Origin of the sequence: Rhodococcus sp. SMB37 (assembly GCF_004345605.1) — a bacterium.
In the GTDB taxonomy this organism is placed as follows: Bacteria; Actinomycetota; Actinomycetes; order Mycobacteriales; family Mycobacteriaceae; genus Rhodococcus.
Genome location: NZ_SLVY01000002.1, coordinates 57672 through 115342 on the forward strand (window position 1 = coordinate 57672; position 57671 = coordinate 115342).

Below are 57671 nucleotides of genomic sequence, written 5' to 3' on the forward strand. Positions count from 1 at the left end.
TTGAGGGCCGATCGCGCCGAGCGCATAGAGGGTCGACGTCGCCGACGGTGTGTTGAACGCCACGACCGTCGGATAGTCGACCACCGCGAGTCCGCCGCCGGTCACCGCGGGCAGCTGATCGAATCCGGGCAACGACATGAGATCGGCTTCGGTCCCTCCGTTGGGCAGGATGATGAGCAGATCCGCGACGAGCGCATCGACACGTTCCGGGCTGAGCATCAGGCGTCCTTGGCTGACGCCGGCTTCGTCGACGAGTGATTGCGGCAATATCATCCCCAGCTGGGAGAAGAGGGCTGCGGCACCATCGTCCGGATCGGCGACGACCACGAATTGGTCCGTGGCGAACATGTACTGCGCGAGGACGCCGGTCTTCCCCTCGAGACCGGGAAGTGCCGCCTCCTCGATCTGAACTTCGGTGTCGGCGATGACCTGCTCGGCCTCGTCGGAGCGGTCGAGCAGCGCGCCGAGCGCGCGGAGCTGCGCGTCCCAGGTGTCGACACCGAGTTCGCTGAGGGGCGCAAGCGTGGGGGCGACCGCGTCGAGCGTGTCGTACGCCTCCGGGGTGGCGACCTGCCAGTTACCGAGAATCAGATCGGGTTCGAGCGCTGCGATCGGTTCGACGGGCAGCGGCCCGTCCACGGCGGCAGAATTACCGGCCGCGAGGTCGACGGCGCCGTCCGAAACATCGCTCTGCCACGGGTAGAGGCCCCGATCATCACCCATCGTGCCTGCACTGATGTAGCCGACGGGCTGGACACCGAGTTCGAGTAGCGCGTCGACCCACTGGCTGGATGTCGCGACGATGCGTTCCGGGGTGTCCTCGACCGTGGTGGTTCCGAAAACGTGCTCGACACTGGCTGCGCCTGCAGCGCTGTTCGCGTCGGTAGCACCGGCGGATGCGGTATCGGCGTCGTCGGCAGTCGAACACCCTGCCACTCCGACACCGACGAGTACAGCTGTGGCGCACACCGCCAGAAATCTCGCACGCATGAGTCAACCTCTCCATTTAAGGTGAGGCATACCTTATCCCGAGCTAGGCCCGAAGCAAAGAGGTCAGTGGAAACGACCGAGCAACTCCTCGGCCTGCGCGCCCATATCACGGATGACGTCGGCGGCCGGTCGCTGTGCTCGGACGAGGCCTGCGGCCTCGCCGGCATAGACGACTCCGATATCCGGATCGTCGGCGGTGTACTCGTCGGCAAGAGTCTGCTCGTCGGCTCCGCGACCGTGCCACGTCTCGGTGAAGGAATTGACCAGGGCACGGCCACCCCACCGAGCGGGCCACGGTTGGCGTCGGGCTCTGTCGAACACGTCCGTGTACACGGTGTCGGCGCTCCCCGCCGCGATCAGCCGATCTCGCGCGTAGTCCGGTCCCACCGTTTCGGGGCTGGCCAGGAGTGCCGTACCCACCAGGGCGCCGACTCCCCCGGCAGCGAGCACGGCGGCAAGTCCGCGGCCCGACCCGATACCTCCCGCGGCAAGTACCGGAAGCTCGGTGGATTCGAGCACTTCCTGCAGCAGCGGCAGGGTCCCGATCCTCCCGGTGTGACCGCCGGCTTCGTGGCCTTGCGCCACCACCGCATCGACTCCGGCAGCCTCGACGACCCGGAGATCCTCGAGGGTGTTGATCTGGGAGATCACGACGGCGCCGGCGTCGTGGACCCGCTGCACGTACGGAGCCGGGTCGCCGAACGACAGGGTCACCACCTGCGGGTGGTGTTCGAGGACCGCACCGAGAAGCGAATCGTCGTCGTGCAGCGACCACGTCATGAGCCCGAATCCGAGGAGCCCGCCACCGATCTCGCGTGCACTGCGGGCCTGCTCCTCGAGCCATTCGGCGGTGTTGTACCTGGCTGCCCCGATCAGGCCGAGCCCGCCGGCGCGGGTCACCTCACCGGCGAGCGAGCCACCCGCCCGACCGCCCATCGGCGCACCCACCAGCGGAATCGTGATTCCGAGTTCACGGGTCAACCAGGTCTCGAGCACGGGCGGGTCCTTTCGGCGGGCACTTACTTCTTGGGCTTGTCCGACGCCGCATCCGATGACAAGGCTGCCACGAACGCCTCTTGCGGCACATCGACGCGACCGATCGTCTTCATGCGCTTCTTGCCTTCCTTCTGCTTCTCGAGCAGCTTGCGCTTACGGCTGATGTCGCCGCCGTAGCACTTGGCGAGAACATCCTTGCGGATGGCGCGGATATTCTCGCGCGCAATGATCTTCGAGCCGATCGCAGCCTGCACGGGCACCTCGAACTGCTGACGCGGGATGAGTTCCTTGAGCTTGGTCGTCATCTTGTTGCCGTATGCAGCGGCGGCATCCTTGTGCACGATCGCACTGAACGCATCGACGGCCTCGCCCTGCAGCAGGATGTCGACCTTGACCAGTGCCGCTTCCTGCTCGCCGGCCTCCTCGTAGTCCATGCTCGCGTATCCGCGAGTGCGCGATTTGAGGGAGTCGAAGAAGTCGAAGATGATCTCGGCCATCGGCATGGTGTAACGCAGTTCGACACGGGTCTCGGACAGATAATCCATACCCCCGAGTTCACCGCGCCGCGACTGGCACAGTTCCATGATCGAACCGATGAACTCGCTCGGCGCGATGATCGTGCACTTGACGATGGGCTCGTAGATCTCGCGGGCCTTGCCCTCCGGCCAGACCGACGGATTGGTGACGACGACTTCCTCTCCGCCTTCGAGCACGACGCGGTAGACGACGTTCGGGGCGGTGGAGATCAGGTTGAGCCCGAATTCGCGCTCGAGTCGCTCGCGGGAGATCTCCATGTGCAGCAGACCGAGGAAGCCACACCGGAATCCGAAACCCAACGCGACCGAGGTCTCCGGTTCGTAGGTGAGTGCGGCGTCGTTGAGCTGAAGCTTGTCGAGGGCATCTCGCAATACCGGGTAGTCGGAACCGTCCACGGGGTACAGGCCGGAATAGACCATCGGTCGCGGTTCGCGGTAGCCGGTGAGCGGTTCCGTGGCTCCTCCGCGCGCGAGCGTCACTGTGTCGCCGACCTTCGACTGGCGCACGTCCTTCACACCTGTGATCAGATAACCGACCTCCCCGACACCGAGCCCGGCGGTCGCTTTCGGTTCGGGCGAGACAATGCCGACCTCGAGCAGTTCGTGGGTCGAGCCGGTCGACATCATCTTGATCTTCTCGCGCGGCGTGATCTTGCCGTCGACGACGCGGACGTAGGTGACAACGCCGCGGTAGGTGTCGTACACCGAGTCGAAGATCATCGCGCGCGCCGGTGCATCGGAATCGCCGACCGGCGCAGGGATCTGCCGGATCACCTCGTCGATCAACGCAGGAACACCCTCACCGGTCTTGCCGGAGACCCGCAGGACATCCGACGGCTCGCACCCGATGATGTTGGCGATCTCCCCCGCATACCTGTCGGGGTCGGCAGCCGGCAGGTCGATCTTGTTGAGGACCGGGATGATCGTCAGGTCCTTGTCGAGAGCGAGGTAGAGGTTCGCGAGGGTCTGTGCCTCGATACCCTGCGCGGCATCGACGAGCAGCACGGCACCTTCACATGCTTCGAGTGCGCGCGAGACCTCGTACGTGAAGTCGACGTGGCCGGGCGTGTCGATCAGATGCATGACGTAGTCGTCGCCGTCGAGCTTCCACGGCAAGCGGACGTTCTGCGCCTTGATCGTGATGCCGCGCTCACGCTCGATGTCCATCCGGTCGAGGTACTGGGCGCGCATCTGCCGTTCCTCGACCACCCCGGTGAGCTGCAGCATGCGGTCCGCCAACGTCGACTTGCCGTGGTCGATGTGCGCGATGATGCAGAAGTTCCGGATCTTGGCGGGGTCCGTGAACGTGGTGTCGGCGATACTGCTGATGTCGTGCTCCTGACTCGGGCCGGCAGCGGCCTGGGGCCGCGGTCACCCTGAAGAATATCCAAGACTCGTAACAGCGGGGTCCTCGGCTGTGCCGACAGGTGACTTCGACTACCTCTGGACGTGGTTACACTGGCCGATCGTGGCTGGCAAGTGGATGAATATGGGCAAGCAACTCGGACGCCTCGCAGTCGAGCACGGGCCCCGGCTGTACAAGCAGCTCCAGCAGTCGGGAGCAGTCGACCGTGCGAAGGGGGCGTTGACCCAGCAGTCCGGCAGGCCTGCACCCGCCCCCGTTCCGGGGCGTCCTGTCGCTTCTCGCACCACCCCCACGGCCCAGCGTGCGCGGACGATCGAGTACTCTCCCGCCCTCGACGGTCGTGCCGATCCGGGCGAGATCGTGTGGACGTGGGTGGAGTACGAGGAGGACGCAAGCCAGGGCAAGGACCGGCCGGTGCTCGTGGTCGGGCGTGAAGGGGCGACGTTGCTCGGCCTGATGCTCTCGTCGAACGGTGACCGTGACGGGCACCGCGATTGGGTCGGTATCGGCACCGGCTCGTGGGACCGCCAGAACCGTCCGAGCTGGATCCGGCTGGACCGCATCCTTGATGTCCCGGAGGATGGCATCCGCCGCGAAGGTGCGATCCTCGAACGTTCCCGATTCGATCAGGTCGCATCGCGCCTCCGCGCGGATTTCGGCTGGGCGTAGGAAGCCGGGCGCACGCAATCCGAACAGCGGACTGGGGTTCTATGACGCACGTACTCCGCGGTCGCGGCCGAACAGCAACGTGTAGACGAGGGCGCCGACCGCGCCTCCGATGAGCGGGAAGACGATGAACAGCCACAACTGGGCGAGCGCACCGTCCTGGTAGAACGCCACTGCGATACTTCGCGCAGGGTTGACGGACGTGTTGTCGATCGGGATGGCGATCAGGTGGATCACGGCGAGTGAGAAGCCGATCGCGACCCCCGCGTTGAGCACATCGGAGATCCGATCGGTGCTGGCGAGCACGACGAAGACCAGCAGGGCCGTGAGCAGAACCTCGACGATCATGGTGGCGCCGATTCCGTAACCGTTCTCGATCACTCCGCCGAGTGGCCCCTCGATCGCGGACGGGCTGTGTGCGCCCCAGCCGTTCGCTCCCAGTCCGTCGGATGCGCGATCGTAGGACGGCAGCGACGACGCGACCGCGAAGATGGTGATACCGGCTATCAGGCCACCGACGATCTGGGCGATCCAGTATCCGATGGCGCGGACGGGCGGGACGTGCCCGACGATGAGCTGCCCCAGGGTGACAGCCGGGTTGACGTGGCACCCCGAGATCGGCCCGATGGTGTAGACGAGGAAAAGCAGCGTCAGACCGAATGCGAGGGCGACACCCAAATTGCCGACTTTCGCGCCGGCGAACACTGCGGTGCCGACTGCGGAGAATACGAGCACGAAGGTTCCGATTGCTTCGGCTATACATTTCTTGAGGTCGGAGAAGTCGTCGGGACCGAACTCCTCGAGGTTCGTTTCACGTTCTGGAGTCATGCCGCCAGTGTCATGCGGACCGAGGTGACGCGTGAGCGAACCGCCACCGCACTATGAGATAAGTCACACTTGCTTGCGACTGGGACTTCGGGCCTGCGGGCCGTCGTGACCGCACCGGTTTTGGCATTACCTCCAACGCTGGTATCGTCGATCGTCGTGCCCTAGTGCACCCAGAGCTTTCCAATCAACTACCAGCAAGACGACAGGATTTTACGCGTGGCCAACATCAAGTCCCAGGTGAAGCGGATTCGCACCAACGAGCGCAACCGGCTCCGGAATCAGTCGGTGAAGTCCTCGCTGCGCACTGCAATCCGTTCCTTCCGCGAGGCCGCGGCCGCTGGCGACAAGGACAAGGCCAGCGAGCTCCTCGTCTCCACCAGCCGTCAGCTCGACAAGGCAGTCAGCAAGGGCGTCATCCACGCCAACCAGGCTGCCAACAAGAAGTCTGCACTCGCCAAGCTTGCCAACAAGCTCTGAGCCCTCGGCTCCGAGGTAGAGGACGCAAGCTCTGCTGACCGAAGGCCGCACCCTTTCGAGGGCGCGGCCTTTCGTCGTGCGGATGACGACGCAACGAACCGTCAGGCGACCAGTTCCGCAACGGTGCGGACTGCGGACTCCACCGCATAATCAGCATCGGCAGCCGCGCCCTTGACGTCGGCGTTGAGTGCCGCGACCACCCCGAGCGCGATTCCGATCGATTCCGGCGCCCAGCGACGCGCCTGACCCTGCGCCTTCTTGACCTTCCACGGCGGCATGCCGAGGCCCGACGCCATAGAGAACGGATCTCCCCGTCCGGCAGATCCCACCTTGGCGATCGTGTGCACGGCATCGGCGAGGGCATCGGCCAGCAGGACGTGCGGAACCCCCCGATGCATCGCCCAGCGCAATGCCTCGATCGCGCCCGCGAGATCTCCCACCACAGCCTTCTCGGCGACGTCGAATCCGGTGACCTCGGCTCTGCCCGAGTAGTAGCGCCGGACCGCGTTCGCGTCGATCTTGCCGCCGGTATCGGCGATGAGTTGGCTGCACGCTGCCGCGAGCTCGCGCAGTTCGGATCCGACCGCGTCGATCACGAGTTGTTCGACGTCGCCGGCGACCCGCACGCCGGCCGCCTGGAATTCCTCGTGCACGAATGCACGCACCCACTTCGCGCGTTCTCCGGCTTTGTCGGGGGCCTGGCATGCGTGCTCTTCGGCACCGCTCTTCCGCAGGGCTCCGACCATCGCCTTCGTGCGTCCCCCGCCGGTATGCAGGATGACCAGGGTGACGCCGTCGGGGGGTGCTGCAGCCGCATCGAGAATCAAAGCCGCCGCATCCTTTCCCGCGTCGGCTGCGGACTCGAGGATCACGACCCGATCCTCCGCGAACAGCGACGGGCTCAGAAGTTCGGCCAATTCCGGGACGCCCGCATCCCCTGCGCGCAGCCGCGACACCGGAAGGTTGTTGCCGGCGCCACTCCGGGTACGTACGGCCGCGATGATCTTCGTGACAGCGCGGTCGACGAGGAGTTCTTCGTCGCCGAGAACGAGATGCAGGGGTGTGTCGCTCACGGACCGATCGTGCCACGTGAGTCCGACACGACGGCCAGTGCCCCGGACCCGGCCCGCACCACCGCGACGTCCCCGTGCAGGTCGGTGCGCAGTATCCGGGAGCCCACGCTGTTCAAGGCCTCGACGATCTCCGGGTGCGGGTGCCCGAACGTGTTGTCGCGTCCCGCGCTGATCACCGCGACCCGGGGGCGCACCGCAGCCACGAAGGCCTCCGGTGTCGTCCGCGAGCCGTGGTGGGGAACCTTGAGGACATCGGCGCGCAGGTCCTCCCCGGCGCGCATCAACGCGTCGAGAGCCGGTGCCTCCGCATCACCCGGAAGCAGAATGCGTCCCACTGTCGTCTCCGCGACCATCACCAGCGAGAGATCGTTCTCCGACTCGGCGGACCGCTCGGCCGGAGGCCCGAGGATTCGGATCGTCACCGTCCCGACGCGCAGTACCTCCCCGGTCATCGTCTCCCGGATGCGCACCCCGAACTCGCCGGCCGTGCCGGCGAGGTCTCCTGCCGTGTCGCGCGACACCGCACCCGGACCCACGACCACCTCCCCCACGCGGCGGCCCTGCAGTACTCCGCGCAATCCACCCATGTGATCGGCATGCAGGTGCGAGACGATCACGACCGGCACCGAGTCGATACGCAATCGTCGCAGGCACCGATCGACCGGTGTGGCCTCCGGCCCCGCGTCGACGACCACGGCCCTCCCGTCACCGACCGCGAGGACCACTGCATCTCCCTGCCCCACATCGCAGGCCGCGAACACCCAGCCGTTCGACGGCCAGCCGGGTGCGAACAGGCGTACAGGAATCCACACAATGAGGGTCGACACCAATGCGATACCGGCGACAACTCGTATTCTCCTGTAACGCAGAAGGACACAGCCGACGAGGGCGGCGCCGCCGATCACCGCTCCTCCCGGGATCCCGTCCGGCAGCGAGAGTTCCGCCGAGGGCAGCGAGGCTGCGCGATCGGCTACCGTCATCAGCCACCACAGCATCGGTGCCGCGCCGCGCGCGAGGAACTCGGCGACTCCCGGGACCACCGACGCGCACAGCGCGACGACCGAGCCGAGGACGGTCAGCGGCGCGAGCACCGGGGTCACCAGAACATTCGCCACCACCGCAACGACACTGACAGTTCCTGTCGCTGCAGCGAGGATCGGTGCGGTCACGATGTACGCCGCACACGACACCGCACATACTTCGGCCACGGCACGTGGCCATCCACGCTCCTGCAGCAGGGCAACCCACACGGGCGCGACGAGCACGAGCCCGGCGGTGGCCGTTGCGGACAGCGCGAATCCCACATCCACCGCGAGCTCCGGCCACACCAGGACGAGAATTCCGATCGCGGCGCAGAGCGCGGGAAGCGCCTGCCGCTGCCGCCCGACGACGAGTGCGAGGAGTGCGACCGCTCCCATCGCGGCGGCGCGCACCACGCTCGGCGAAGGACGGACGACGACCACGAACAGCACCAACGCCACACCCGCCAGGAAGGCGCCCGTCCGTGGCCCTATCCCGACGAACCTGACCAGTAGCAGGACCGCGCCGAGCAGGATGCTCACATTCGCGCCCGATACCGCCGTCAGATGCGTCAGGCCGGACACCCGGAAGTCCTCGCGCACGTCGTCAGGCAGCCGGCTCGTGTCGCCGACGATCAGTCCGGGGAACAATCCGGCCGCCGAGGGTCCGAGCGCCCGCGCTGACACCTCGGCGAGGTCCTCGCGAACACTTCCGGCCCACTCGGCAAGTGCCGAGGGTGTTTCTGTCGCACGCGGTGGCCCGTCGGCCCGGAGCACCGCAACCGAGGTCCCCGGGTCGGGGCCTCCGGAAGCTGCGTTCTCGGACACCCGGCCCCTCATGGTGACTCGCTGCCCCGGCAGCAGATGCCGCCAGCCGTGGGCGGGAGCGAACACGACCGCTCTGCCTCCGACCGTCATCGACTCGCCCCGCAGCGTCACGTGTCGGACAGCGACGGGAATGCGTACCTGTGGCTCACCTCCGAACGGTGAACTCCGAACTATCCGTGGATCATCGGTCGGCTCCACCACTGCGGTGACCCACGCGCCTGCCGGGGCCGTCGCGAGCGGATGATGCTCGACGAACCACATCCGCATCGCGACGGCCCCACCGAATCCCGCGGTGACGACGAGAACGGCGAGCACTCCTCGCATCACCCCGTCCCGTGTGTGCGAATGCCCCCTGCGCTTTCGCCGACACGGGTCGACCCTGCTCTTCGCGGACAGTACGACGACCAGCGCCCCCAACACCGCCGCCGCGGTCACGAGTGCCGAGATCCGCCAACCCGAGTACAGGCCGACCAAGGTCGCCGCCCACGCCGCGACGGCACACGGCAGGAGTCGGGCGTCGACAGTGGCCTGTGCGGTCACACGGTCACCAACTCGCGTAACCGGGCCAGCCTGGCAGGTCCTATCCCCTCCACCTCCGAGAGTTGCTCGACGTCGGTGAACGGTCCGTTGTTCTGCCGCCACGCGACGATCGCCGATGCGGTGACCGGCCCCACTCCGGGCAGGGCATCCAGGGCGGCCTCATCGGAGGTGTTCAGATTCAACGGGTTCTGTCCCGGCTCCGTGCCGCCACCGACCTCACCCGCATCCCCGGTCCCGGTCGCAGATACCGCGCTGCCCTCCGGAACCGGATGTGGCGGCGCTACACCGACGATGATCTGATCTCCGTCCGCGACCCGCCGAGCGAGGTTGAGTCCCAGCAGGTCTGCGCCCTCGCCGGGTCCGCCCGCCGCGTCGAGTGCATCCGCGACTCGCGCGCCCTCTCGGAGGTGCACCAGCCCCGGCTTCGCCACGAGCCCGACTACGCTGACCACCACCTCCCCCTGTTGCTCCGGTGCCGGGGCACGCGAGGACGTCGCGACCACTTCGACGGCGGGCAACGGCGGAACGGCCTCAGGCACGGGGCGATCCCGCCATACGACGACCGCTGCGACGAGAACCGCCACGGCGGCAACCCCGGCCAGAGCCCTACTGCCACCGCGACCGGCGTCCCAGCGCGCCGAGCGCATCCGTTCGATCACGCTCTGCGGCCGAGTGACCTCATCCTGTCCGGAGCGGTCTGCGAGCAGGTTGTCGTACTCGTCCGCGTCGTCGTGCCCGACTCGTCCGATCGTGGCGGATCGCACGATCGCATCGAGCCGCGTTCTCGCGAGGTCCCCGTCGCTGCCCATGCCGCGACGCTAATCCCACCACGGGAAGGGAAATGCGCGCAGACGACCGTTGGAGGGAATCTGTGGATGGATGGGACGGCTGTGGATAACCGTCCGCTCAGCTGCGCGCGACGACGATCCCGATCGCCCCCGGTCCGACGTGGGCCCCGAGCACTCCGTCGATCTCACAGGTGAGGAGTTCGGCCGCGTCGGGGATCCGCTCGGCAAGCTGTTCCGCGAGCAGGTGCGCACGTTCGGGTGCTCCACGATGGTGCACTGCGAGGAGTGGGGCAGGTCCGGCCTCGGCGACGACGCCGTCGACCAGTTTCGCCATCGCCTTGGTCATCGTCCGGGTCTTCTCCCGCAACACGAGTTTCCCGTCGACGAGATGGAGGACTGGTTTCATTGCGAGGGCGGTGCCGAGTAGGGCGGTGGCCGTGCCGATTCGGCCGCCACGGCGCAGATGGTCGAGTCGGTCGACCACGAGCAGGGTGCGTCCGGATGCGGCCACCTCGACGGCCCGCGAGTAGACGTCGTCGAGGTCTGCACCGGATTCGGCCGCACGCGCAGCCTCGAGTGCAGCAAATCCCAGGCCCATCGCGGTGTTCTGCGAATCGATCAAGCGCACCCGATCGCCGAACGAGTCGGCGGCATTCTTCGCAGCCTCCCAGGTACCCGACAACAGCCGGGACAGGTGCACCGCCACCACGCCGTCGCCGTCGCTGTCGTCGAAGGCACGTGTGTAGGCCTCGAGCAGTTCGGCCGGGGACGGACCGGACGTGGTGACTCCCGACAGGTCATCGGGAAGCTCGTCGATACCCTCGCGATAGTCTCGTCCGTCGGAGATCACGTGCAGGGGAACGATCCGGATGTCGTAACGCTCCGCCATCTTCGGATCGAGACAACACGACGAATCGGTGACCACCACTACTGACACAGCACCTACCGTATGCCGTCCGCAGTGGGTTGCGCATCCGGACGAGTCATCCGCACCGCGTCGATCATCGCGTCGGCGACCTTGCGATGCCCGTCCCACCCCCAATGGATACCGTCGGGGTTCGCGTCGTCCGAAAAGATGTTCTCCCGCACGGCTTCACCGAGATCGACGAGGGGAACCGACTTCTCGTCGGCCCACTGTGAAATCGCCCGGGCCGCAGGACGACGCCCGCGATGCACCGACCGGTACTGCTCGCTGTCGTGCACGGACGGCAGAGTTCCGATCACCGGCAGGTCCGGTCGCATGTACGCGAGGGCATCCCGGATGGTTTCGAGGTAGTCGACGCTCACCCGCGGCGGGAGCGCAACCGGCCAGCCGAGCGGTGACAACCGCGGCTGGGCCCAGCCGTACGCGCTGCGCACGGTCCGACGCAGTGGGGCAGGCCGGAGGTACCGCATGCTCTCCCTCAGCGCCGTGGGCAACGGGGACGGCAACGTGTCCATCCCGCCGACGGCGAGCACGACCGCACCGGCGCGCGGAATGGCCGCCCACACACGCGGATCCTGCGTCATCGCCCACCACGCGTCGCGGGTGGTCCAGCCGATGCGAGCGATGAGCTCGACATCCCAGCCGAGCGCTGCTGCCGTGAGATTCGGCCAGATCCGCGGATCATCCGCGGGCAGGCCGCCTTTCGGTCCGTAATAGCTGAGCGAGTCACCGATCACCAACAGCGAGGGCCGCGGCGAGACCGTATCGGGTTCAGAGCGCGTCATCGGGCGATACCGTTGCCGACGCGTTCCACACATCGAGGCGCCAGGTCGGCGACTCACCGTAACCGCTGAGCTGCACCCAACCGGTGTTCCCGAGTCCCCCGAGGACCGGCCATCGATCGACCGGCAGTTCGAGCAACGATGCCGTGAGCGCTGCGATCAACCCGCCATGGGCGACGAGCACGATCGGCCGCTCGCTCCACTGTTCGTACTTGGCGAGCAACTCTTCGACTACGGGCCTGCTCCGCTCGGCAACGTCCACACGGCTCTCGCCTCCGGGGGGTGCCCAGGTCGCGTCCCCGCGCCACTGTGCACGCGCGCCTGGATGGCTCGCATCGACCTCGGTGTGGGTCAGGCCCTGCCACTGTCCCAGGTGTGTCTCACGCAGCCGCGGATCGATCTCGACCGGTAGACCTGCACGGTCCCCGATCGCCGTCGCGGTGTCGTACGCACGTCGCAGATCCGACGACACGATCGCGATCGGATCGAAGCCGGCGATCGTGTGGGACACCGCCAGTGCCTGACGGCGACCGAGGTCGGACAGATCGGTGTCGAGCTGCCCCTGCATCCGGCTGGTCGCGTTGTACTCGGTCTGTCCGTGACGCAGCAGGATCAGGCGCCGCACCCGCACCGGCGCACTCACTCATCCTCCGCATCGTCCGTAGCTGCGCGCGGGCCACCGACGCCGTCGACCGGGACCGTCGGGCAGTCCTTCCACAGACGCTCGAGGGCGTAGAAGTTCCGCTCCTCCTCGTGCTGGATGTGCACGACGACGTCGATGTAGTCGAGCAGGGTCCATCGTCCTTCGCGAGTCCCCTCACGACGGACCGGCCTGTGACCGGCGTCGCGCAGCTTCTCCTCGATGTTGTCGACGATCGCGTTGACCTGACGCTCGTTGGGTGCCGATGCGATGACGAAGCAGTCGGTGATCACCAGTTGCTCCGACACGTCGAGCACCACGACGTCGGTCGCCAGCTTCTCGTCTGCGGCGAGGGCCGCGATGCGGGCCATCTCGAGTGCTTCTGCCGTTGCGCTCACTACGTGCTCTTTCTCTCGGTGTTCAAGTGGTTCGTCGTCGGCGCGTCCACGTAGAGGTGACGCTTACTGATGTACTGCACCACACCGTCGGGCACGAGGTACCAGACCGGACGGTGATTGTGGACCCGTGTTCGGCAGTCCGTCGAGGAAATCGCCAGCGCCGGGATCTCGACGAGGCTCACCGCCTCGGGAGGAAGCCCCTCGAGGTGTGGTGCCAAATGCTCGACGCTGAGGTCGTAACCAGGGCGGGATACCCCGACGAACCGAGCAAGCTCGAACAACGTCGGCCAGTCCTGCCACGACAGGATCGATGCGAGGGCGTCGGCGCCGGTGATGAAGTACAGCTCCGAATCCGGATACTGTTCCCGGAGGTCACGGAGGGTATCGACAGTGTAGGTCGCGGTGCCACGGTCGATGTCGACGCGACTGACGGTGAACCGGGGGTTGGACGCTGTGGCGACCACGGTCATCAGATACCGGTCTTCCGCAGCGCTGACCCGCCGACCGGATTTCTGCCATGGCTGCCCGGTCGGTACGAAGATCACCTCGTCGAGGCCGAAGCCGGCGGCGACCTCACTGGCGGCGACGAGGTGCCCGTTGTGGATGGGATCGAAGGTACCGCCCATGACGCCCAGACGTCGCGGGGACGCCGGGTATCGGTCGGATGACTGAGGCACGGTTGTCCAGCTTACGGGGTCAGACCGGCAGCAGAGCGGCCACCACCTCGGCCAACTGTTTCGCCGAGCGGCATTCGTGCATCGTGATGGCCTCTGCGTACACTCGCGCCGCCGAATCACCGGCGCCCCACTGGCCACGCGGCTCAGGATTGAGCCAGTGTGCGTGCCGCGCAACCTGGACCATGTGCCCGAGGGCATCGAGGTTGGGGTTGCGGTAGTTGTTCCGGCCGTCACCGAGGATCAGCAGGGAACTGCGGCTGGTGAGGCTGTGCGCGTGCTTCTCGTTGAACGTGGCGAAGGCGTTGCCGTAGTCGGAGTGGCCGTCGTACGTGATCAGCTCCGCTTCGCGCAGCATCTGCGACATCGCCGTACCGAGGTCGATGCCGGCTGCGAAGTGGTGGGTCACCTCATCGGTGGTGTCGATGAACGCGAACACCCGAACCCGGGAGAACTGCTCCCGCAACGCATGCACGAGCAGCAGCGTGAAGTGCGAGAAACCCGCGACCGAACCCGAGACATCGCACATGACGACGAGTTCCGGCCGTGCCGGGCGTGGCTTGCGATTGATGAGGTCGATGGGCACACCGCCCGTCGACATCGACTTACGTAGCGTGCGCCGCAGATCGATGGCACCGGCGCGGCTTCGGCGCCGCCGTGCCGCGAGCCGGCTCGCAAGGAGCCGTGCGAGCGGCATCACCTGGCGGCGCAACGCCACGAGCTCGGCGTCGGAGGCACGCAGGAAGTCGACTTCTTCGGCGAGTTTCGGAACCCCGTACTTCTCGACTCGATCGCGACCGAGTTGTTCGGCGGTCCGGCGCCGGGTCTCCCGTTCGATCATCGCCCGGAAGTCGGCGATCCGTCGTGCCGCGGTCTGCCGCGCGATCTCGGTCTCGTAGTCGCCGGTGTCGCGGTCGGCGCTCGACGCGTTGCCGAGGAGCCCCTCGAGAATTCTGGTGAGCAACGTCTCCGGGGAGACGTCACGCAAAGTCTGATATGCCGAGAACGACGGCCCGTTCGAGGACTTGTACTGGCCGAGTTCTTCGACGAGCTGCGCGGTGAGCATCTCGGTCGTGGCGACGGCGTCCGGGGAGTCGTCGGCGAGGAGTTCGGCGATCAGGTCGCGCACGGCCTCGAGATCGATCTCGCCGGAGGATGTGCGGGGCAACGTGAATTCGGCACCTTCGGCACCGCGCCGGCCGATGGCCGCCGGGAACCACAGGTCGAACAACGCATCGAAGGTCGGACGGTGAGTAGGCCGCCGCAGCAGTGTGCACGCCAGACCCTCGCGCAGCATCTCCCGGTCGAGCAGGTCGATCACCGACATGACCTGGCCCGCGTCGACAGTTTCGGACGGACCCACCGGGATACCGCGACGCCGCAGCGCTTCGACGAATCCGACGAGATGACCGGGAATTCCGTGCGGCGCCTTCAGCGTTCCGCCCGGACCGGATGTCGGTGCCCCGGCCATGTCAGTTCAGCCGGAGCTCTGCTGCTGCACGATCCTGATCGGACCGATGCTTGAGAACGACACCGAGAGTGGTGCGTACGGCTGCATCGTCGAGGGTGTCCATTCCCAGAGCGAGCAGCGTCCGGCCCCAGTCGATGGTCTCGGCGACCGATGGCACCTTCTTGAGCTGCATGCCGCGCAGCACGTGGACGGTGCGGACGAGTTGCTCGGCGACCGCCTCGGACAGCTCGGGGACCCGGCTCGCGAGGATCCGTCGTTCGAGGTCGGCGTCCGGGAAATCGAGGTGTAGGAACAGGCACCGGCGCTTGAGGGCCTCGGACAATTCGCGCGTCGCGTTGGACGTCAGGACCGAGAACGGCTTGCGGGACGCCCGGATGGTGCCGAGTTCGGGGACCGTCACCGCGAAGTCGCTGAGCACCTCGAGGAGCAGCCCCTCGATCTCGACGTCGGCCTTGTCGACCTCGTCGATGAGCAGGACCGTTGGGTCGTCGCGCCGGATCGCGGTGAGCAACGGACGCGACAGCAGGAACTCCTCGGAGAACACGTCTTCCTTCGTCGAATCCCACGATTCACCTGCTGCGGCGTTCGCCCCCGCCGACTGGATCCGCAGAATCTGCTTCGCGTGGTTCCACTCGTAGAGCGCGCGGGATTCGTCGACGCCCTCGTAACACTGCAGCCGTACCAGTTCGGCGCCGGAAGTCTGCGCGACGGCGCGTGCCAGCTCGGTCTTGCCGACACCGGCGGGGCCTTCGATGAGCAGCGGCTTGTCGAGCCGGTCGGCGAGGAACACCGACGTGGCCGTGGCCTTGTCGGCGAGGTAGCCGGTCTCGGCGAGCCGGTCGATCACGTCCTGGACGTCCGCGAAGATCGGCGGAGTGGTCGGCAGCGCACGATCCACGCTGTGTCCTTTCGTCGTGCTGATCGGTCGAATGGTCGGCTGGTCGTCAGACCGGCCGCGTGTGGCCTTCGCCCCACACCACCCACTTGGTGGAGGTCAATTCGGGTAGGCCCATCGGGCCACGAGCGTGCAACTTCTGGGTCGAGATTCCGATTTCGGCGCCGAACCCGAACTGCTCGCCGTCGGTGAATGCGGTGGACGCGTTGACCATGACGGCCGCCGCATCGACCCGCGCGGTGAACTCTCGGGCCGCAGCGAGGTCCGAGGTGACGATCGCCTCGGTATGACCCGTGCCGTACTTGTCGATGTGATCGACCGCTTCGTCGAGACCGTCGACGACTGCAAGCGCCACGTCGAGGCTGAGATACTCCTCGGCCCAGTCGTTCTCGGTTGCGGGTACGAGTCCGGGCAGGTCGCCGTGGACAGTGACGCTGTGGGACTGCAGGACCTGCAGCAGCTTCGGTACGACGGTGTCGGCGACGGCCTTGTCGACGAGGATCGTTTCGGCGGTGTTGCACACGCTCGGGCGGCGCGTCTTGGCGTTGACGACGATCTTCTCCGCCATCACCGGATCGGCCGCAGAGTGGATGTAGACATGGCAGTTCCCCACACCGGTTTCGATGGTGGGCACAGTCGCGTCGCGGACGACCGCCGAGATCAGGCCGGCACCGCCGCGCGGGATCACGACGTCGACGAGCCCGCGGGCCTGGATCAGGTGCGTCACCGACGACCGGTCGGCGCTCGGCAGCAACTGCACCGCATCTTCGGGCAATCCCTGAGCGGCGAGCGAACCCCGCAGTGCATCGACGAGCGCCGCATTCGAATGTGCCGCGGACGACGAGCCGCGCAGCAACGCTGCGTTGCCCGATTTGAGTGCGAGCCCGAACGCGTCGACGGTGACGTTCGGGCGCGCCTCGTAGACCATGCCGACCACACCGAGCGGCACGCGGAGCTGACGGAGTTCGAGCCCGTTGGGCAACGTGGAACCGCGCACCACTTCGCCGACCGGATCGGGCAGTCCGGCGACCTGCCGCAGACCCGACGCGATTCCTTCGATACGGGCCTCCGTCAGACGCAGTCGATCGAGGAGCGACTCCTCGGTACCGCCCGCGCGCGCGGCGTCGATGTCGGCGGCGTTGGCCTCGAGCACCGCGTGCGACGCAGCGAGAAGCGCGTCGGCTGCCGCATGCAATGCGGCATCCTTCTGCGCGGTCGTGAGCAGGGCGAGCCGCCGGGAGGCGACACGGGCGCCGCGGGCGGCAGCGTGCACCGCTTCGCGAGTGTCGATCGCCTCGGCTTCCGCGGAACCGGATGCGGTGGAGTCAGGGGTCACGGCAGTCATGGCCACAGCGTAGTCGCGATGGTGACCGAGCCGACAGGCAGCTCGGGCCGGAACGGGCTTCAGCGCAGCCCGGTGCCCCGCGCAAGTGCAGTGCGGATCAGGGTGGACACGAGTTCGCGGTTGTCGATGCCGACTGCCTCCCACATCCGCGGATACATCGAGATCGACGTGAAACCGGGCATCGTGTTGATCTCGTTGATCACCGGACCGTTCTCGGTGACGAAGAAGTCCACCCGGGAGAGCCCCTGGCAGTCGAGTGCGCGGAAGGCGCGCACCGCCAGGTCGCGGATCTCGTCGGACACGTCGTCGTCGAGCTTGGCCGGGACGTCGAATTCGCACACGTCGTCGAGGTACTTGGTGTCGAAGTCGTAGAACGCTTCGTGATTGCCCGAGGAATCGGGCATGCGGATCTCGGCGACGACGCTGGCGCGGACATCTCCGTCCGGAAACTCGAGGACACCACATTCGACCTCGCGGCCGACGATCGCCGATTCGACGATGACCTTCGGATCATGCAGGCGTGCCTTGTCCACGGCGGCGTCGAGCGACGCCCAATCGGTGACGCGGCTGATGCCGATCGATGATCCACCGCGCGCGGGCTTGACGAACACGGGCAGACCCAGGCGGTCCTTCTGTTCGTCGGTGAGCGTCGCGACACCGGGACGGAGCACGATCTGGGAGCCGACCGGCAGGCCTTCTGCTGCGAGCAGCTTCTTCGTGAATTCCTTGTCCATACCGGCGGCGCTCGCGAGTACGCCCGGTCCCACGTAGGGAATTCCGGCGAGCTCGAGCAACCCCTGGAGAGTGCCGTCCTCACCGTTGGCGCCGTGCAACACGGGAAACACGACGTCGACCGACGCGAAGACCTTGCCGAAGTCGCCCTCGTCGAGAGCGACGAGGTCGCCACTTCGCGTCGGGTCGGCGGTGAGCACCAGCGCGGATCCCGTGGTATCGACGACGGGCAGTTCACGCCCGGCCATCGCGAGCTTTTCCGGATCCGAGCTTGCGAGTACCCAGGCGCCATCCACGGTGATCCCGACCGGGACGGCTTCGAAGAGGTCGGGATCCAGGTTGCGCAGGACGCTGCCTGCCGAGACGCAGGAGACGGAATGTTCGTTGCTGCGGCCGCCGAACACGACAGCCACCCGGGTGCGGGGGTTACTCACGGCACACACCGTACCGGTAACGGGGGTCTCGGCCCCAGCCGGTTTCCCGTGGTTCACGAGGTGTGTAGCGCTGCATCAAGATCGGCGAGCAGATCGTCGGTGTCCTCGATACCGCACGACAGCCGCACGAACCCCGCAGCCACCTGATCACCCCAGCGGGCGCGCCGATCCGCCGTTGTGTGAATCCCACCGAAGCTGGTAGCAGAGACGACCAGCTCCGACGAGCGCACGAAGCGGTGGAAGCGGTCGGCGTTGTCGAGCCGGAAGGTGACGAGGGGCCCGAACCTGCGCATCTGCGCCGCTGCGACAGGGTGGGCCGGGTCAGTCGGCAGGCCCGGATAACGGACGCCTGCGACGGCGGGATGCTCTGCAAGCATCTGCGCGATCGCATGCGCGTTCGCGCATTGCCGCTCGAAGCGCAAACCCGCCGTGCCCAGACTCCGATGGGCCAGCCAGGTCTCGAACGGGCCCAGCACGGTCCCCGACAACAGCCGCTCCCGATCGATGCGTGGAAGCAGGGTGTCGTCGCGCACGGCGATGTACCCGAAAAGCAGATCACTGTGCCCGCTGAGCGATTTCGTGCCGCTGGCCACCACGACGTCGGCACCGAGGCAAAGCGGCTGTTGGCCGAGCGGCGTGGCCGTCGTGTTGTCGACCAGCAGGAGTGCACCGGCCGCGCGACAGGTCGCTGCGGTCGCCGCAAGGTCCACGGTGTCGAGGCCTGGGTTCGACGGAGTCTCGACGAGGACCACCGCACCCTCGGGCGCCTCCGCGAGCACGGTGCCGAGCGTGCCGTCGCAGAACTCGGGCACCGATAGTTCGTGGACCACCGCACCGAACGGTTCGAGGCAGTCACGCGCATACATGCGCACCTGGTAGTACCCGTCCGACGGGACCACGACCACCCCGCCGGGGCCGGCAAGCGCACGGAGCGCGACGGTGATCGCAGACATCCCGGAGCCCACGACGCGAGCTGCGGACGCGTCCTCGAGGGCCGCGAGTGCCCGTTCGAGGTCGCGCCATCCGGGGTTCGACGCCCGCGCGTAGGTGTCCGACTCGGTGAGTTCGTCCTCACCCAGTCGATACGGCGCCGCGAACACCGGCCCCGGCTGCAGCGGATCTCCTGGGACACCCTCTACAGCAACAGCTTCGACGCAGCGAGTCGAATCTCCGAGCATCAGGATCACTCCGGCTTCACACGGCGACCGAGTAGCAGCCCGATCGCATCCTGGACCGACATACCCTCGTGACAGACGCGATGCACCGCGTCCGTGAGGGGCATCTCGACGTCGTAACTGGCGGCAAGTTCCCGCACCGACGTGCAGGATTTGACTCCTTCGGCCACCTGACCGTGCGTGGCTTCCTGAGCACTCTCGAGCGTCTCCCCTCGGCCGAGACGCTCCCCGAAGGTACGGTTGCGTGAGAGCGGTGAGGTACATGTGGCAACGAGATCGCCCACCCCCGCCAGACCCGACAACGTCGCGGGCTTGGCCCCGAGCGCGGTTCCGAGCCGGATGATCTCGGCGAGACCGCGGGTGATGATGCTCGCCACGGTGTTGTCCCCCAGACCTACACCGGCGGCCATGCCGCACGCGAGCGCAATGACGTTCTTACAGGCGCCACCGATTTCACACCCGACAACGTCGGTGTTGGTGTAGGGACGGAAATACCCTGTGGCACAGGCCTTCTGAATTTCGATCGCACGGGTGGACTCGGGACACGCGATCACCGTGGCGGCAGGCTGACCCGCCGCGATCTCACGCGCGAGGTTCGGCCCGGACAGCACCGCGATCCGATTCCGGTCCGCTCCCGTGACCTGGCCGACCACCTGGCTCATCCGCATCAGGGTGCCACTCTCGATCCCTTTCGCAAGACTGAGCAGAGTCGCATCGTCGGCGATGTCGTCCCGCCACTGCGCGAGATTGACCCGCAGCGTCTGGGACGGCACCGCGAGAACGACGAAGTCGGCGCCGTCCAGCGCGACCCGGTGATCGGAGGTCGCCGACAGGGTTGCAGGCAGATCGACACCGGGGAGATAGTCGGGGTTCTCGTGCCGCTCCCGAATGGACCGCGCCATCTCCTCCCGGCGCGCCCAGACGGTCACGTCGGTACCCGCCTCCGCGAGGACCTTCGCAAATGCCGTCCCCCATGAACCCGCCCCCAGAATCGCCGCTTTGGTCACACGGTCCCCCTCACTCATCTCGTTGTGCAGTCGTCTCGCTGCACTGTCGTCCCACCGCATCACGGCCTCGCCGGATGCATCTCCACCACGGGTGCGTCCAGTATCGCCCAAACCCGATGAGCGCACCGCGAGACGGCACGCCGGGATGCATCCGTTCGTGGAACTGGCAGAATCCGGAGCATGACCGATGTGCACGTGCTCCTCCCCGTCAAGGCATTGAGCCTGGCGAAGACACGGCTCGCGCACATCCTCGACCCGTCCACACGCTCCGACCTGGTCGTCGCGATGCTCATCGACACCCTCGCCGCGGCCTTGGGGCTACCCGGTGCGGTCGCCACCGTGGTGACGTCGGATCCGATCGCAACCGACGTCGCGCTCGGGCACGGCGCCCGGGTACTGCCCGATCCCGCATATCGTGGCGAGTCCGATCCCCTCAACACAGCACTCGACGTCGCCGCTGCACACGTTCGCGCGCACTCACCGGGAACCGATCTCGTCGCACTGCAGGCCGACCTTCCGGCGCTGCGATCATCGGAACTCTCAGCTGCGCTCACCGAAGCACGACTGTTCGGCAGAGCCATTGTCGCCGATCACACCGGCACCGGAACCGCGGCGCTGTTCCAGTGCACGCCGGATGGTCCACTCGAGCCCATGTTCGGAGTCGACTCTGCGCGACGGCACGTCCGATCCGGAGCGAAGGCGCTGACCGAACCGCTGGACGGGCTGCGCTTGGACGTCGACACCATCGACGATCTCGAGGCGGCTGTCCGGCTCGGCACCGGTGCCGCCACGAGTCGGGTCCTCGACCGGATCGGGTTCGCGCTTCCCGAACGCTCACCCGGCGTCCACTGACTCACGGATTCATGATGTTCCTGCAACAATGAGATAGTGACCCACGGCGATACCACCGACTCGAACGTCGGATCCGAAGATGCACCCCCTGCCCGCGCCGTTTCCCGATCAGTGCGTGCGACCGCTACACCCGCTGCACCGCCCGCCGCAGCCGAACACCGTGTCCTGGGCGCGGATGGGCTTCCGGCCGACCGATACCTCAACCGGGAATTGAGCTGGCTGGATTTCAACGCGCGCGTACTCGCCCTCGCCGAGGACAGGTCGATCCCACTTCTCGAGCGAGCGAAGTTCCTGGCGATCTTCGCGTCCAATCTCGACGAGTTCTACATGGTTCGCGTCGCCGGCCTCAAACGCCGCGCGGAAACAGGACTGTCGGTACGGTCCGCCGACGGCCTGTCGCCGAGGGCACAACTCGCACTCATTGCATCGAGCACACAGGAACTCGCCGGACGCCAGGCCCAGGTCTTTCTCGAGTCGGTACTTCCCGCCCTTGCCGCAGAAGGTATCTCGATCATCCGTTGGTCGGATCTAACCGAGCCCCAGAAGACACGGTTGACCCGATATTTCGCCGAGCAGATCTTTCCCGTCCTCACTCCGCTCGCCGTGGACCCCGCCCACCCGTTCCCATACATCAGTGGGTTGAGCCTGAATCTGGCTGTCACCGTGAAGGATCTGAATTCGGCGGGCGAGCATTTCGCGCGTGTGAAGGTCCCCGACAACGTCGACCGGTATGTCCGGGTCGACCAGGTCGACGGGTCGCACGAGATTCCGCTCTTCCTCCCCCTCGAGGAATTGATCGCTGCGCACCTCGACGTTCTGTTCCCGGGGATGGAAGTCGTCGAGCACCACGCATTCCGAGTCACCCGTAATGCGGATTTCGACGTCGAGGAGGACCGCGACGAAGATCTGCTGCAGGCTCTCGAACGCGAACTCGCGCGCCGCCGTTTCGGGTCTCCCGTACGCCTCGAGGTCTCGGACGACATGACCGAGCACATGCTCGAATTGCTGCTGCGTGAACTCGATGTCGATCCGTCCGATGTGGTGCAGCTGCCGGGCCTGCTCGATCTGTCCAGCCTCTGGCAAGTCCACGCCGTGGACCGCCCGGATCTCAAGGATGCCCCGTTCGTTCCCGCAACGCACCCTGCGTTCGGCGAACGCGAAACGCCGAAGAGCGTGTTCTCGACACTGCGCGAGGGCGACGTGCTCGTCCATCATCCGTACGAGTCATTCTCCACAAGCGTGCAACGTTTCATCGAGCAGGCGGCTGCTGACAGCCAGGTACTGGCGATCAAGCAGACCTTGTATCGCACGTCCGGCGACTCCCCTATCGTCAATGCGCTCATCGCCGCCGCTGAGGCAGGCAAGCAGGTCGTCGCGCTCGTCGAGATCAAGGCACGGTTCGACGAGCAGGCGAATATCCAGTGGGCTCGCAAGCTCGAACAGGCCGGCGTCCACGTGGTGTACGGACTGGTGGGTCTCAAGACCCACTGCAAGACCTCGCTCGTGGTCCGCCGTGAGGGATCGACGATCCGACGCTACTGCCACATCGGCACCGGCAACTACAATCCGAAGACTGCTCGGCTGTACGAGGATGTGGGTCTTCTCACATGCTCACCCGAGATCGGCTCCGACCTGACCGACCTCTTCAACACCCTCACCGGTTACTCACGAAAAGCGCAGTACCGCAATCTTCTCGTGGCTCCGCACGGAGTACGCAAGGGCATCATCGAGCGCATCGAGCGCGAGATCGAGCATCATTCGACAGGCAAGCCCACCGGGATCCGCCTCAAGGCCAACGCACTCGTCGACGAACAGGTAATCGACGCGTTGTACCGCGCTTCTCGCGCCGGTGTCTCCGTGGAGATCGTCGTTCGCGGAATCTGTGCGCTCGTGCCGGGTGTGCCGGGGCTGAGCGAGAACATCACCGTGCGATCGATTCTGGGACGTTTCCTCGAACATTCACGCATCCTGCATTTCCGCGGCAGCAACGAGTTCTGGATCGGCAGCGCCGACATGATGCATCGCAATCTCGACCGCCGCGTCGAGGTGATGGTTCAGGTGAAGGATCCCCAGTTGTGCTTGCAGCTGGGCCAGATCTTCGACTCCGCGCTGGATCCCGCGACTCGGTGCTGGACCTTGGAATCCGATGGTGCCTGGTCCGCGAGCCCCGCGCCGGGGACTGCCGCACGCGATCATCAGGTCGAGCTCATGCGGATTCGCACGTCGTGAACGGAGGACAGGTGACCAAGACATCGGACGAGTCGTCGCCGACGGACATCTTCGCGGCGGGCACGGTGCTCTGGAGGCCGAGTGAGGGTGGCGTCGAATTGGCTCTGGTCCACCGGCCGAAGTACGACGATTGGACTTTCCCGAAGGGCAAGCTCGACCCCGGGGAGACACCGATCGTTGCGGCGCTCCGGGAGACCGAGGAGGAGACCGGATTCCGGGCTGTCCTCGGGCGTGGCCTCGGAAGAGTCACCTATTCCCTTCCCGGTTCCGGGGCGAGCGAAGCGACGGGAGATTCCGGGGCGAACGAAGCGACGGGGGACGTTACGTACCCGCGTAAGCAGGTCGACTACTGGACGGCTCAGTGCGAGTCCGGCGACTTCGTCGCGAACGACGAGGTGGACGCCCTCCGATGGGTTTCGCCCGACACTGCTTTCGATGAACTGACGTATTCGATGGACCACACGGTGCTGCGCCGATTCCTGGAATTGCCGATCGATACCCGGACGGTGCTCGTCGTACGGCACGCCAAGGCCGGCAGTCGTAGGGACTACGACGGTGACGACCGGGCCCGCCCGATCGAGGAGAAGGGCCGGAGGCAGGCCGCTGCGCTGGTGCCGCAGCTGTCCGCCTTCGGTGCCGATACCCTCTTTTCGGCCGACCGTGCGCGATGCACCCAGACGATAGAACCGCTTGCCCATCTCCTCGGCGTCGATATCGCTCTGGAACCGTCACTGTCGGAAGAGGACTACACAGCCGATCCCGCGCTCGCCCGCAAACGGATCGCCGACGTCATCGAGAGCGGGACGGTCCCCGTCCTGTGCAGCCAGGGGGGTGTGATTCCGAATCTTCTCCAGTGGTGGTCGGAAGAGTCGGGTTTCGATCTCCCCGAGGGTCGCACCCGTAAGGCGAGCACATGGGTCCTGTCGTTCCACTGCGGGCGGCTCGTCGCGGCCGAATACCTCGACACTCCCCTCGCCCCTGGACAGGCCTGAGTACCAGCAAGGATTCGGGCACCGCGAAACCCGCCCCTCACCTCGATCGGACACAACTTCGGCGGCTACCGGAAACCGGTAGCCGCCGAAGTGCTCAGCCCGCAGTGCACGGGCCGATGAGATGTCGCACAGACCTACTTCTTGGCCGCGGACTTGCGAGCCGTGGTCTTCCGCGCCGGAGCCTTCTTGGCCGCGGTGGTCTTCTTTGCTGCCGCGGTGGTCTTCTTGGCCGCCGTGGTCTTGGCCGGAGCCTTCTTGGCCGCGGTGGTCTTCTTTGCTGCCGCCGTGGTCTTCTTGGCTGCAGTGCTCTTGGCCGCGGTGGTCTTCTTGGCCGCCGTGGTCTTGGCCGGAGCCTTCTTGGCCGCGGTGGTCTTCTTTGCTGCCGCCGTGGTCTTCTTGGCTGCAGTGCTCTTGGCCGCCGTGGTCTTCTTCGCCGCCGCGGTGGTCTTCGCCGCGGTGGTCTTCTTTGCCGCCGCCGTGGTCTTCTTGGCTGCGGTCTTCTTGGCAGCCTTCTTCGCAGCAGCGGACTTCTTCACTGCCGCAGCGGCACCGCGCTTGACTGCCGGACCACTCGCCGGGAGCTTCTGGGTGCCGGCGATGACCGCCTTGAACTGAGCACCCGGGCGGAACGCCGGAACCGACGTCGGCTTGACCTTGACGGTCTCACCCGTACGCGGGTTACGAGCGACACGAGCCGCGCGACGACGCTGCTCGAACACGCCGAAACCGGTGATGGTGACGCTGTTGCCGGCATGCACGGCGCGAACGATCGCATCGACGATGTGCTCGACAGCGTCCGTCGCGGTGCGCCTGTCCGAACCGAGTTTCTCGGTCAGAACGTCGATCAATTCTGCCTTGTTCATTGATTTCCTCCGCATATCACGGTCCACCGTCAGACCGACTCGAGTCCACGGTAGCCCCGCAAACGGTCAAGAGTCTATGTGCCACGCCAATTCTCATGCAAATACGGGGACGGGCCCGCGCCGAATCCTGTTCGGCTCGGGCCCGTACGGCAGTGTCGGAGGCTCCTCTCAGGGCGCCTCGATGGTGCGCGGTTTCCAAGAAGGCCTTGCCTTCTCGTACTCGGAAATCGCCTCTACCTGGCGTAATGTCAACCCGATGTCGTCGAGACCCTCCATCAGACGCCACCGCGTGTAGTCGTCAATGGTGAACGGCACCACGGTTGTTCCGGCGGTCACAGTCCGACTCTCCAGACTCACCTCGAGTTCGAGACCCGGCTGCTGTTCGATGAGTTTCCAGAGCAATTCGACATCGTCCTGACCGACCTGAGCGGCGAGCAGTCCGGCCTTCCCTGCGTTGCCGCGGAAGATATCGGCGAAACGCGGCGAGATCACCACCCGGAACCCGTAATCGGACAGGGCCCAGACGGCGTGCTCTCGGGAGGATCCCGTTCCGAAATCCGGGCCGGCCACGAGAACGCTGCCGCGGTCGAACGGCGGCGTGTTGAGGATGAAGGCCGGGTCGGTGCGCCATCCGGCGAACAGTCCGTCCTCGAATCCAGTGCGGGTGACCCGCTTCAGGTAGACCGCGGGAATGATCTGATCGGTATCGACATTGGACCGGCGCAGCGGAACGCCGATGCCCTTGTGAGTAGTGAAGGCTTCCATCGAATTCTCTCCTCGTCCCGTGCTCTAGTCCAGATCCGCCGGGGCGGACAGTGTGCCACGAACGGCCGTGGCGGCGGCCACAGCCGGGGAGACGAGGTGTGTTCGCCCACCCTTGCCCTGGCGGCCTTCGAAATTGCGATTCGACGTCGAGGCGGAACGCTCACCCGGCGCAAGCTGATCAGGGTTCATTCCCAGGCACATCGAGCAGCCGGCCTGACGCCATTCTGCGCCTGCCGCAACGAAGATCTCACCGAGACCTTCGGACTCGGCCTGAGCACGAACACGCATCGATCCTGGAACGACGAGCATCCGAACACCGTCAGCAACCTTGCGGCCCTTCAGAACCTCGGCGACTGCCCGCATGTCCTCGATGCGGCCGTTGGTGCACGACCCGACGAAGACGGTGTCGACCTTGATCTCACGCAAGGGCATACCCGGCTCGAGGTCCATGTAGCGGACAGCTTTCTCGGCTGCGTGGCGTTCGGTCTCGTCGGCGATCTCTTCCGGTACCGGCACCGATGCGCCGAGTGGGAGGCCCTGCCCCGGATTGGTTCCCCACGTGACGAACGGGGTGAGCGCGCTGGCGTCGATGTGGACCTCGGCGTCGAAAACTGCGTCCTCGTCGGTCTTCAGCTGCTCCCAGGCCGCTACCGCGACATCCCAGTCATCGCCCTGCGGTGCGTGCGGGCGCCCCTTCAGGAACTCGTAGGTGATCTCGTCGGGCGCGATCATCCCTGCACGGGCACCCGCCTCGATCGACATGTTGCAGATCGTCATCCGAGATTCCATCGAGAGCTTACGAATTGCCTCGCCGCGATACTCGAGCACGTAGCCCTGTCCGCCTCCGGTACCGATCTGCGCGATGATCGCGAGAATCAGATCCTTGCTCGTGACACCCGGTGGCAGTGCACCATCGACATTGATCGCCATCGTCTTGAACGGACGCAGCGACAACGTCTGGGTCGCCAGCACATGCTCGACCTCGCTGGTGCCGATACCCATTGCGATCGAGCCGAACGCTCCGTGGGTGGCGGTGTGGCTGTCGCCGCAAACCACCGTCATGCCGGGCTGAGTCAGTCCGAGCTGAGGCCCGACCACGTGCACGATGCCCTGTTCGATGTCACCCATCGGATGCAGCCGCACGCCGAACTCTTCACAGTTTCGGCGCAGCGTCTCGACCTGTGTGCGCGACACCGGATCAGCGATCGGCTTGTCGATGTCGATCGTCGGGACGTTGTGATCCTCGGTCGCAATCGTCAGATCGAGGCGTCGCACGCCTCGCTCGGCCAGCCGCAGACCGTCGAACGCCTGCGGGCTGGTGACCTCGTGTACGAGATGCAGGTCGATGTAGATCAGGTCGGGCCGACGCGCCGAGCCCTCTCCCTCACCGCGCACAACCACGTGCTGGTCCCACACCTTCTCTGCCAGAGTCTTTCCAGCCATTCTCTCCACCTGTCGTACGTGCCGTACGCGAACCCGAAGCTCGGGGCTGTCCGAGTCGCGTCTGGTGCCGTTTCCGTCCCGATCCGGATGCGCTATGCTTCCCATTATGCGAGACGGAGGTATCGACCTATGAGACAGCATAGCGGGATCGGCGTGCTGGACAAAGCGATGACTGTCCTCCACGCGGCGGCAGAGCAACCATGCAATCTCAACGAGTTGTGTGCGCGCACCGGCCTACCACGTGCGACAGCACACCGTCTCGCGGTAGGGCTCGAGGTCCATCGCCTTCTGATGCGCGACGGCGACGGCCAATGGCGACCGGGCCCCGGCCTGGCCGAACTTTCTGCAGGCGCAGGCGATACGCTCGTCGAGGCGGCTTCTCTCGTACTCCCCCGGCTTCGCGAAATCACCGGGGAGAGCGTGCAGCTGTACCGCCGGGACGGCACACAACGTGTCTGCGTCGCCGCACTCGAACCTCCGACCGGCCTGCGCGACACCGTCCTCGTGGGCGCCCGCCTGCCGATGACGGCCGGGTCCGGCGCCAAAGTTCTGCTCGCTTGGGCCGATACGGCCACTCAGCGCACGCTCCTCCCCGATGCCGCGTTCGGGGAACGCGTGCTCTCCGAGGTCCGCAGACGCGGTTGGGCACAGAGCGCAGCCGAACGCGAACCCGGTGTCGCCTCCGTGGCCGCACCCGTGCGCGACGGCAATGGCACGGTGGTGGCAGCGATCTCGGTTTCCGGCCCGATCGACCGAATGGGCCGCCGGCCGGGTGCTCGCTGGGCCGCCGACCTGCTCGCCGCTGCAGAAGCACTGCACAAGCGTTTGTAATCCGCGCAATTCGCACCGCTGGGGCGCAAGGGGCGTTTGCTGCCACACCCCGTCCGGGTGTGCCACAGTTCTGCGCATGGGAACGAACCGCCGCGCAGAGATCGCGATGACAGAACCGGAGATCAGCGAATTCCTCCACCAGAGCCGCGTTGCCACACTGGCATCGCTGGGACCGCACGGCACACCACATCTGGTGGCCATGTGGTACGCCGTGCTGGACGGCGAAATCTGGTTCGAGACGAAAGCGAAATCGCAGAAGGTCGTGAATCTTCGCCGCGACGATCGCATCACGGCACTCGTCGAAGCCGGCGACACGTACGACCAGCTGCGCGGCGTCGCGATCGAAGGTCGCGCTGAGATCATCGAAGATCACGACACCCTGTTCGGCGTCTGCCGAGACGTATGGGAGCGCTACACCGGCCCGTACACGGACAACATGCGCCCCGCCGTGGAACAGATGATGCACAAGAGGGTGTCGGTACGGGTGGTGCCGCAACGCATTCGGTCCTGGGACCACCGCAAGCTCGGCATGCCCGCGGTCCCCCTCGGCGGCACAACCGCCGCGTATATGCCTCGGGTCGGTCGTTGACGGCGAAATTCACGCGACAGGCCGCTCCTGCCGCGCTACATTCGCCATCAGGAGGGAGGTAGGAGAAAGATGACCGACCCGGCAAAAGAACGCATCAAGGAAGAGTTCCTCGCAGCACTCGAACGCAAGAAGCAGGGCAAGAGCGGCGGCACAGCACACCTCGACGCGACGTCGAAGGCCCACGGTCCACATGCCAATGCAGACCACCACCGCCAATTCCGACGCAAGAGTGGCTGACCAGTAAGAAAAGAAGAAGACCCTCCGGATTTCCGGAGGGTCTTCTTCGTTGTAGCCCCGATGGGATTCGAACCCACGCTACCGCCGTGAGAGGGCGGCGTCCTAGGCCGCTAGACGACGGGGCCACGAACTTGCTTGGACTCGATCGACCGTGTCCGGTGATCGAACCCGACAGAAGAAGAATCCCTCCGACCCGGAGGTCGGAGGAGATCCATGGTAGCCCCGATGGGATTCGAACCCACGCTACCGCCGTGAGAGGGCGGCGTCCTAGGCCGCTAGACGACGGGGCCAGGATCTTCTTCTGTTTGCGCTCCCTGGAGGAAGCTCAGCCAGCCTAAACCGACCGAGATACGATGGCAAATCACCGCACCGCAGCTGGGGTACCAGGACTCGAACCTAGAATGGCTGAACCAGAATCAGCTGTGTTGCCAATTACACCATACCCCAATGGTTTGTTCCTTCGGCCCGCACTGTTCGCGCTCCGGCCTCCGTTCCGAACCGAGAAGAAGATTAACACCAACGGGGTGCAGAACTACAAATCGCCTGGTCAGGTCCCATAAATTCGCGAGGCCCGGAGCGCGGGCGGACGCCCGGGAACACAAGCAGAGGAGGGCACCCGCCGCGATGGCGGGGCCCTCCTCCTATTCGGCCGGATCAGGCGATGGACGCGCGGGCGGCCCGCAGGCGCGCGAGCGAGCGCTCGCGACCGAGCAGTTCCATCGACTCGTAGAGCGGCGGGCTGACATGCGAGCCGGTCACGGCGACACGGACGGGCGCGAACGCCTTCCGCGGCTTGAGGCCGAGTTCGTCGATCAGCTTCGCCTTGAGCGCTCCCTCGAGTTCAGGGGTGGCCCACACGTCGAGGCCCTCGGTAGCCGCAATCGTCGCGTCGAGCACCGCTGCGGCGTCGTCCTTGAGGTTCTTCGCCGCGGACGCCTCGTCGAGCTCGAAGTCCGCCTCGTCGACGAACAGGAACTTCAGGAGGCCCCATGCGTCGCCGAGGACGACGATTCGGGTCTGGACGAGATCCGCGGCCACCGCGAAGAGCTTGTCGTCGACATCCGGAGTGATGTGCCCGTGTTCGACGAGGAAGGCCTTCAGACGCGCCGCGAAGTCTGCGGGCTCGAGCAACCGGATGTGCTCGGCATTGATCGCGTCGGCCTTCTTCTGGTCGAAGCGGGCCGGGTTCGAGTTGACCTTGGATATGTCGAAGGCCGCGACCATCTCGTCGAGCGAGAACACGTCGCGGTCGTCGGCGAGCCCCCAGCCGAGGAGCGCGAGGTAGTTGAGCAGGCCCTCCGGAACGAATCCGCGGTCCCGATGAAGGAAGAGGTTCGACTCCGGGTCGCGCTTGGACAGCTTCTTGTTGCCCTGACCCATCACGAACGGTAGGTGTCCGAACTCCGGGGTGAAATCTGCCACGCCGATGCGCTCCAGTGCGGCGTACAGCGCGAGCTGACGGGGCGTCGACGAGAGCAGATCTTCCCCCCGCAGCACATGCGTGATCTTCATCAGGGCGTCGTCTACGGGGTTGACGAGCGTGTACAACGGGATGCCGTTGCCGCGGGTGAGCGCGAAGTCGGGCACTGTGCCCGCCTTGAACGTCGTCTCACCGCGCACAAGGTCGTTCCAGGTCAGATCTTCGGCCGGCATCCGGAGCCGCACGACCGGCTTGCGCCCCTCGTCGAGGTAGGCCTGCCGCTGCCCGGCGGTGAGGTCGCGGTCGAAGTTGTCGTACCCCAGCTTGGGATCGCGCCCGGCCGCCTTGTGCCGCTCCTCGACCTCCTCCGGCGTCGAGAACGACTCGTATGCCTCACCGGCCTCGAGGAGCTTCGAGACGACGTCGAGGTGCAGGTCCCGTCGCTGGGACTGCCGGTAGGGCTCGTAGGGGCCACCCACCTCGGGCCCCTCGTCCCATTCGAGACCGAGCCAACGCAACGCGTCGAGGATCGCCTGGTACGACTCCTCGCTGTCCCGGGCGGCGTCGGTGTCTTCGATACGGAAGACGAACGTGCCACCGTGGTGCCGCGCGAATGCCCAGTTGAACAAGGCGGTGCGCACGAGACCCACATGCGGGGTACCGGTCGGGGACGGACAGAAACGGACGCGAACTTCGCTGGTGGTCATCGGCTCACTCGGGTCGAGGGACGGAAATCAAGACCCTTCCAGGCTAGCCCCCGGACGCACGGCAGGAACGGCCGTGTCGGCAGCTCAAGCGCCCTTCGCGACCACAGGGTTGGTGAGCGTGCCGATCTTCTCGACCGTGATCGAGACGGTGTCGCCGGCCTCGATCGGCCCGACGCCTTCCGGCGTACCCGTGAGGATCACGTCGCCCGGCAGCAAGGTCATGACCGCCGACACCCATTCCACGAGTGCCGGAATGTCGTGCACCATCATCGAAGTCCGGCTGCGCTGGCGGGGCAGCCCATTGACCTCGGCGGAGATCTCGAGGTCGGAGGCGTCCAGATCGGTTTCGATCCAGGGGCCAAGAGGACAGAAGGTGTCGTGCCCCTTGGCGCGGGCCCATTGGCCGTCCTTCGCCTGATGGTCGCGGGCGGACACATCGTTGGCGATCGTGTAGCCGAGGATCGCTTCGCGGGCCTTCGCCGCGGTGACGTCCTTGCACGGCCGTCCGATGACCACCGCGAGCTCGGCCTCGTGGTGCACCAGAGACGTGTTCCGCGGAATCACAATAGGCGCACCGGGACCGACGATGGACGTGTTGGGCTTGAGGAAGATCACAGGCTCGTCGGGTACCTCGTTGCCCGACTCCGCCGCGTGGGCCGCGTAGTTTCGCCCGACCGCGATCACCTTGCTCGCCAGGATCGGCGCGAGCAGCCGCACATCCGCGAGGGGCCAGCTCCGGCCGGTGAAGGTGGGAGTACCGAACGGGTGCTCGGCGATCTCCTTCGCGATCGCGGAGTCCCCCTCCCCTTCGATACTGACGAAAGCGACACCGTCCGGACTGGCGATTCGACCAAGGCGCATGCGGGGAGTCTATCGGTCGCCCTTCCCACTCCGATCGACGCGCAGTCCCCGTCGGTATAGAGTTCCTTCACGTTTCAAATTACGGGATCATTTTCTCAGATAGTGGGAAGGTATGGACACGCTCACGATCGGGAACCGACGATGGCTGATCCTTGCACTGGGTGTGTTCGCCCAGACTGCACAGGCGACAGTGATCAACGGTGCCGCATTCCTCATCCCGACCTGGCACGACGAGGCCGGATTCACCCTCGCACAGGCGGGGACCCTTGCCTCCGCACCGCTGTTCGGCGGCATGTTCACCCTCGTCGCCTGGGGTGCACTCGCCGATCGCTTCGGCGAACGCCTCGCACTGTCCGCCGGCATGGCGATCACCGCCGCTGCAGTCACCGCTGCGACGTTCACCACATCACCGGCGGTCCTCGGAATTCTGCTCATGTGCGCCGGTGCGGGCGCGGTGAGTGCCAACGCGGCCAGTGGTCGCGTAGTCGTCGGCTGGTTTCCGATGCATCAGCGCGGGCTTGCGATGGGGATCCGTCAGATGTCGGTGCCGCTCGGCGTCGCTGCCTCCGCACTCGTCATTCCGCAACTGGCACGCGATCACGGGACTGCGTGGGCACTGGCTTTTCCCGCGCTCGTGTGCGGCGTCGCCGCCGTTGCATGCGCGATCGGGATCGTCGACCCACCGCGTCCCGACCGGGCCGAGGCCGCGCGCACCGGAGCGTTGGCGAATCCGTACCGGACCGGCGCTGCGCTGACCCGCATCCACGTCGCATCGATCCTGCTGGTGATTCCTCAATATGTCGTGTGGACATATGCATTGGTGTGGTTGATCGTCGACCGCAGCTGGGACGAGACCGGCGCCGGACTGGTGATCACTGCGGCACAGATCCTCGGCGCGCTGGGCCGGGTGGCCGTGGGAGCGTGGTCCGATCGGGTCGGGAGCAGGTTGGGCCCGCTGCGGATCGTGTCGATGATCACTGCGGTGTCGATGGTGGCGCTCGCGGCGACCTCGCTCACGGACTCCCCTGTCGCCGTTGCCGTGCTGCTCGTCGCGTCGGTCGCCACATCGAGTCCCAACGGCCTCGCGTTCACAGCAGTCGCCGAGATCGCCGGACCGTACTGGGGTGGGCGGGCGCTCGGCATCCAGAACACCGGCCAGTTCGTCTTCGCCGCGGCCGTGGGCCCGGTGTTCGGTGCACTCATCGCCGCGGTCGGCTTTCCCGCCGCGTTCGCGCTCTCGGCGATCGCCCCTGCGGCAGCTGTACCGGTGGTACCGAAGAACGACTGATGCCGTGCGCGGTTTCGGTAGTACGCACTACCGAAACCGCGCACCGGTGTTCAGAGTGCGGCGGTGATGCGGTCGCCGATCTCGGTGGTCACGATCGGTGAATCACCGCGCGAGGCGAGATCTGCCTCGACGGCAGCCTCGACGCGCGCCGCGTCCTCTTCGCGGCCCAGGTGGCGCAGCAGCAGCGCGGTGGACAGGATCGCAGCCGTCGGATCGGCGATACCCTTGCCCGCGATGTCCGGTGCGGAACCGTGGACCGGTTCGAACATCGACGGATTCGTTCCCGAGGCATCGATATTGCCGCTCGCGGCCATGCCGATACCGCCGGTGACCGCGCCGGCGAGGTCGGTGATGATGTCGCCGAACAGGTTGTCGGTGACGATGACGTCGAAGCGAGACGGGTTGTCGACCATGTAGATGGTCGCCGCGTCGATGTGGCAGTACGCCGTCTCGACCTCCGGGAACTCCTTGCCGACGGTCTCGATTGCGCGGGTCCAGATCGCGCCGGCGTTGGACAGCACGTTTGTCTTGTGGATCAGCGTGAGGTGCTTGCGGCGGGTCTGGGCGAGCTCGAAGGCGTAACGCACGACACGCTCGGCACCGAACCAGGTGTTGACCGACACCTCGGTCGCGATCTCGTGCGGGGTACCGACGCGGATTGCGCCACCGTTGCCCGTGTACGGGCCTTCGGTACCCTCGCGCACCACGACGAAGTCGATGTCGGGGTTCGCAGCGAGCGGGGACTTCGATCCCGGGTACAGCCGCGACGGACGGAGGTTGACGTGGTGATCGAGAGCGAAGCGCATGTTCAGCAGGAGGCCACGCTCGAGGATCCCGGGGGTCACCGAGGGGTCGCCGATCGCGCCGAGCAGGATCGCGTCGTGCTCACGGATCGCCGCGAGATCGGCCTCCGGCAGGAGCTCACCGGTCGCGTTGTACCTGCGCGCGCCGAGGTCGTATTCCGTTGTCTCGAGATCCGGCACGAGCTTGTTCAGGACCTTCAGCGCCTCGGCCGTGACCTCGACACCGATGCCGTCACCGGGGATGACCGCAAGTTTCATTTCTTTGCTCTCTTCCTGTGCGACAGTGGCCGCGACCGTGCAGACGGTCGCGGCCACCGAACGGTGCAATGCAATGGTCAGGACAGATCGACCTGCGCGACACGCGCATCGAGCTGCTCGACGATCTGGGCGACCTCGGCGTCGGCGACGACACGGTCGACACGCAGGATCACGGTCGCGCCGTCACCCTCTGCGTCCTGGCTGAGCGCTGCGGCCTGGATGTCGATGCCGGCGTTGCCGAGGACGGTGCCCAGGGTGCCGAGAACGCCGGGACGATCCTGGTAGTGCACGATGAAGTTGTGACCTTCGGCGCGCAGGTCGAAGCTGCGTCCGTTGATGTTGACGATCTTCTCGACCTGCTGCAGGCCGGTGAGGGCTCCTGCCACGGTCGTGACGCCACCGTCGGCTGCCACGGCGCGCACCTCGACGGAGCTGCGGTGCGTCTGGGCCTCGCTCACGCTCTCGACCTCGACACTCACGCCGCGCTGCTCGGCGAGTTGCGGAGCGTTGACGAAGGTGACGGGCTCGTCGCTGCTGGCGGAGAACAGGCCGCGGAGCGCAGCCAGGCCGAGGATCTCGGTGTTCTCGACCGACAACTCACCACTCGCGACGACCTGTACGTTCTGCACGGCCTCGGGCGAGAGAGTGCCGGCGAGCAGGCCGAGCTTGCGGACGAGTTCGAGCCACGGCGCGACCTCTTCACCGACCGGGCCGCCGGAGACGTTGACGGCGTCGGGTACGAATTCGCCGGCGAGGGCGAGAAGCACGCTCTTGGCGACGTCGGTGCCGGCGCGGTCCTGTGCCTCGGAGGTCGAGGCACCCAGGTGCGGGGTGACGACGACGTTGTCGAGGTCGAACAGCTTCGAATCGGTGCACGGCTCGGTGTTGAACACGTCGAGTCCGGCAGCGCGGACCTTGCCCGAGGTGAGTGCATCGTACAGCGCATCCTCGTCGATGAGACCGCCACGGGCGGCGTTGACGATGATGACGCCGTCCTTGGCCGTGGCCAGTCGCTCGGCGTTGATCAGGCCTGCGGTCTCCTTCGTCTTCGGCAGGTGCACCGAGATGAAGTCCGCGCGCGAAACGAGCTCGTCGATGTCGACCAGTTCGATGCCCAGTTGCGCGGCGCGCGCGGCGGGCAGGTAGGGGTCGTACGCGATGACATGGGTCTCGAATGCAGCGAGGCGCTGGGCGAACAGCTGGCCGATCCGGCCGAGGCCCACGACACCGACCGTCTTGCCGAGGATCTCGGTGCCGTTGAAGCTCGAGCGCTTCCAGGTGCGCTCACGCAGCGTGCGGTCGGCGGCGGGCACCTGGCGCGCGGCCGACATCAGCAGCGCGACGGCGTGCTCGGCGGCCGAGTGGATGTTCGAGGTGGGAGCGTTGACGACCATCACGCCACGTTCGGTGGCGGCGGCGATGTCGACGTTGTCGAGGCCCACACCTGCGCGGCCGACGATCTTCAGCTTCGGAGCCGCGGCGAGGACCTCGGCGTCGACGGTCGTCGCCGACCGCACCAGCAATGCGTCCGCGTCGGGCACAGCGGCCAACAGCGCCGGGCGGTCCGGGCCGTCCACCCAGCGCACCTCGACTCCGTCACCGAGGGCATCGACGGTCGATTGCGCAAGCTTGTCGGCGATCAGGACTACTGGACGGCCATTCTGGCTCACGTGCAAACTCCCTGTGTCGTGGATGTGGTGAGTAGTCGACGGCGCGGGCACCTGACGGTAGGCGTGTCGAAGCCGTGACCGCCCATAGTTTAGTGCCCCGGCGGTCTCTGCGGGCCCACGGGGATGCGGCGGCTACTCGCCGGTACTCACTGGAACGACACGAACACCGGTTTCGGCTCGATGGCCATGGTCTGTTCGGGGGTGAACGTGGGCAGATCCTCGTCGTAGAAGTTCTTCCACGCCATGTGGATCTGCGGCGGGAGTCCGCTCTGCAGCGCGCTCCACGTGTCGAACTTCTGCGCCGGTGACCCGTGCCCGTCCGCGTGCAGGACCACCGAGATCTCGGGCCTGCCGGCATCGACGAACTCACGCCCGGTGATCATCGAACTGCGGAACTGATGGAGAACGAGCATCTTCTGTGGCAGATCGTGCCGCTGCACGATATCGGCGAGGTAGGCCACCACTTCGTTGATCTCGGCCGAATCGACGGACCCGATCTGCACCATGTGCTGCTGCCCCGGCGCCAGCCGCCATTCCGGGTCGAGTGCGAGACCGACGTTCGGTCGCGCGAGGAACTCTTCGTAGATCCGAGCCTGTTCGAGGAAGTGCGTGTGGCCGGGCTGCAGATCCAGAATGACGTAGACACCGGCCGCCTCCGCTTCGTCGATCACAGGCCGCAACTGATCGGGTGGTGTGATGCGTGAAAAGCGCCCGTCGGTACCGGAATCGGCGGATGCGACGGTCGCGATGATCTCGAATGCGGGCAGCACCGGTTCCGTCGAGAACTGCTGATACTGGGCCGCGAGGTCGCGCACGCGCGTGATCGCACCGGCGGTGTCCTGTTCTCCTAAGGCCCCGAGCGCGGGTCCGCCGGGGTGTCCGTACAGTGCCACGAACCTCCTGTCGGGGAACAGGTTTCGACCACCACCGAACAGCTCCGAGCGAGCAGGGGGAAGAACGTCACCGATCGTGGGGACCTCCACGCCGGGGATCACGATGCCCGGCAATGCAGGTTCGGCGCCCGCAGAAGCCGTGGCGCCACCTACACACAGTGCCGTCAGGATCACCGCTCCTGCCGCTGTTCTCAGACTCCGTCCCATGGCGACACCGTACGAGAACCGGCGAGCCGAACCCAGGTGCCACACCAGGCACACTGATCACAATTCGGACACCTCGAACTGTCGAGGTCATCCCTCCTCGTCCGGCACCGGGTCTCCTCGCAACTCGGTTCCGTCGACGACATCGAGAGGAGGGGCATCCACATCTCGACGATCTACGTCGTCATCGCGATGACGGAACGCGATGACCGCGGTGCGGACGGTCGGATGGAACCGCTCCTCATCGAAGCGCCCCCGGGTGGCCATTCGATTCAACCGATCCTTGACAGGTCCCTTCATGGCCGCGAAGCCGAGACGGATACCCTTGCGATCGAGATACTCGTCGAGCTCCTCGATCGCCTCCACAGCGGTGGTATCGAGATCGGTGATCGGCTCCGCGGCAAGCACGACCCAGCGCACCGGACTTTCGGCGTCGCGCACGAGTTCTCGGACGTACCGGGTGAGGATCGATCCGTTCGCGAAGAACAACGGTGCGTCGAACCGTACCAGAACGAGCCCATCGATTCGATGCCCCTCGGGGTGCCGCTCCGCATCGTGATATCCGGCGACGTCGGGCAATTCGACGAGCTCGGTGCGGTGTGGTTGCCACGCGCGCACCAGTACGACGATCAGCGACAGGCCGATGGCGACGAGTACGCCGCGCAGCACCCCTGCAAACACGACACCGGCGAATGCCGCGACAGAAAGCCCGAATTCGACCTTGCTCACCGTCCACAGACGCCGCAGCGCACTGAGGTCGATCAGGGAACTCGCCGCCACGATCACGACCGCGCCGAGCGCCGCCTGAGGGAGGTAGGCGGTGAGCCCCGGTGTGACCAACAGGAACACCAGGACGGTCAGGGCGCCGACCACACCTACGAGTTGCGTGCGGCCCCCGGCTTCCTCGACGACCGGAGTGCGACTGCCGCTACCGCACACCGAAAATCCACCCGTGATCCCCGCCGCGACGTTCACCACACCGAGCGCGCGCATCTCCGAGCTACCGTCGACATGCTCGCCGTGCCGCATCGCGAACGTACGGGACAGGACCGCCGTGTCCGCGAACGCGATCACAGCGATCGCGACGGCGGGCCCGAGCAACTCGGCGGCGTCTTCCCATCCGACACCACCGAGCGCGGGCGCCGGGAAACCCGAGGGCAGTGCGCCGACCATCGCCATCCGGTCGGTCAGGGAGAACACCGTCGTCGCCACGACCGCGCCGACGACGGCGATCAGCACACCCGGGACGACGGGAACAAGTTTCCGAGCAGCGACGATCACGGCGATGCACGCGGCCCCCATCAGGAACGCCGGTAGGTGCACGCCGTCTTCGAAGACGTCGTCGACGACATCCGCAAGCTCAGCGAGCACACCGGTCTCGTCGTCCTCGGTACCCACCAACAAGGGCAGCTGCCCCACGATGACGATGACCGCGATCGCGTTGAGGAAGCCGAGGCGGATCGGGTTGGACAGCAATTCTGTGATGAACCCGAGACGGAGGATTCCCCCGACCAGGAGAATCAGGCCGACCAGCACGGACAGCACACCGGCAAGCGCGATCGCCCGCTGTGGGTCACCCTCCGATGCAAGCGGAATCACCGCCGCCGCGATGAGCGGGGCGAGCGCGGAATCCGGGCCGAGCACGAGGATTCGAGAGGGGCCGACCAACGCGTACACCAGCATCGGCACGATCGTGGCGTACAGGCCGGTGTACGGGGGCAGACCCGCCGCCTGCGCATATCCCATCCCTGCGGGCACGAGAAGCGCGCTGAGTGCGAGTCCGGCGCCGATGTCGCTCCGCAACCAGCCGCGCTGGTACGTACGTGCGGTGGCGATACCTGGCAACCGACAGAGCCCGGTCCAGAGCGACATTCGTCCAGTATCTCCCGACGGGCCGGGTTCGGGTGGTCCGCACACACCGGAGGCCCGGTACACCTCGAGGTGTACCGGGCCTCCGGCAGAAGTCCGAACCGATCAGGCGGTTTCGGTGATCGGGCGATCGACCCAGCTCATCAGGTCGCGCAGCTTCTTACCGGTGACCTCGATCGGGTGCTCGGCGTTGGCCTTGCGCAGGCCCTCGAGCTCGGTGTTGCCGTTCTCGACGTTGGCGACGAGGCGACGGGTGAACTCGCCGGATTGGATGTCCGCGAGGATTTCCTTCATGCGCTCCTTGGTGCCGGCGTCGATGACGCGAGGACCGGAGAGGTAGCCACCGAACTCCGCGGTGTCCGACACCGAGTAGTTCATGCGGGCAATGCCGCCTTCGTACATGAGGTCGACGATGAGCTTGAGCTCGTGGAGAACCTCGAAGTAAGCCATCTCGGGGGCGTAGCCCGCCTCGACCATGACCTCGAAACCGGTCTTGACCAGTTCCTCGGTGCCACCGCAGAGCACTGCCTGCTCGCCGAAGAGGTCGGTCTCGGTCTCTTCCTTGAACGTGGTCTTGATGACGCCGGCGCGGGTGCCACCGATGCCCTTGGCGTAGGACAGCGCGAGCGCCTGGCCCTCACCCTTCGGGTCCTGGTCGATGGCGATCAGAGCCGGAACGCCCTTGCCGTCGACGAACTGACGACGCACGAGGTGACCGGGGCCCTTCGGCGCAACCATGCCGACGGTGACGTTCGCCGGTGCCGTGATCAGGTCGAAGTGGATGTTGAGGCCGTGGCCGAAGAACAGCGCGTCGCCGTCCTTCAGGTTGGGCTCGATGTCGCTGCTGAAGATCGACGCCTGCGCGGTGTCGGGAGCGAGCACCATGATGACGTCGGCCCACTCCGAAACCTCGGCCGGGGTGCCGACGGTCAGGCCCGCTTCTTCGGCCTTGGCCCGCGACTTGGAGCCCTCCTTGAGGCCGATACGAACCTCGACGCCGGAGTCGCGCAGGCTCAGCGAGTGCGCGTGTCCCTGGCTGCCGTATCCGATGACCGCGACCTTACGGCCCTGGATGATCGACAGGTCGGCGTCGTCGTCGTAGAACATCTCGACTGCCACAGTGGTTACCTCTTTCAGGAAATATGGGTGTGTTCAGGCTAACGGGTCGCCGTGATGGACTTCGGACCGCGTCCGACCGCCACGACTCCGGACTGCACGATCTCGCGGATGCCGTGCGGTTCGAGCATCCGCAGCAGCGCATCGAGTTTCGATCGGGTACCGGTGGCTTCGATGGTCACCGATTCGGGAGAGACGTCGATCACCTTGGCCCGGAACAGGTTCACCGTCTCGATGACCTGCGTGCGCACGCTGGCGTCGGCGCGCACCTTGATCAACAGGAGTTCACGAGCGACGGACGCCTCGTTCTCCTGCTCGACGATCTTGATGACATTGACGAGCTTGTTGAGTTGCTTGGTGACCTGCTCGAGCGGGAACTCGTCGACCGTCACGACGATCGTCATCCGGGAAATCTCCGGAATCTCCGTGCCACCGACCGCGAGCGATTCGATGTTGAAGCCGCGACGCGAGAACAACGATGCGACTCGGGCCAGCACGCCCGGCTTGTCCTCGACGAGAACACTGAGGGTGTGGCTCGTGCTCACTTGGTTTCCTCCTCGGCGGCAGCCTGCTCGCTGCGCGCGCGGTCGCGCTCGATGGTCTCGTGGATCACGGTGGGGTCGTCGGCGGAGTCGTCGTCGAACAACGGACGGATGTCGCGGGCGGCCATGATCTCATCGTTGCTGGTTCCCGCTGCGACCATGGGCCACACCTGGGCGTCCTTGCCGACGATGAAGTCGATGACAACGGGACGGTCGTTGATGGCCTGGGCCTGACGGATCGCGTCCTCGACGTCCTCCTCACGCTCGACACGGATGCCGACGCAGCCGAGAGCCTCGGCCAGCTTCACGAAATCGGGGATACGCAGGCTGTGCGTGGACAGATCGGTGTTCGAGTACCGCTTCTCATAGAACAGCGTCTGCCACTGACGCACCATTCCGAGGTTGCCGTTGTTGATCAACGCGACCTTGATCGGCACACCTTCGACCGCGCACGTCGCGAGCTCCTGATTGGTCATCTGGAAGCAGCCGTCACCGTCGATCGCCCAGACCTCGGCCTCCGGCTTACCCATCTTGGCGCCCATCGCAGCCGGCACGGCGTAGCCCATGGTGCCGAGGCCACCGGAGTTCAGCCACGTGCGCGGCTTCTCGTAGTCGACGAACTGCGCAGCCCACATCTGGTGCTGGCCGACTCCGGCGCAATAGATCGCGTCGGGTCCGGCGAGCTTGCCGACGGCCTGGATCACATACTGCGGCGAAAGGGTGCCGTCGGTGTGCCGGTCGTAGGACAGCGGGTAGGTGCTACGGAGATCGTCGAGGTAGGTCCACCACTTGGTGTACTCGAGCGTGGTGCCCGTCGAGAGGTCGGCTCGGACCGCGTCGAGCAACTCGACGATGACCTCCTTGCAGTCACCGACGATCGGCACGTCGGCGTGCCGGTTCTTGCCGATTTCCGCCGGATCGATATCGGCGTGGATGACCTTCGCATCGGGAGCGAACGTGTCGAGCTGACCGGTGACACGGTCGTCGAAGCGGGCGCCGAGGGTGATGAGCAGGTCGCTCTTCTGCAGCGCCGCCACGGCTGCGACGTTGCCGTGCATACCGGGCATGCCGCAGTGCAGCTCGTGGGTGTCGGGGAATGCACCGCGCGCCATGAGCGTGGTGACCACGGGGATGCGGGTGAGTTCCGCGAGCTCGAGCAGCTCCGCGGACGCGTCGGCCTTGATCACACCGCCGCCGACGTACAGGACGGGGTTCTTGGAGTCGGCGATCAAGCGCGCCGCCTCGCGGACCTGCTTGCCGTGCGGCTTGGTGACCGGACGGTATCCGGGCAGGTGCATCTCCGGCGGCCAGGTGAATGTGGTCTGCGCCTGCAGGATGTCCTTGGGGATATCGACGAGTACAGCGCCCGGGCGCCCCGAGGACGCCAGGTAGAACGCCTCCGCAAGGACGCGCGGGATATCAGCGCCTTCGGTGACAAGGAAGTTGTGCTTGGTGATGGGCATGGTGATGCCCGAGATGTCGGCTTCCTGGAAGGCATCCGTACCGATCAGCGGACGTCCGACCTGGCCGGTGATCGCGACGACGGGGACCGAATCCATCTGAGCGTCGGCGAGCGGAGTGACCAGGTTCGTCGCGCCCGGGCCGGACGTGGCCATGCACACCCCGACCTTGCCGGTGGCCTGCGCGTATCCGGTCGCGGCGTGGCCGGCGCCCTGCTCGTGACGGACGAGCACGTGGCGCACGCCCTTCGAGTCGAAGAGCGGGTCGTACACGGGAAGGATCGCACCGCCGGGAATACCGAATACCGTGTCGACCTCGAGCTCTTCGAGAGCCCGGACTACGGCCTGGGCGCCGGTGACCCGCTCGGGGGCTACCGAGCGTCGGCCGGTGGGCTGCGTCGCGGCCGCTGCGGTGGTCGGGGTGGCAGACCCCGGCTTCCGCGGCGAGGGTTGAGGTCGTGCGGTTGGTGCGCTCACTACGAATTCCTCTGATTCTGACTCCGGGCAACAAAAAACCCTCGTCAGCATTGTGCTGTACGAGGGTGGCGCGTCGTGGGCGAGTTGCAATAAGCGGCTCAGGCGACGACGCGCCGGCCGATTACGAGCAACCCATTCTGATTCACGCGGTCGACGGTAGGCGCGTGGAGTACAACAGTCAACTTGGTTCGGTTACTGTCCCAGAATGTGAGATGCCATGGCTGCGGTGAGAAGATGGTGAGGTGTCATCTCCACAGCAGCCCGTGCCACCGAGCCCATCCTCCCACACTCCCGAACCGACGACCGAACCGACGACGCAGGTCATTCAGATCTCGCGGCTGTCTTTCCTCGCGTGCGGTCTCCTGCTCCTCGCGGTGCTGTCCCCCGCGATGGCATGGCCTGCCGCATTCTCGTGGATGTTGGTGATCCCGTTCCTCGTCGCCGCCTGGGTGCTGCGGGTACGCACCGTCGTCGGCCCCGACGGCGTCGTCGCGCGCGCGACGTTCTCCACGACGAAGATCGGCTGGGATTCCCTGAAGGGCATCCGATTCCCCAAGCGCGGCTGGGCACGCGCGACCCTCACGGACGACACCGAGGTCGCGCTCCCCGTCGTCACCTTCGGGCGCCTGCCGCAACTCGCCGAGGCCTCCGGAGGTCGGATCACCGACCCGTACGCGGCGGCCCGGGAGGCACAGCTCGCCGAAGCGGAAAACGAATCGAACGACGATGGCGACGTGATATCCGATACACCGGCCGACACGGAGTCGGATCCCGACAGCAAATAACACGCGCGTAGATTCGTTCGTGTCGCGCCCCCCAATACGGCAACAGCCCGGCACAGTCGGGCACACCAGGTCGACGCGCCGTAGTACCACCAGCCCCGTCAAGGAAGTCAGCCCATGCCCCCGTTGAGGTCACGCACCACCACCGTCGGACGTAACGCAGCCGGCGCGCGCTCCCTGTGGCGCGCCACCGGCCTGACCGATTCCGATTTCGGCAAGCCGATCGTCGCCATCGCGAACTCGTACACCCAGTTCGTGCCCGGCCACGTCCACCTCAAGGACGTCGGCGACATCGTCGCCGGCGCAGTACGGGCCGCCGGTGGCGTCGCGCGTGAATTCCACACGATCGCCGTCGACGACGGCATCGCCATGGGCCACGGCGGAATGCTGTACTCGCTTCCGAGCCGCGAGATCATCGCCGACTCGGTCGAATACATGGCGAACGCGCACACCGCAGACGCGCTCGTGTGTATCTCCAACTGCGACAAGATCACACCCGGAATGCTCAATGCGGCCATGCGCCTGAACATCCCGACGGTGTTCGTCTCCGGTGGCCCCATGGAGGCCGGCAAGGCCGTCGTCGTGAACGGTGTGGCGCAGGCACCCACCGACCTCATCACCGCGATCTCCGCGTCTGCGAGTGAAGCTGTCGACGACGCCGGGCTCGACGAGGTCGAGCGGAGCGCGTGCCCGACGTGCGGTTCGTGCTCGGGCATGTTCACGGCGAACTCGATGAACTGCCTCACGGAGGCACTCGGGCTCGCGATGCCGGGCAACGGATCGACACTGGCGACCCACGAGGCACGGCGCGCACTGTTCGAGCGGGCGGGCACCACCGTCGTCGAGGCGGCGCTTCGCTACTACCGCGACGAGGACGAGTCGGTCCTGCCACGCAACGTGGCCACCCCCGCGGCATTCCGCAACGCGATGGCACTCGACGTCGCGATGGGCGGTTCGACCAACACGGTGCTGCACGTCCTCGCCGCCGCGCAGGAAGGTGAGGTCGACTTCGATCTCACGACGATCGACGCGATCAGCCGCAAGGTGCCGTGCCTGTCGAAGGTCTCGCCGAACTCCGATTACCACATGGAAGACGTGCACCGGGCCGGCGGCATCCCCGCGATCCTCGGCGAACTCCGTCGCGGTGGCCTGCTCGAAACCGACGTGCACACCGTCCACACCGAGAGCTTCGACCAGTGGCTCGACGACTGGGACATCCGCTCCGGCAAGGCCACGGACGAGGCACTCGAACTCTTCCATGCCGCCCCCGGCGGAGTGCGCACCACCGAACCGTTCTCGACGGACAACCGGTGGTCGTCGCTCGACACCGACGCTGCGGGCGGGTGCATTCGCGACGTCGAACACGCCTACACCGTCGAAGGCGGACTCGTCGTGCTGCGCGGCAACATCGCCCCGGACGGCGCGATCCTCAAGACCGCGGGCATCGACGAGGACCTCTTCCACTTCGAAGGGCCCGCGCTCGTCGTCGAATCCCAGGAGGAGGCTGTCTCGGTCATCCTCGGTAAGAAGGTCAAGCCCGGCGACGTCGTCGTTGTGCGATACGAGGGGCCGGCGGGAGGCCCGGGCATGCAGGAGATGCTGCATCCCACGTCGTTCCTCAAGGGTGTCGGCCTCGGCAAGGTGTGCGCACTGATCACCGACGGACGCTTCTCCGGTGGCACGTCGGGTCTGTCCATCGGCCACGTCTCCCCCGAGGCGGCGTCGGGTGGCGTCATCGGCCTGATCGAGAACGGCGACCGGATCCGCATCGACGTCGCCACCCGCGCGCTCGAGGTGCTCGTCGATGACGATGTGCTCGCCGAGCGTCGCGCGAAGATGGAAGCATCGGAGCGCCCGTGGCAGCCCGTCAACCGTGAACGCACGGTTTCCAAGGCACTACGCGCCTATGCAGCACTGGCCACGTCCGCAGACAAGGGCGCGGTCCGGCAGGTGCCGTAGACCGCTCCGCAGACGAACAGGCCGCCGCGATCATCAGATCGCGGCGGCCTGTTCTCGTCCGGTCGGTCTCAGCGACCGAAGATCCACAGACACACGCCCGCCGCGACACCGAGCAACAGTGCGACGAACGACCCGACGAACGGCCGTGTCGCCCACTTACGCGGACCGTCCACGGCAATCCTTCCCGGTCCGGTGAGCGTGAGCGACACCGCAGCTGCAGCGAGAAGCACCTCGAATTCGAATCCCGACTGCTCGCTCGCAAAGAACTGGACACCTGGTTCGAGTTCGTGTTTGAACAGCACCGCGTTGATCATGATTGCCACGATCGCGGCCGCGGCGAGCGGCGTGAGCAGACCGAGAACGAGGAATGCTCCGGCCGCGAGCTCACCGGCCGCGCCGACGATCGCAAGTATGCCCGGTTGCCGGTAGCCCGCCTCACGGAGCAACTCCTCGTACCCGTCCAGGCCCGGACCGCCCCACAGACCCACCAGCTTTTGCAGCCCGTGGACGATCAGGATTCCACCGACAGCGAGCCGAAGTACCAGAAGCCCCAGGTCGAGAGTCCCGCGGCGGGCTTTGGCGACCGGTGCGGGCTCCACGGCTGTACCCGATTGATCGGGACGGTAGATCTGCTCGGTGGGTGCCGCGTAGGCCGCACCGCCATACGCCGCACCGTCGTACACAGGGCCGGAGCCATCCAGGGTGGAATTGTCGAAGCCGAGGTCGTCGTCGGATTCGAGCATCGAAGGTCGATCCCGGCGCATCGACAGCGTCGGATCGTCGTAGGGACTCGAACCCGTGTCCGGCTCGCCGCCGGTCTCCTTGTCGGTCACTCTTCCAGGGTAGGTCTCCGGGCCTCCCGTACCCGGCATACTCGCCGCCGCGCGTCGTCCCGGTAACGTCTGCTGCATGACGAGGGGCGCGCGGTCGGCAGGTTCGTGGAAGTTGTGTACGAGCGCGGTGGCCGTGGCGATCGGGGTACTTCTCGTTCCGTCGTGCGCACGATTCGACGACGCAGCCACCACACCGTTCACCTCCGCACCGTCGTTCGACGCGGGCGGCGTCGGCCCTGAGGAATCGCCCAGCACAACCACCACTCCGAGCACACCGCCCGTCCCTCCGGGTCCGTGTGTCGATCCCGATCCCGCAGTGATCGCGACATGCCTCGACACCACCGGCGGCCTGATCGCCCTTCCCGACGAGAATTCCGCGCTCGTGACCGAGCGCCGCACGGGCCGCATCATGAGAGTCGCGGTCGGTGAGGAACCCGTCGAGGTGGCGACAGTGCCCGTCGACGGCTCGGGTGACGGTGGGCTGCACGATGTCGTCCTGTCTCCCACCTACAACGAGGACCGTCTGCTCTACGCCTACATCACCACCCCGTCCGACAATCGGGTCGTGCGGATCGCGGCCGGCGATGTTCCCAAGGACGTGCTGACCGGGATCCCGCGCGGCGCCACCGGGAACTCGGGTGCGCTCGAATTCGTCTCGCCGACCGAACTGGCGGTTCTCACCGGCAATGCGGGGGATCCGGCCGCTGCGGACAATCCTTCGTCACTGTCCGGCAAGCTGCTGTCGCTTCCGCTGCCCGCACCCGGCGCACCGGCGGCGCCGACGGTGACGCTGTCCGGTCTCGGTGAAGCCGGCGACGTGTGCCGTGATCCGAACGGCAGCCTGTGGGTCACCGACCGCACCGTGCTCGAAGACCGGTTGCAGCGGGTGAGCATGGACGGCGCGGTCGCTTCCGGGCCCGCCTGGACCTGGCCGGATAAGCCCGGAGTCGCCGGCTGTGCCGCTGCCCCCGATGGTCTCGCGGTGTCGCTCACGGGCGGGAAGGCGGTCGCGGTGCTGTCGATCGATCCCGGAACCGGCGCTGTGACAGCTGCACCGACGGTGACGCTCGAAGATCGCTACGGGATGCTGCGTGGTGCGTCCGCCGGACCCGATGGGCTGCTGTGGGTTTCGACGGTCAACAAGTCGGGCAACGAACCCGGTCCCAACGACGACCGAGTCATCCGAATTCAGTTCCCTGCCGGTGGTGGCGGATTCGACTGACCGTCCGCGCCGACCGTTTCCCGACGCTCGGGTAACAGACCAGCGAGCGTCGGCATGATCAGCACGGTGATCGCTCCCGCCGCGACCAGGATCGACGCACTGGCGTTGGACATGTGCCCCGCCGCCACCGCCACGCCGGTGACCGCGACGATCAGCGGCAGGCCGGTCGTGGAGTACAACGCGATCTGCAGCTGCTCCGACGTATCGAACCGGGTGCCGTCGGGCGCATGGTCGAGACGCGATGCGACGAACACCGGTACACCGCGCACCAAGACCAACAGTACGAAGAATGCGACCAACACCCCGGGCGCATCCGCAACAGCGTGTACATCGATCGCCATTCCCGAGGTGACGAAGAAGATCGGGATCATGAACCCGTACGCGAGTCCGTCCAGTTTCGACTCGAGTTGCTCGTCGCCTTGCGGCACTGCCCGTCGCAGGATGAAGCCGGCGGCGAACGCCCCGAGGATGACATCCAGATCGAATACTGCCGCGACCGCGATGAGACCGACCAACAGCAACATCACCAGCCGGACCGGTGTCTGCGCAGTCGTGTCCGAGGTGCTGCGGACGAACTGCAGGAACTGTGATCCTTCTCGCATGAACCACCGAGGGAGCAGCGCGACGACCGCGGCGACGACCGCGAACAGACCCAGGACGATCAAGGATCCGACGGCTCCACGGGTTCCCAACAGGACTGCCATCGCGATCACAGGCAGGAGTTCTCCGACCGCTCCGTGGTTGAGTACTGAACGGCCCAACCCGGTCGCGACGAGACCGCGGTCGGCGAGGATCGGCAGCAGCGTGCCCAGTGCCGTCGACGTGAGCGCGATCGCCACGGCGACTCCGGCGTGCACTACGCCCAGTGCGGCCAGCACAGCCACCGCTCCGACTGCGAGACCGAAGCACACGATCCAGGTGACGAGAGCGCGGCGTCCGCCGCGCCCTGTCAGTTCCTTGGGATCGATCTCGTAACCCGCAAGCAGGAACAGCAGTCCCAGCCCGAGTTCGCGCAACATCTCGATCTCGCTGTCGACCGACGCGATCTCGAGTACGTACGGCCCGATCAGGACACCGGCGACGAGCAGCAGCACGACCTCGGGTACGAGTCGACGCGGCAGCGCACCGGCGATGAGCGGTGCGAGGACCGCCGCCACCGTGATCCAGAGAAGCGAGGTGGCGACGGCAGCGTCCATGGATCGCTACATTAGCGACACCGGATCAGCTGCACGCGGCGATGACGAGTTCCTTGACGCGGGCGGGGTCGGCCTGACCACGGGTTGCCTTCATGACGTCCCCGACGATCTTGCCGGCCGCGGCAACCTTGCCGGAGCGGATCTTGTCGGCGATGTCGGGGTTCGCGGCGAGGGCCTCGTCGACGGCGGCCTGGAGCTTGCTGTCGTCCCGCACGACCACGAGTTCGGGATGCGCCTCGAGGATCTGCGCGGGCTCGCCTTCGCCTTCGAGAACGTAGTCGACGACCTTGCGCGCGAGCTTGTTCGTCAGCGTGCCCTCGGCGACCAGCGCGATGACCTGCGCCAGCTGCGCCGGGGTGATGGGCAGTTCGACGAGTTCGACGCCGCGAGTGTTGGCCTGCTGTGAGAGATAGGCGACCCACCACGAGCGTGCCTCGGATGCCGGGGCACCCGCGTCGACGGTCGCGATCACCAGGTCCAAGGCGCCGGCGTTGACGAGGTCGCGCATCTCCTCGTCGGAGACACCCCAGTCGGCCTGGATACGAGCGCGGCGCAGCCACGGCAGCTCGGGCAACGTCGCGCGCAGTTCTTCGACCCACGCGGCGTCGGGTGCGACCGGCTCGAGGTCGGGTTCCGGGAAGTACCGGTAGTCTTCGGCGGTTTCCTTGCGACGCCCCGGCGAAGTGGTGCCGTCGGCTTCCTGGAAGTGGCGCGTCTCCTGGATCACTTCGCCGCCACCGACGAGAACCGCTGCCTGCCGGCGCATCTCGTACCGGACAGCGACCTCGACCGATTTGAGGGAGTTGACGTTCTTCGTCTCGGTGCGAGTGCCGAATTCCCTTGCGCCGATAGGCATGAGGGAGATGTTCGCGTCGCAGCGCATCGAGCCCTGATCCATCCGGACGTCGGACACGTCGAGTGCCTTCAGCAGATCGCGCAAGGCCGTGACATAGGCGCGAGCCACCTCGGGAGCACGTTCCCCGGCGCCGGTGATCGGCTTGGTGACGATCTCGACGAGCGGCACACCGGCCCGGTTGTAGTCCAGCAGCGAATGGCTGGCACCGTGGATCCGGCCCGTCGCGCCGCCGACGTGCAGCGACTTGCCGGTGTCCTCTTCCATGTGGGCGCGCTCGATGTCGACTCGCCAGGTGGTGCCGTCGTCGAGGACGACGTCGAGGTAACCGTCGGTGGCGATCGGCTCGTCGTACTGCGAGATCTGGTAGTTCTTCGGCTGGTCCGGGTAGAAGTAGTTCTTCCGCGCGAACCGCCCCCACGGGGTGATCGAGCAGTTCAACGCGAGTCCGATGCGGATCGCGGATTCGACCGCCTGCTGGTTGACCACCGGCAGGGCGCCCGGAAGGCCGAGGCAGACCGGACAGACCTGAGTGTTCGGCTCGGCACCGAACTCGGTCGGGCACGGGCAGAACATCTTGGTGGCAGTGTGGAGCTCGACGTGCACCTCCATGCCCATCACTGGCTCGAACTTCGCGAGCACGTCATCGTAGGCGAGCAGGTCGGCAGACACGGAGGCAGTCATGCTGACGATTTTAGACGGCGACCGGTGTCACCCGAAGATGACCCGCATCTCCTGGTAGCGCTCGTCCGGCACGTACTTGGGACCGGCCAGCGCCTCGTCGAATCCGACCCGGGCGATGTCGGTTCCGTGCAGGGCAACCATGTGCCCCCATTCCTCGTCTGCCACCAGGTCGGTGACGGCCATCCCGAGCCGCGTGGCGAGGACGCGGTCGAACGCGGTCGGGACGCCACCGCGCTGGATGTGCCCGAGCACCGTCGCACGTGTCTCGATCCCGGTGAGCTCTTCGATGAGCGGTGCAAGAACCTCGGCGATACCCCCCAGGCGGGGCCGGTCGAATCCGTCGAGGCCTTTCGTGGAATGGGCCTCCGTCATCTCGGGCAGGGTGAAGCCTTCGGCGACCACGACCATCGGTGCGCGACCTCGGTCGCGCACGCTGGTGACCCATTCGCAGATCTGCTCGAGGCTCTCGGGTTGTTCGGGGATGAGGATGGCGTGTGCTCCCCCTGCAGTCCCCGAGTGCAGTGCGATCCATCCGGCGTGCCGTCCCATCACTTCGAGCACCATGCAGCGCTTGTGGGAATTGCCGGTGGTGCGGAGACGGTCGATCGCGACCGTGGCGATCTCGACGGCCGTGTCGAAGCCGAATGTGTAGTCGGTCCGGCTGAGGTCGTTGTCGATGGTCTTGGGGACGCCGACGATCCTGATGCCTTCCTCGAACAGACGTTTCGATGCGGAGGCCGTCCCCTCACCACCGATCGCGACGACGGCGTCGATCCCGAGCCGGTCGAGTGTGGACTGGATGTTCTGTGCTCCCCCGTTGGGCCCCTGATACGGGCCGAATCGGCTCGTACCCAAGATGGTGCCGCCCTGCTGGGCGAGGCCCCGAACCCGGCTGCGATCCAAGGGGATCACGTCACCGTCGACCATTCCTCGCCAGCCGTCGAGAAATCCGACGAACTCTTGGGCGTGCACCTCGGTTCCCTTGAGGACCGCCCCGCGGATCACCGCATTGAGTCCGGGGCAATCGCCGCCGCTGGTGAGAATGCCGATCCTCGTCATCCGCAACCTTCCGCTGGAGCGCCTTCGTACCGTATCGACATCCTGCCCGCTAAGGGCACCGACGGCATGTCGATCGGACATCACCACAGTTCCCGCGACCCTGCCGGCTTCCCGCGACAGCAGTTGCTGATGTGGGAAGCTGACGACCGCGCGGGAAGGTTCAGCCCGGGGTGACGACGCCGGACTCGTATGCGAGGACCACGGCCTGTGCCCGGTCGCGGAGGTGCAGTTTGCCGAGCACCTTTCCGACGTGTGTCTTCACCGTCTGCTCGGCGACGAAGAGTTTCGCGGCGATCTCCTGATTCGACAGGCCGTGAGCGATGAGTTCGAGAACCTCGAGTTCGCGCGGGGTCAGCACGTCGAGCGCACGGGCGCGACCACGCGCAGGCGCACGCCGACTGGTGACGTCGGCGATCAACCTGCGGGTGACCGTCGGCGCGAGCAATGCCTGTCCCTCCGCGACAACGCGGACGGCGCGGACGAGTTCGTCGGCCGGTGCGTCCTTGAGCATGAACCCGCTCGCACCCATGCCCAGCGCTTCGTAGACATACTCGTCGAGGTCGAAGGTCGTGAGCATGAGCACCCGGGTCTTCGGCTCTCGCGTGTCCGCGAGGATCTGACGCGCCGCGTCGAGACCGTTCATCTCGGGCATCCGCACGTCCATCAGCACGACGTCGGGGCGCAGCCGTGCGACTTCCGTGACCGCGATACGCCCGTCGGGCGCATCGCCGACGACACTGATGTCGTGCTGTGCCGCGAGCAGCGCACCGAAGCCCTGCCGCACCATGGCCTGGTCGTCGGCGATGAACACCGTGGTGGGTGCGGACGCTGGGCTGAGGGAGGTCGGCTCGGTCACGGCCACAGCCTAGTACCGCGGCCGCGAGTCGATCTTGTTGCGGGCCCAGCGAATGTGGGAAGTGGGAGCCGACCGGCTCTCGCACTCACCCGGTATCGGCGTCGACGGGCAGGAACTCCTACACCTCGCGTCGCGCGCGTGGATGTCGAAGCCGCCGCTCCCGCAGCGGTTCGGGTACGACGGCGGACAGGTCATACGGCGACGACCGTCGGCAGAACCGCGTGCACCTCGAATCCACCGTCGGGTCGCGGATGCGCAACGAGCCGGCCACCGACCGTTGCGGCGCGCTCCCCCATACCCCTGATGCCACTGCCCCCGTTCCGATCCGACGGCACCACCGCCGACACAGCCTCCGTACGCGGACCGTTGGTCACCGCCATCTCCACTGTGCCGGGGCTCCATCGGATGCGGACGTCGACCGCTGCACCCGGAGCATGCCTAGCACTGTTGGTCAGCGATTCCTGCAGGATCCGGTACACCGCCAGGCCCACACTGTCGCTGACGCCCACCGGCTCACCGGTGATCTCGGTGTTCAGCCGCACACCGGCACGTTGCGACGCGGCAAGCAGTTCGCCGATTCGCTCGACGCCGGGCTGCGGTTCGTTCTCCGGGGTGTATCCGTCACTGCGCAGTACACCGAGCAGGCTGCGTACCTCGTTGAGCGCTTCGCGGGCGGTCGCGCCGAGGGAGTCGAACTCGGCACGTACCTCGTCGGAGACGTCGGTCAGCCGGTAGGGGGCGCTCTGCGCCTGCACGACGACCATCGACATGTGGTGGGCGACGATGTCGTGGAGGTCCCGAGCGATGCGTGCCTTCTCCTCGAGTACGGCGCGACGGGCGCGCTCGAGTTCACTGATCTCCTCCTCGTGGGCCAATTGCCGTCGCGAGATCACCAGCCAGCGCACCAGCAGACCGAACACGACGAGGGCGGTGAGCCCGACCATCCAGCCCCACCCGTCGTCCCCCGGCATGTACACGAAGAACAGCAACACCGTCGCGATCCACACCACCAGCACGACGCGGATCTCTTCCAGAATGGACACGGCCAGGACGAGCGAGAGAAGCACGATGATGTGCACGACCTGCCAGGGATAGGTGTAGTCCCCGACCCGGTCGAAGGCCAATGGGATCACCAGCGCAGCGAGCGCGGTGACTGCCCAGCCCAGCGCAGGGCGGCTGAACACCAACACGAACGGGAAGACCGCGAATCCGGCGACGAGGGGCATCAGTGGTGCCGACACGTCGTGTGTGACCTGCAGCGTCGGCCACGCGACCGAATACAGAATCAGCGTCACGACCACCGCGATGACCGTCGGCCACCGGCCCCGCCCCAATTTCGTCGAGGTCGTCACCGCGGACGTAGCTCCGGTGCGCATCATCGTTTTCACGCTCTCCACGCTAGGAGTCCGCGTCTCGACTGTCCTCATACCTGAGAGTGAGTTCGCTGCAACTCCCCGGTGCGAGAGCGCCCCCGCGGAACCACCCCGGCGCGTGATCCCGCGGAGTAGCTGCCGTTCATACCGTCTGAACCATGATCAACCGACCCGCAACACGCCGCGTGGCGGCCGCCGTACTACTGGGCGCCGGAGCTGCCCTCTGCGTCGGCGCCGCGTCTCCTGCGAGTACCGCAACGGCCGAAGACCCGGCAGTTGCGGCCACCGTCACCGCATTGGTCGCCGATGATACCGCCGGCGCGCTCGCGGCGTTCCCGGACGGCTTCGCCGCGGTGATGGGGTACCAACCATTGATCGAACCGGGCACCACGGCCGAGGGAGTACTCACCGACCCGGACGGCGACTGCTCGTCACCTGTCTCTCTCCCCTCGGCATTCGAGCCCGCGTGCCGTATGCACGATCTGGGGTACGACCTGCTCCGGTATGCACGGGACACCGGAGGCGAGCTCGGGCCACAGGCCCGGCGCGACCTCGATGCGCACCTGCAACGAAACCTCAATACCGCGTGCATGACTGATGCCGGCACGGAACCCCGGTGCGACGTGATGGCGGGAATCGCGTCCGCGGCGGTGCAGATCAACTCGTGGCGCCAGGGTTACCGCCTGCCTGAATCCGAATCGCCGATGCCGTATCTGGCCGCAGCCGGCGCTGCAGTGGTCGCGGGCAGCACTTTCCTGAGGAGAACGAACCGATGACGATCCACCTGGTCGACCCCGCACCGACGTCGGATGACCCCGACGAGAATACCCGACACTCTCGTATCCTCCTCCCCCGCAAGACCTTCGGCCCACGATTCGGCTCGACGGCGACCGTGGCGATCGCGGTTGCCGTCTCGCTCGCACCGTCGCTGCTACCGAGAGCATCCCTGATCCAAGGGGTTCTCTCAGGGGTCCTCATCGCAGTCGCACTGGCCGTCACTGCGCTGGGTCGACGCCTTGTACCCCAGCGGGTTCGAGCGCAGCACGGTCCACGCGAGGCGGAGGCCCGCTGGCTCGCAGCAGCAGTCGCGACTGCGATGGTCGCGGCGAGTGCGACGTGGGCGCATCACTGGCAGAACACACTTCGTGCCGCGATGGAGGTGGCACCGATCGGATTGCACTACTGGCTCGAAGTCCTCGCCGGATCCGTCGTGACGGCAACGATTCTCGTGGGAGGCGCCACAGGCATCCGTGCCCTGATCCGAATGGCCGGTCGTGCGCGCTCGGTCGCGGCGCTGGCGGCGGCAGCGATCCTTCTCGCGTGGGGAATCACCTCGGTTGTCTCTCCGTCGCCGGATACGGCATCTGCCTCCACTCCGGTAGCCACGCTCGACCCCGGGATGTCCGGCTCCCCCATCTCACTGGTGAACTGGAACAATCTCGGCACGCAAGGGCGACGATTCGTATCGATCGAATCCTCGGGATCACCCGTGCGGGTCTACGTCGGGTTGGCTGCAGCCCCGGACGATCAGTCGCGCGCGGACCTCGCGGTCCGTGAACTCGAACGCACCGGCGGGTTCGAACGGGACCACCTTGTCGTTGCGGTTCCCACCGGGTCGGGGTGGGTCGATGCCAATGCTGTGCAGGGATTCGAGGACCGCTGGGGCGACGACGTCGCCATCGCGGCACAGCAGTACTCGGACACACCGAGCTGGGTCACGTTCGTCTTCGACCGCGACGCAGCCTCCCGGTCCGCTCGGGCGCTTGTCTCGGCCGTGCGCGAACACATCGCAACGATGCCGCCCGATCAGCGACCCGACCTGCACGTATACGGACAGAGCCTCGGTTCGATCGGTGGCAGCGCCGCGTTCGACGACATCCAACCGGGCCTGTGCGACGCACTGTGGGCGGGTCCGCCGGCCGGATCGGTGCGCACCGACGGGGCGACGGTGCTGGCGAACACGTCGGACCCCGTCGTGTGGTGGCAGCCGTCGCTGTTGTGGTCGCCGCCGGATCTGTCGCGTGCGGTGCAGGACGCGCCCGTACCGACGTGGCTGCCGGTGGTCGGGTTCCTGCAGACCACCGTCGATCTGTTCACCTCACTCGACTCGGCCGCGGGGCATGGGCACCGGTATGGGCCCGAGCAGGCGCAGTGCGAACCGGCGGTGTCGTAGGCATTTGCCCACGGCACCGCCGGTCGGTGAATCAGGCGTCAGGCGAGGATCGGTCCGCGCGCAGCCTCGAATGCAGCGCCCACACGGTAGAGCCGCTCATCGGCCAGTGCCGGAGCCATGATCTGCAGCCCGACGGGAAGGCCGTCGTCGGCCGACAGGCCCGACGGCACCGACATCGCGCAGTGCCCCGCGAGGTTCGTGGGTAGCGTGCACAGGTCGGACAGGTACATCGCGAGCGGATCGTCGACCTTCTCACCGAGCTTCCACGGGGTGAACGGGCTGGTGGGCGAGATCAGGACGTCGACCTGTTCGTAGGCCTTGTCGAAATCCCGCGCGATGAGCGAACGCACCTTGAGCGCCTGGCCGTAGTAGGCGTCGTAGTAGCCCGACGACAGTGCGTAGGTGCCGATCATGATGCGGCGCTTGACTTCCTTGCCGAACCCGGCAGCGCGGGTCGCGGCCATGACCTGCTCGGCGCTCATCGAACCGTCGTCGACGCGCATGCCGTACCGCATCGCGTCGAAGCGAGCGAGGTTGGACGACACCTCCGACGGCAGGATCAGGTAGTACGACGCGAGTGCATATTCGAAGTTCGGGCACGACACCTCGACGACCTCGGCACCGAGTTTCGTGAGGGTCTCCACGGCCGCATCGAACGACGAGATCACGCCGGGCTGATAGCTGTCGGAGTGCAACTCCTTGACGACACCCACCTTCACGCCCTTCAGATCACCCGCCGCACCCTGTCGTGCGGCGTCGACCACGGGCCGGACCGCGGCGACGACGGAGGTACTGTCCCGGGGGTCGTGACCGGCAATCACCTCGTGCAGGAGCGCGGTGTCGAGCACGGTGCGCCCGCAGGGGCCTCCCTGATCGAGCGACGATGCGCACGCCACGAGACCGAACCGGGAGACCGTTCCGTACGTGGGCTTCGTACCGACCGTCGCGGTCACGGCCGCGGGCTGACGGATCGAACCACCCGTGTCGGTGCCGATCGCAAGCGGTGCCTGGTACGACGCGAGAGCCGCAGCGGAACCGCCGCCCGATCCACCGGGAATTCGGGTGGTGTCCCACGGGTTACGGGTGGGCCCGTACGCGGAGTTCTCGGTGGACGAACCCATCGCGAACTCGTCCATGTTGGTCTTGCCGAGAATCGGGATGCCCGCCTGGCGAAGCTTCGTGGTGAGTGTCGCGTCGTACGGCGACACCCAGCCCTCCAGGATTTTCGACCCGCAGGTGGTGGGCATGTCGGTGGTGGTGAACACGTCCTTGAGTGCGAGCGGAACGCCCGCGAGAGCCGACGTCGGCTTCTCACCGGCGGCAACCGCACGATCGACGTCGGCCGCGGCGGCGAGTGCCTGCTCGGATCCGACGTGCAGGAACGCATTGTAGTCACCGTCGACCTCTGCGATCCGGTCGAGATGCGCCTTCGTGACCTCCACAGAGGAGACCTCGCCGGCGTGGATGCGGGACGCGAGCGTCGCGGCGTCGAGTTTGGTGAGATCGGTGCTCATTCGCCCTCTCCCAGGATCTGCGGAACGGCGAAGCGACCTTCCTCGACGGCGGGCGCACCGGAGAGCGCCTCGTCCGGAGTGAGTCCGGGCAACACGACGTCGGAGCGGGTGACGTTGGTGACGGCGTTCGGGTTCGCCATGGGTGCCACGTCGTCCGCGGCCACCTCGGACACCGCCTTGACATGGCTGAGGATGGAATCGAGCTGGCCGGAG

At 66.4% G+C, this 57671-nt stretch carries 52 protein-coding genes and 3 tRNA genes (2 of these 55 cut by a window edge); 14 read left to right on the forward strand and 41 right to left on the reverse strand.

The features are described 5' to 3' along the window. The 3 genes from EV641_RS03610 to lepA form a co-directional block, all read right to left on the reverse strand. Positions 1-990, reverse strand: the 5' portion of a protein-coding gene (locus tag EV641_RS03610) for an ABC transporter substrate-binding protein (RefSeq protein WP_132470827.1). The gene continues 24 nt to the left of window position 1, outside the view; only the first 990 of its 1014 coding nucleotides appear in the window; its start codon is at positions 988-990; its stop codon lies off the left edge, out of view. A 63-nt stretch (positions 991-1053) separates the two neighbouring features. Further along, a complete protein-coding gene (locus EV641_RS03615) occupies positions 1054-1986 on the reverse strand; it encodes a nitronate monooxygenase (protein ID WP_132470828.1) in 933 nt (310 codons plus the stop codon). Positions 1987-2009: 23 nt separating this feature from the next. Beyond that, positions 2010-3851: a translation elongation factor 4 gene (gene lepA / locus EV641_RS03620; RefSeq protein ID WP_132470829.1), complete on the reverse strand. Its 1842-nt coding sequence runs from the start codon at positions 3849-3851 to the stop codon at positions 2010-2012. 139 nt (positions 3852-3990) lie between these two features. On the opposite strand from lepA, the gene EV641_RS03625 reads away from it, so the two are divergent. Next, positions 3991-4557 carry a type II toxin-antitoxin system PemK/MazF family toxin gene (locus EV641_RS03625; protein WP_199233130.1) on the forward strand — a complete coding sequence of 189 codons (567 nt, stop codon included), beginning with the start codon at positions 3991-3993 and terminating at the stop codon, positions 4555-4557. A 39-nt stretch (positions 4558-4596) separates the two neighbouring features. Here the strand turns inward: EV641_RS03625 and EV641_RS03630 are convergent, their stop codons facing one another. After that, positions 4597-5382, reverse strand: a complete 786-nt coding sequence (locus tag EV641_RS03630; protein ID WP_132470830.1) for an aquaporin — start codon at positions 5380-5382, stop codon at positions 4597-4599. Between the two features lie 216 nt (positions 5383-5598). Between EV641_RS03630 and rpsT the strand changes: the two genes are divergently transcribed. After that, a complete protein-coding gene (rpsT, locus tag EV641_RS03635; protein WP_054718144.1) occupies positions 5599-5859 on the forward strand; it encodes a 30S ribosomal protein S20 in 261 nt (86 codons plus the stop codon). Between the two features lie 101 nt (positions 5860-5960). Here the strand turns inward: rpsT and holA are convergent, their stop codons facing one another. The 14 genes from holA to EV641_RS03705 all read right to left on the reverse strand — a co-directional run bounded on the left by holA (position 5961) and on the right by EV641_RS03705 (position 20585). Then, positions 5961-6932 (reverse strand): DNA polymerase III subunit delta, encoded by a 972-nt coding sequence (holA, locus tag EV641_RS03640; RefSeq protein WP_054718147.1) that lies wholly within the window; start codon positions 6930-6932, stop codon positions 5961-5963. Continuing rightward, positions 6929-9319, reverse strand: a complete 2391-nt coding sequence (locus EV641_RS03645; RefSeq protein ID WP_132470831.1) for a DNA internalization-related competence protein ComEC/Rec2 — start codon at positions 9317-9319, stop codon at positions 6929-6931. The genes holA and EV641_RS03645 overlap by 4 nt, the downstream gene beginning before the upstream one ends. Next, entirely contained in the window at positions 9316-10128 is an 813-nt protein-coding gene (locus tag EV641_RS03650) for a ComEA family DNA-binding protein (protein WP_132470832.1), read from the reverse strand. The genes EV641_RS03645 and EV641_RS03650 overlap by 4 nt, the downstream gene beginning before the upstream one ends. 97 nt (positions 10129-10225) lie before the next feature. Next, positions 10226-11044: a DegV family protein gene (locus tag EV641_RS03655; RefSeq protein ID WP_054720661.1), complete on the reverse strand. Its 819-nt coding sequence runs from the start codon at positions 11042-11044 to the stop codon at positions 10226-10228. A gap of 5 nt (positions 11045-11049) precedes the next feature. Next, complete coding sequence (gene octT / locus EV641_RS03660) at positions 11050-11817, reverse strand: diglucosylglycerate octanoyltransferase (protein ID WP_132470833.1); 768 nt, start codon at positions 11815-11817, stop codon at positions 11050-11052. Further along, complete coding sequence (locus EV641_RS03665) at positions 11804-12382, reverse strand: histidine phosphatase family protein (RefSeq protein ID WP_277874477.1); 579 nt, start codon at positions 12380-12382, stop codon at positions 11804-11806. Before EV641_RS03665 ends, octT begins: the two co-directional genes overlap by 14 nt. 71 nt (positions 12383-12453) lie before the next feature. After that, positions 12454-12852, reverse strand: a complete 399-nt coding sequence (rsfS, locus tag EV641_RS03670) for a ribosome silencing factor (RefSeq protein WP_132470834.1) — start codon at positions 12850-12852, stop codon at positions 12454-12456. Continuing rightward, on the reverse strand, positions 12852-13529 hold the full coding sequence (gene nadD, locus EV641_RS03675) for a nicotinate-nucleotide adenylyltransferase (RefSeq protein ID WP_277874474.1): 678 nt from the start codon (positions 13527-13529) through the stop codon (positions 12852-12854). Before nadD ends, rsfS begins: the two co-directional genes overlap by 1 nt. 19 nt (positions 13530-13548) lie before the next feature. Continuing rightward, positions 13549-14997 carry a VWA domain-containing protein gene (locus tag EV641_RS03680; protein ID WP_132470835.1) on the reverse strand — a complete coding sequence of 483 codons (1449 nt, stop codon included), beginning with the start codon at positions 14995-14997 and terminating at the stop codon, positions 13549-13551. Position 14998: 1 nt separating this feature from the next. Next, positions 14999-15895: a MoxR family ATPase gene (locus EV641_RS03685; protein ID WP_132470836.1), complete on the reverse strand. Its 897-nt coding sequence runs from the start codon at positions 15893-15895 to the stop codon at positions 14999-15001. A gap of 46 nt (positions 15896-15941) precedes the next feature. Then, entirely contained in the window at positions 15942-17237 is a 1296-nt protein-coding gene (locus EV641_RS03690; protein ID WP_132470837.1) for a glutamate-5-semialdehyde dehydrogenase, read from the reverse strand. Positions 17238-17296: 59 nt separating this feature from the next. After that, complete coding sequence (locus tag EV641_RS03695; RefSeq protein WP_054716800.1) at positions 17297-18403, reverse strand: D-alanine--D-alanine ligase family protein; 1107 nt, start codon at positions 18401-18403, stop codon at positions 17297-17299. A 53-nt stretch (positions 18404-18456) separates the two neighbouring features. Continuing rightward, complete coding sequence (locus EV641_RS03700) at positions 18457-19581, reverse strand: cystathionine gamma-lyase (protein WP_054716806.1); 1125 nt, start codon at positions 19579-19581, stop codon at positions 18457-18459. A gap of 5 nt (positions 19582-19586) precedes the next feature. After that, positions 19587-20585 (reverse strand): NAD(P)H-dependent glycerol-3-phosphate dehydrogenase, encoded by a 999-nt coding sequence (locus EV641_RS03705; protein WP_132470838.1) that lies wholly within the window; start codon positions 20583-20585, stop codon positions 19587-19589. A 180-nt stretch (positions 20586-20765) separates the two neighbouring features. On the opposite strand from EV641_RS03705, the gene cofC reads away from it, so the two are divergent. The 3 genes from cofC to EV641_RS03720 are packed head-to-tail and all read left to right on the forward strand — an operon-like array spanning position 20766 to position 24658. Continuing rightward, positions 20766-21437, forward strand: coding sequence for a 2-phospho-L-lactate guanylyltransferase (gene cofC / locus EV641_RS03710; RefSeq protein WP_054716803.1), 672 nt, complete (start codon positions 20766-20768; stop codon positions 21435-21437). A 36-nt stretch (positions 21438-21473) separates the two neighbouring features. After that, positions 21474-23666: an RNA degradosome polyphosphate kinase gene (locus EV641_RS03715; protein ID WP_132470839.1), complete on the forward strand. Its 2193-nt coding sequence runs from the start codon at positions 21474-21476 to the stop codon at positions 23664-23666. Between the two features lie 11 nt (positions 23667-23677). After that, complete coding sequence (locus EV641_RS03720; RefSeq protein WP_132470840.1) at positions 23678-24658, forward strand: NUDIX hydrolase; 981 nt, start codon at positions 23678-23680, stop codon at positions 24656-24658. A gap of 134 nt (positions 24659-24792) precedes the next feature. Here the strand turns inward: EV641_RS03720 and EV641_RS03725 are convergent, their stop codons facing one another. From EV641_RS03725 to leuC, 3 genes are all read right to left on the reverse strand, one after another. Continuing rightward, complete coding sequence (locus EV641_RS03725; protein ID WP_132470841.1) at positions 24793-25521, reverse strand: HU family DNA-binding protein; 729 nt, start codon at positions 25519-25521, stop codon at positions 24793-24795. 168 nt (positions 25522-25689) lie between these two features. Further along, positions 25690-26286, reverse strand: coding sequence for a 3-isopropylmalate dehydratase small subunit (leuD, locus tag EV641_RS03730; protein WP_054719645.1), 597 nt, complete (start codon positions 26284-26286; stop codon positions 25690-25692). 24 nt (positions 26287-26310) lie between these two features. Next, a complete protein-coding gene (leuC, locus tag EV641_RS03735) occupies positions 26311-27729 on the reverse strand; it encodes a 3-isopropylmalate dehydratase large subunit (protein WP_199233132.1) in 1419 nt (472 codons plus the stop codon). A 129-nt stretch (positions 27730-27858) separates the two neighbouring features. On the opposite strand from leuC, the gene EV641_RS03740 reads away from it, so the two are divergent. The 3 genes from EV641_RS03740 to EV641_RS29130 all read left to right on the forward strand — a co-directional run bounded on the left by EV641_RS03740 (position 27859) and on the right by EV641_RS29130 (position 29386). Further along, positions 27859-28560, forward strand: coding sequence for an IclR family transcriptional regulator (locus EV641_RS03740; RefSeq protein ID WP_132470843.1), 702 nt, complete (start codon positions 27859-27861; stop codon positions 28558-28560). 76 nt (positions 28561-28636) lie between these two features. Then, positions 28637-29149, forward strand: a complete 513-nt coding sequence (locus EV641_RS03745; RefSeq protein ID WP_132470844.1) for a PPOX class F420-dependent oxidoreductase — start codon at positions 28637-28639, stop codon at positions 29147-29149. A 69-nt stretch (positions 29150-29218) separates the two neighbouring features. Beyond that, complete coding sequence (locus EV641_RS29130) at positions 29219-29386, forward strand: DUF5302 domain-containing protein (protein ID WP_158289117.1); 168 nt, start codon at positions 29219-29221, stop codon at positions 29384-29386. A 52-nt stretch (positions 29387-29438) separates the two neighbouring features. Here the strand turns inward: EV641_RS29130 and EV641_RS03750 are convergent. The 5 genes from EV641_RS03750 to EV641_RS03770 all read right to left on the reverse strand — a co-directional run bounded on the left by EV641_RS03750 (position 29439) and on the right by EV641_RS03770 (position 32374). Continuing rightward, positions 29439-29511: transfer RNA gene (locus tag EV641_RS03750), tRNA-Glu, on the reverse strand. An 89-nt stretch (positions 29512-29600) separates the two neighbouring features. Further along, positions 29601-29676, reverse strand: a tRNA-Glu gene (locus EV641_RS03755). Between the two features lie 85 nt (positions 29677-29761). Beyond that, positions 29762-29833: transfer RNA gene (locus tag EV641_RS03760), tRNA-Gln, on the reverse strand. Positions 29834-30040: 207 nt separating this feature from the next. Continuing rightward, positions 30041-31513, reverse strand: a complete 1473-nt coding sequence (gene gltX / locus EV641_RS03765) for a glutamate--tRNA ligase (RefSeq protein WP_132470845.1) — start codon at positions 31511-31513, stop codon at positions 30041-30043. A gap of 84 nt (positions 31514-31597) precedes the next feature. Then, positions 31598-32374: a fumarylacetoacetate hydrolase family protein gene (locus EV641_RS03770; protein WP_132470846.1), complete on the reverse strand. Its 777-nt coding sequence runs from the start codon at positions 32372-32374 to the stop codon at positions 31598-31600. A 112-nt stretch (positions 32375-32486) separates the two neighbouring features. On the opposite strand from EV641_RS03770, the gene EV641_RS03775 reads away from it, so the two are divergent. Then, entirely contained in the window at positions 32487-33662 is a 1176-nt protein-coding gene (locus tag EV641_RS03775) for an MFS transporter (RefSeq protein ID WP_132470847.1), read from the forward strand. A 50-nt stretch (positions 33663-33712) separates the two neighbouring features. Here EV641_RS03775 and EV641_RS03780 read toward each other — a convergent pair whose 3' ends face one another. From EV641_RS03780 to EV641_RS03810, 7 genes are all read right to left on the reverse strand, one after another. Further along, positions 33713-34723 (reverse strand): 3-isopropylmalate dehydrogenase, encoded by a 1011-nt coding sequence (locus EV641_RS03780; protein ID WP_132471087.1) that lies wholly within the window; start codon positions 34721-34723, stop codon positions 33713-33715. A 77-nt stretch (positions 34724-34800) separates the two neighbouring features. Continuing rightward, positions 34801-36393 carry a phosphoglycerate dehydrogenase gene (serA, locus tag EV641_RS03785; protein ID WP_132470848.1) on the reverse strand — a complete coding sequence of 531 codons (1593 nt, stop codon included), beginning with the start codon at positions 36391-36393 and terminating at the stop codon, positions 34801-34803. Positions 36394-36539: 146 nt separating this feature from the next. Further along, positions 36540-37493, reverse strand: coding sequence for a hypothetical protein (locus EV641_RS03790; RefSeq protein WP_054717517.1), 954 nt, complete (start codon positions 37491-37493; stop codon positions 36540-36542). A gap of 87 nt (positions 37494-37580) precedes the next feature. Beyond that, positions 37581-39362 carry a SulP family inorganic anion transporter gene (locus tag EV641_RS03795; protein ID WP_132470849.1) on the reverse strand — a complete coding sequence of 594 codons (1782 nt, stop codon included), beginning with the start codon at positions 39360-39362 and terminating at the stop codon, positions 37581-37583. 102 nt (positions 39363-39464) lie between these two features. Then, positions 39465-40466: a ketol-acid reductoisomerase gene (ilvC, locus tag EV641_RS03800; RefSeq protein WP_199233146.1), complete on the reverse strand. Its 1002-nt coding sequence runs from the start codon at positions 40464-40466 to the stop codon at positions 39465-39467. A gap of 50 nt (positions 40467-40516) precedes the next feature. Continuing rightward, positions 40517-41020 (reverse strand): acetolactate synthase small subunit, encoded by a 504-nt coding sequence (ilvN, locus tag EV641_RS03805; RefSeq protein WP_132470850.1) that lies wholly within the window; start codon positions 41018-41020, stop codon positions 40517-40519. Then, complete coding sequence (locus EV641_RS03810; RefSeq protein WP_132470851.1) at positions 41017-42954, reverse strand: acetolactate synthase large subunit; 1938 nt, start codon at positions 42952-42954, stop codon at positions 41017-41019. Before EV641_RS03810 ends, ilvN begins: the two co-directional genes overlap by 4 nt. Before the next feature lie 263 nt (positions 42955-43217). On the opposite strand from EV641_RS03810, the gene EV641_RS03815 reads away from it, so the two are divergent. Together EV641_RS03815 and ilvD are read left to right on the forward strand one after the other, a co-directional pair. Next, entirely contained in the window at positions 43218-43739 is a 522-nt protein-coding gene (locus EV641_RS03815) for a PH domain-containing protein (RefSeq protein WP_054718859.1), read from the forward strand. Between the two features lie 114 nt (positions 43740-43853). Then, positions 43854-45695 (forward strand): dihydroxy-acid dehydratase, encoded by a 1842-nt coding sequence (gene ilvD / locus EV641_RS03820; RefSeq protein WP_132470852.1) that lies wholly within the window; start codon positions 43854-43856, stop codon positions 45693-45695. Positions 45696-45763: 68 nt separating this feature from the next. Here ilvD and EV641_RS03825 read toward each other — a convergent pair whose 3' ends face one another. Beyond that, a complete protein-coding gene (locus EV641_RS03825; RefSeq protein ID WP_054718856.1) occupies positions 45764-46528 on the reverse strand; it encodes a DoxX family protein in 765 nt (254 codons plus the stop codon). Between the two features lie 76 nt (positions 46529-46604). On the opposite strand from EV641_RS03825, the gene EV641_RS03830 reads away from it, so the two are divergent. Beyond that, the gene (locus EV641_RS03830) at positions 46605-47750 is read left to right on the forward strand and encodes a PQQ-dependent sugar dehydrogenase (protein ID WP_132470854.1); all 1146 of its coding nucleotides are present in this window, start codon (positions 46605-46607) and stop codon (positions 47748-47750) included. Here the strand turns inward: EV641_RS03830 and EV641_RS03835 are convergent. The 5 genes from EV641_RS03835 to EV641_RS03855 all read right to left on the reverse strand — a co-directional run bounded on the left by EV641_RS03835 (position 47717) and on the right by EV641_RS03855 (position 53777). Next, complete coding sequence (locus EV641_RS03835) at positions 47717-48946, reverse strand: cation:proton antiporter (protein WP_054810316.1); 1230 nt, start codon at positions 48944-48946, stop codon at positions 47717-47719. The two genes, EV641_RS03830 and EV641_RS03835, sit on opposite strands and share 34 nt — an antisense overlap. Before the next feature lie 25 nt (positions 48947-48971). Then, positions 48972-50483: an Asp-tRNA(Asn)/Glu-tRNA(Gln) amidotransferase subunit GatB gene (gene gatB / locus EV641_RS03840; protein WP_132470855.1), complete on the reverse strand. Its 1512-nt coding sequence runs from the start codon at positions 50481-50483 to the stop codon at positions 48972-48974. 27 nt (positions 50484-50510) lie between these two features. Continuing rightward, positions 50511-51542, reverse strand: a complete 1032-nt coding sequence (locus EV641_RS03845; RefSeq protein ID WP_132470856.1) for a 6-phosphofructokinase — start codon at positions 51540-51542, stop codon at positions 50511-50513. A 160-nt stretch (positions 51543-51702) separates the two neighbouring features. Continuing rightward, on the reverse strand, positions 51703-52398 hold the full coding sequence (locus EV641_RS03850; protein WP_277874475.1) for a response regulator transcription factor: 696 nt from the start codon (positions 52396-52398) through the stop codon (positions 51703-51705). A gap of 191 nt (positions 52399-52589) precedes the next feature. After that, positions 52590-53777: a histidine kinase gene (locus tag EV641_RS03855; protein ID WP_132471089.1), complete on the reverse strand. Its 1188-nt coding sequence runs from the start codon at positions 53775-53777 to the stop codon at positions 52590-52592. Positions 53778-53929: 152 nt separating this feature from the next. On the opposite strand from EV641_RS03855, the gene EV641_RS03860 reads away from it, so the two are divergent. Both EV641_RS03860 and EV641_RS03865 read left to right on the forward strand, forming a co-directional pair. After that, positions 53930-54547 carry a hypothetical protein gene (locus EV641_RS03860; protein WP_241996817.1) on the forward strand — a complete coding sequence of 206 codons (618 nt, stop codon included), beginning with the start codon at positions 53930-53932 and terminating at the stop codon, positions 54545-54547. Continuing rightward, the gene (locus tag EV641_RS03865) at positions 54544-55944 is read left to right on the forward strand and encodes an alpha/beta-hydrolase family protein (RefSeq protein ID WP_132470857.1); all 1401 of its coding nucleotides are present in this window, start codon (positions 54544-54546) and stop codon (positions 55942-55944) included. The genes EV641_RS03860 and EV641_RS03865 overlap by 4 nt, the downstream gene beginning before the upstream one ends. 38 nt (positions 55945-55982) lie before the next feature. On the opposite strand, the gene gatA is transcribed toward EV641_RS03865, so the two are convergent. Further along, positions 55983-57458 (reverse strand): Asp-tRNA(Asn)/Glu-tRNA(Gln) amidotransferase subunit GatA, encoded by a 1476-nt coding sequence (gatA, locus tag EV641_RS03870; protein ID WP_132470858.1) that lies wholly within the window; start codon positions 57456-57458, stop codon positions 55983-55985. Further along, a protein-coding gene (gene gatC / locus EV641_RS03875; protein ID WP_054713283.1) for an Asp-tRNA(Asn)/Glu-tRNA(Gln) amidotransferase subunit GatC crosses the window boundary here: on the reverse strand, positions 57455-57671 show its 3' portion. The gene runs 83 nt beyond the window's last position; 217 of the gene's 300 nt are visible here — the last part of the coding sequence; its start codon lies beyond the right edge, outside the window; its stop codon occupies positions 57455-57457. Before gatC ends, gatA begins: the two co-directional genes overlap by 4 nt.

Bases quoted from the DNA above. Each gene is read 5' to 3' on its own strand.
- EV641_RS03630 (WP_132470830.1), bottom strand. From the start codon at position 5,382: ATGACTCCAGAACGTGAAACGAACCTCGAGGAGTTCGGTCCCGACGAC.
- EV641_RS03650 (WP_132470832.1), bottom strand. From the start codon at position 10,128: ATGGGCAGCGACGGGGACCTCGCGAGAACGCGGCTCGATGCGATCGTG.
- octT (WP_132470833.1), bottom strand. From the start codon at position 11,817: ATGACGCGCTCTGAACCCGATACGGTCTCGCCGCGGCCCTCGCTGTTG.
- EV641_RS03665 (WP_277874477.1), bottom strand. From the start codon at position 12,382: ATGCAGGGGCAGCTCGACACCGATCTGTCCGACCTCGGTCGCCGTCAG.
- EV641_RS03680 (WP_132470835.1), bottom strand. From the start codon at position 14,997: ATGGCCGGGGCACCGACATCCGGTCCGGGCGGAACGCTGAAGGCGCCG.
- EV641_RS03690 (WP_132470837.1), bottom strand. From the start codon at position 17,237: ATGACTGCCGTGACCCCTGACTCCACCGCATCCGGTTCCGCGGAAGCC.
- EV641_RS03700 (WP_054716806.1), bottom strand. From the start codon at position 19,581: ATGCTCGGAGATTCGACTCGCTGCGTCGAAGCTGTTGCTGTAGAGGGT.
- cofC (WP_054716803.1), top strand. From the start codon at position 20,766: ATGACCGATGTGCACGTGCTCCTCCCCGTCAAGGCATTGAGCCTGGCG.
- EV641_RS03725 (WP_132470841.1), bottom strand. From the start codon at position 25,521: ATGAACAAGGCAGAATTGATCGACGTTCTGACCGAGAAACTCGGTTCG.
- leuD (WP_054719645.1), bottom strand. From the start codon at position 26,286: ATGGAAGCCTTCACTACTCACAAGGGCATCGGCGTTCCGCTGCGCCGG.
- leuC (WP_199233132.1), bottom strand. From the start codon at position 27,729: ATGGCTGGAAAGACTCTGGCAGAGAAGGTGTGGGACCAGCACGTGGTT.
- EV641_RS03740 (WP_132470843.1), top strand. From the start codon at position 27,859: ATGAGACAGCATAGCGGGATCGGCGTGCTGGACAAAGCGATGACTGTC.
- EV641_RS03745 (WP_132470844.1), top strand. From the start codon at position 28,637: ATGGGAACGAACCGCCGCGCAGAGATCGCGATGACAGAACCGGAGATC.
- EV641_RS29130 (WP_158289117.1), top strand. From the start codon at position 29,219: ATGACCGACCCGGCAAAAGAACGCATCAAGGAAGAGTTCCTCGCAGCA.
- gltX (WP_132470845.1), bottom strand. From the start codon at position 31,513: ATGACCACCAGCGAAGTTCGCGTCCGTTTCTGTCCGTCCCCGACCGGT.
- EV641_RS03770 (WP_132470846.1), bottom strand. From the start codon at position 32,374: ATGCGCCTTGGTCGAATCGCCAGTCCGGACGGTGTCGCTTTCGTCAGT.
- EV641_RS03775 (WP_132470847.1), top strand. From the start codon at position 32,487: ATGGACACGCTCACGATCGGGAACCGACGATGGCTGATCCTTGCACTG.
- EV641_RS03780 (WP_132471087.1), bottom strand. From the start codon at position 34,723: ATGAAACTTGCGGTCATCCCCGGTGACGGCATCGGTGTCGAGGTCACG.
- EV641_RS03790 (WP_054717517.1), bottom strand. From the start codon at position 37,493: ATGGGACGGAGTCTGAGAACAGCGGCAGGAGCGGTGATCCTGACGGCA.
- EV641_RS03795 (WP_132470849.1), bottom strand. From the start codon at position 39,362: ATGTCGCTCTGGACCGGGCTCTGTCGGTTGCCAGGTATCGCCACCGCA.
- ilvC (WP_199233146.1), bottom strand. From the start codon at position 40,466: ATGTTCTACGACGACGACGCCGACCTGTCGATCATCCAGGGCCGTAAG.
- ilvD (WP_132470852.1), top strand. From the start codon at position 43,854: ATGCCCCCGTTGAGGTCACGCACCACCACCGTCGGACGTAACGCAGCC.
- EV641_RS03830 (WP_132470854.1), top strand. From the start codon at position 46,605: ATGACGAGGGGCGCGCGGTCGGCAGGTTCGTGGAAGTTGTGTACGAGC.
- EV641_RS03835 (WP_054810316.1), bottom strand. From the start codon at position 48,946: ATGGACGCTGCCGTCGCCACCTCGCTTCTCTGGATCACGGTGGCGGCG.
- gatB (WP_132470855.1), bottom strand. From the start codon at position 50,483: ATGACTGCCTCCGTGTCTGCCGACCTGCTCGCCTACGATGACGTGCTC.
- EV641_RS03845 (WP_132470856.1), bottom strand. From the start codon at position 51,542: ATGACGAGGATCGGCATTCTCACCAGCGGCGGCGATTGCCCCGGACTC.
- EV641_RS03855 (WP_132471089.1), bottom strand. From the start codon at position 53,777: ATGATGCGCACCGGAGCTACGTCCGCGGTGACGACCTCGACGAAATTG.
- EV641_RS03860 (WP_241996817.1), top strand. From the start codon at position 53,930: ATGATCAACCGACCCGCAACACGCCGCGTGGCGGCCGCCGTACTACTG.
- EV641_RS03865 (WP_132470857.1), top strand. From the start codon at position 54,544: ATGACGATCCACCTGGTCGACCCCGCACCGACGTCGGATGACCCCGAC.
- gatA (WP_132470858.1), bottom strand. From the start codon at position 57,458: ATGAGCACCGATCTCACCAAACTCGACGCCGCGACGCTCGCGTCCCGC.